The 57671-nt window shown below is 66.8% G+C and carries 48 protein-coding genes (2 of these 48 cut by a window edge); 21 read left to right on the top strand and 27 right to left on the bottom strand.

Annotated features, from left to right (window positions below; all coding sequences use genetic code 11):
- A protein-coding gene (locus tag ACN9MV_RS16275; RefSeq protein ID WP_426393129.1) for a DSD1 family PLP-dependent enzyme crosses the window boundary here: on the bottom strand, window positions 1-536 show its start. Its footprint begins 580 nt before the window's first position; only the first 536 of its 1116 coding nucleotides appear in the window; it begins with the start codon at window positions 534-536; the stop codon falls past the left edge of the window.
- Between the two features lie 13 nt (window positions 537-549).
- Window positions 550-1521 carry a Bug family tripartite tricarboxylate transporter substrate binding protein gene (locus ACN9MV_RS16270; RefSeq protein ID WP_426393128.1) on the bottom strand — a complete coding sequence of 324 codons (972 nt, stop codon included), beginning with the start codon at window positions 1519-1521 and terminating at the stop codon, window positions 550-552.
- 163 nt (window positions 1522-1684) lie between these two features.
- Here ACN9MV_RS16270 and ACN9MV_RS16265 point away from each other — a divergent pair, with 163 nt between their 5' ends.
- The 3 genes from ACN9MV_RS16265 to ACN9MV_RS16255 all read left to right on the top strand — a co-directional run bounded on the left by ACN9MV_RS16265 (window position 1685) and on the right by ACN9MV_RS16255 (window position 5049).
- Window positions 1685-2581, top strand: a complete 897-nt coding sequence (locus ACN9MV_RS16265) for a LysR substrate-binding domain-containing protein (protein ID WP_426393127.1) — start codon at window positions 1685-1687, stop codon at window positions 2579-2581.
- 81 nt (window positions 2582-2662) lie between these two features.
- The gene (locus ACN9MV_RS16260) at window positions 2663-4336 is read left to right on the top strand and encodes an AAA family ATPase (RefSeq protein ID WP_426393126.1); all 1674 of its coding nucleotides are present in this window, start codon (window positions 2663-2665) and stop codon (window positions 4334-4336) included.
- Entirely contained in the window at window positions 4333-5049 is a 717-nt protein-coding gene (locus ACN9MV_RS16255) for an alpha/beta hydrolase (RefSeq protein WP_426393125.1), read from the top strand. Before ACN9MV_RS16260 ends, ACN9MV_RS16255 begins: the two co-directional genes overlap by 4 nt.
- Before the next feature lie 28 nt (window positions 5050-5077).
- Here ACN9MV_RS16255 and ACN9MV_RS16250 read toward each other — a convergent pair whose 3' ends face one another.
- Window positions 5078-5641 (bottom strand): hypothetical protein, encoded by a 564-nt coding sequence (locus ACN9MV_RS16250; RefSeq protein WP_426393124.1) that lies wholly within the window; start codon window positions 5639-5641, stop codon window positions 5078-5080.
- 175 nt (window positions 5642-5816) lie between these two features.
- Here ACN9MV_RS16250 and ACN9MV_RS16245 point away from each other — a divergent pair, with 175 nt between their 5' ends.
- The 11 genes from ACN9MV_RS16245 to ACN9MV_RS16195 all read left to right on the top strand — a co-directional run bounded on the left by ACN9MV_RS16245 (window position 5817) and on the right by ACN9MV_RS16195 (window position 17836).
- Entirely contained in the window at window positions 5817-6221 is a 405-nt protein-coding gene (locus ACN9MV_RS16245; RefSeq protein WP_426393123.1) for a type IV pilin protein, read from the top strand.
- Window positions 6215-6775, top strand: coding sequence for a type IV pilus modification PilV family protein (locus ACN9MV_RS16240; RefSeq protein ID WP_093173658.1), 561 nt, complete (start codon window positions 6215-6217; stop codon window positions 6773-6775). The genes ACN9MV_RS16245 and ACN9MV_RS16240 overlap by 7 nt, the downstream gene beginning before the upstream one ends.
- On the top strand, window positions 6772-7899 hold the full coding sequence (locus ACN9MV_RS16235; RefSeq protein ID WP_426393122.1) for a PilW family protein: 1128 nt from the start codon (window positions 6772-6774) through the stop codon (window positions 7897-7899). The genes ACN9MV_RS16240 and ACN9MV_RS16235 overlap by 4 nt, the downstream gene beginning before the upstream one ends.
- Window positions 7896-8468, top strand: coding sequence for a hypothetical protein (locus ACN9MV_RS16230; protein WP_093058386.1), 573 nt, complete (start codon window positions 7896-7898; stop codon window positions 8466-8468). Before ACN9MV_RS16235 ends, ACN9MV_RS16230 begins: the two co-directional genes overlap by 4 nt.
- A complete protein-coding gene (locus ACN9MV_RS16225) occupies window positions 8465-11554 on the top strand; it encodes a pilus assembly protein (protein ID WP_426393121.1) in 3090 nt (1029 codons plus the stop codon). The genes ACN9MV_RS16230 and ACN9MV_RS16225 overlap by 4 nt, the downstream gene beginning before the upstream one ends.
- A gap of 8 nt (window positions 11555-11562) precedes the next feature.
- Window positions 11563-12081 (top strand): GspH/FimT family pseudopilin, encoded by a 519-nt coding sequence (locus ACN9MV_RS16220; protein WP_426393120.1) that lies wholly within the window; start codon window positions 11563-11565, stop codon window positions 12079-12081.
- A 130-nt stretch (window positions 12082-12211) separates the two neighbouring features.
- On the top strand, window positions 12212-13045 hold the full coding sequence (locus tag ACN9MV_RS16215) for a DUF6502 family protein (protein ID WP_093173662.1): 834 nt from the start codon (window positions 12212-12214) through the stop codon (window positions 13043-13045).
- Window positions 13046-13050: 5 nt separating this feature from the next.
- Window positions 13051-14403, top strand: coding sequence for a DUF5666 domain-containing protein (locus ACN9MV_RS16210; RefSeq protein WP_426393119.1), 1353 nt, complete (start codon window positions 13051-13053; stop codon window positions 14401-14403).
- A gap of 223 nt (window positions 14404-14626) precedes the next feature.
- Window positions 14627-15106, top strand: a complete 480-nt coding sequence (locus ACN9MV_RS16205; protein ID WP_093058382.1) for a hypothetical protein — start codon at window positions 14627-14629, stop codon at window positions 15104-15106.
- A gap of 332 nt (window positions 15107-15438) precedes the next feature.
- Window positions 15439-17118 (top strand): sensor histidine kinase, encoded by a 1680-nt coding sequence (locus ACN9MV_RS16200; protein ID WP_426393118.1) that lies wholly within the window; start codon window positions 15439-15441, stop codon window positions 17116-17118.
- Between the two features lie 28 nt (window positions 17119-17146).
- Window positions 17147-17836 carry a response regulator gene (locus ACN9MV_RS16195; protein WP_093173670.1) on the top strand — a complete coding sequence of 230 codons (690 nt, stop codon included), beginning with the start codon at window positions 17147-17149 and terminating at the stop codon, window positions 17834-17836.
- A 46-nt stretch (window positions 17837-17882) separates the two neighbouring features.
- Here ACN9MV_RS16195 and ACN9MV_RS16190 read toward each other — a convergent pair whose 3' ends face one another.
- The 24 genes from ACN9MV_RS16190 to ACN9MV_RS16075 form a co-directional block, all read right to left on the bottom strand.
- A complete protein-coding gene (locus tag ACN9MV_RS16190; protein ID WP_426393117.1) occupies window positions 17883-18794 on the bottom strand; it encodes a type II secretion system F family protein in 912 nt (303 codons plus the stop codon).
- Window positions 18795-18806: 12 nt separating this feature from the next.
- A complete protein-coding gene (locus tag ACN9MV_RS16185) occupies window positions 18807-19799 on the bottom strand; it encodes a type II secretion system F family protein (RefSeq protein WP_426393116.1) in 993 nt (330 codons plus the stop codon).
- A gap of 9 nt (window positions 19800-19808) precedes the next feature.
- On the bottom strand, window positions 19809-21179 hold the full coding sequence (locus tag ACN9MV_RS16180; RefSeq protein WP_426393115.1) for a CpaF family protein: 1371 nt from the start codon (window positions 21177-21179) through the stop codon (window positions 19809-19811).
- A gap of 42 nt (window positions 21180-21221) precedes the next feature.
- Window positions 21222-22373: an AAA family ATPase gene (locus tag ACN9MV_RS16175; protein WP_426393114.1), complete on the bottom strand. Its 1152-nt coding sequence runs from the start codon at window positions 22371-22373 to the stop codon at window positions 21222-21224.
- Between the two features lie 19 nt (window positions 22374-22392).
- Entirely contained in the window at window positions 22393-22821 is a 429-nt protein-coding gene (locus tag ACN9MV_RS16170; RefSeq protein ID WP_426393113.1) for a TadE family protein, read from the bottom strand.
- A complete protein-coding gene (locus tag ACN9MV_RS16165) occupies window positions 22818-23279 on the bottom strand; it encodes a TadE/TadG family type IV pilus assembly protein (protein ID WP_426393112.1) in 462 nt (153 codons plus the stop codon). Before ACN9MV_RS16165 ends, ACN9MV_RS16170 begins: the two co-directional genes overlap by 4 nt.
- A 10-nt stretch (window positions 23280-23289) precedes the next feature.
- Window positions 23290-24561, bottom strand: coding sequence for a pilus assembly protein TadG-related protein (locus ACN9MV_RS16160; RefSeq protein ID WP_426393111.1), 1272 nt, complete (start codon window positions 24559-24561; stop codon window positions 23290-23292).
- A gap of 42 nt (window positions 24562-24603) precedes the next feature.
- Entirely contained in the window at window positions 24604-24780 is a 177-nt protein-coding gene (locus ACN9MV_RS16155) for a Flp family type IVb pilin (protein WP_426393110.1), read from the bottom strand.
- Window positions 24781-24885: 105 nt separating this feature from the next.
- Window positions 24886-25065 carry a Flp family type IVb pilin gene (locus tag ACN9MV_RS16150; protein WP_426393109.1) on the bottom strand — a complete coding sequence of 60 codons (180 nt, stop codon included), beginning with the start codon at window positions 25063-25065 and terminating at the stop codon, window positions 24886-24888.
- Between the two features lie 107 nt (window positions 25066-25172).
- On the bottom strand, window positions 25173-25382 hold the full coding sequence (locus ACN9MV_RS16145) for a Flp family type IVb pilin (protein ID WP_278879879.1): 210 nt from the start codon (window positions 25380-25382) through the stop codon (window positions 25173-25175).
- 145 nt (window positions 25383-25527) lie between these two features.
- The gene (locus ACN9MV_RS16140; RefSeq protein ID WP_426393108.1) at window positions 25528-25821 is read right to left on the bottom strand and encodes a hypothetical protein; all 294 of its coding nucleotides are present in this window, start codon (window positions 25819-25821) and stop codon (window positions 25528-25530) included.
- An 11-nt stretch (window positions 25822-25832) separates the two neighbouring features.
- Window positions 25833-27368: a type II and III secretion system protein family protein gene (locus tag ACN9MV_RS16135; protein ID WP_426393107.1), complete on the bottom strand. Its 1536-nt coding sequence runs from the start codon at window positions 27366-27368 to the stop codon at window positions 25833-25835.
- Between the two features lie 24 nt (window positions 27369-27392).
- Entirely contained in the window at window positions 27393-28235 is an 843-nt protein-coding gene (gene cpaB / locus ACN9MV_RS16130; RefSeq protein ID WP_097199300.1) for a Flp pilus assembly protein CpaB, read from the bottom strand.
- 33 nt (window positions 28236-28268) lie between these two features.
- Window positions 28269-28853 carry an A24 family peptidase gene (locus tag ACN9MV_RS16125; RefSeq protein WP_093058367.1) on the bottom strand — a complete coding sequence of 195 codons (585 nt, stop codon included), beginning with the start codon at window positions 28851-28853 and terminating at the stop codon, window positions 28269-28271.
- 16 nt (window positions 28854-28869) lie between these two features.
- Window positions 28870-29016, bottom strand: a complete 147-nt coding sequence (locus ACN9MV_RS16120; protein ID WP_176928961.1) for a hypothetical protein — start codon at window positions 29014-29016, stop codon at window positions 28870-28872.
- 210 nt (window positions 29017-29226) lie between these two features.
- Complete coding sequence (locus tag ACN9MV_RS16115) at window positions 29227-30963, bottom strand: Mur ligase (protein WP_426393106.1); 1737 nt, start codon at window positions 30961-30963, stop codon at window positions 29227-29229.
- Entirely contained in the window at window positions 30960-31985 is a 1026-nt protein-coding gene (locus ACN9MV_RS16110) for a hypothetical protein (RefSeq protein WP_426393105.1), read from the bottom strand. Before ACN9MV_RS16110 ends, ACN9MV_RS16115 begins: the two co-directional genes overlap by 4 nt.
- A gap of 6 nt (window positions 31986-31991) precedes the next feature.
- Entirely contained in the window at window positions 31992-32657 is a 666-nt protein-coding gene (locus ACN9MV_RS16105; protein ID WP_307614184.1) for an aspartyl/asparaginyl beta-hydroxylase domain-containing protein, read from the bottom strand.
- Window positions 32658-32735: 78 nt separating this feature from the next.
- On the bottom strand, window positions 32736-33074 hold the full coding sequence (locus ACN9MV_RS16100) for a hypothetical protein (RefSeq protein ID WP_426393104.1): 339 nt from the start codon (window positions 33072-33074) through the stop codon (window positions 32736-32738).
- Between the two features lie 73 nt (window positions 33075-33147).
- Complete coding sequence (locus tag ACN9MV_RS16095) at window positions 33148-35775, bottom strand: AAA family ATPase (protein ID WP_426393103.1); 2628 nt, start codon at window positions 35773-35775, stop codon at window positions 33148-33150.
- Window positions 35772-36884 (bottom strand): metallophosphoesterase family protein, encoded by a 1113-nt coding sequence (locus ACN9MV_RS16090; RefSeq protein ID WP_426393102.1) that lies wholly within the window; start codon window positions 36882-36884, stop codon window positions 35772-35774. Before ACN9MV_RS16090 ends, ACN9MV_RS16095 begins: the two co-directional genes overlap by 4 nt.
- A gap of 99 nt (window positions 36885-36983) precedes the next feature.
- Complete coding sequence (locus ACN9MV_RS16085; protein ID WP_093058360.1) at window positions 36984-37166, bottom strand: hypothetical protein; 183 nt, start codon at window positions 37164-37166, stop codon at window positions 36984-36986.
- 104 nt (window positions 37167-37270) lie between these two features.
- Entirely contained in the window at window positions 37271-38005 is a 735-nt protein-coding gene (locus ACN9MV_RS16080; protein ID WP_307614180.1) for a peptidoglycan DD-metalloendopeptidase family protein, read from the bottom strand.
- Between the two features lie 96 nt (window positions 38006-38101).
- Window positions 38102-38899, bottom strand: coding sequence for a class I SAM-dependent methyltransferase (locus ACN9MV_RS16075; RefSeq protein WP_426393101.1), 798 nt, complete (start codon window positions 38897-38899; stop codon window positions 38102-38104).
- A gap of 630 nt (window positions 38900-39529) precedes the next feature.
- On the opposite strand from ACN9MV_RS16075, the gene ACN9MV_RS16070 reads away from it, so the two are divergent.
- From ACN9MV_RS16070 to ACN9MV_RS16040, 7 genes are all read left to right on the top strand, one after another.
- Window positions 39530-46846 carry an amino acid adenylation domain-containing protein gene (locus ACN9MV_RS16070; protein WP_426393100.1) on the top strand — a complete coding sequence of 2439 codons (7317 nt, stop codon included), beginning with the start codon at window positions 39530-39532 and terminating at the stop codon, window positions 46844-46846.
- The gene (locus ACN9MV_RS16065; protein WP_426393099.1) at window positions 46843-51840 is read left to right on the top strand and encodes an amino acid adenylation domain-containing protein; all 4998 of its coding nucleotides are present in this window, start codon (window positions 46843-46845) and stop codon (window positions 51838-51840) included. The genes ACN9MV_RS16070 and ACN9MV_RS16065 overlap by 4 nt, the downstream gene beginning before the upstream one ends.
- Before the next feature lie 5 nt (window positions 51841-51845).
- Window positions 51846-52619, top strand: coding sequence for a 4'-phosphopantetheinyl transferase family protein (locus ACN9MV_RS16060; RefSeq protein ID WP_256330727.1), 774 nt, complete (start codon window positions 51846-51848; stop codon window positions 52617-52619).
- Window positions 52616-53437, top strand: a complete 822-nt coding sequence (locus ACN9MV_RS16055) for a serine aminopeptidase domain-containing protein (RefSeq protein ID WP_426393098.1) — start codon at window positions 52616-52618, stop codon at window positions 53435-53437. The genes ACN9MV_RS16060 and ACN9MV_RS16055 overlap by 4 nt, the downstream gene beginning before the upstream one ends.
- Window position 53438: 1 nt before the next feature.
- Complete coding sequence (locus tag ACN9MV_RS16050; RefSeq protein ID WP_426393097.1) at window positions 53439-54371, top strand: hypothetical protein; 933 nt, start codon at window positions 53439-53441, stop codon at window positions 54369-54371.
- 67 nt (window positions 54372-54438) lie between these two features.
- Window positions 54439-55650: a polysaccharide biosynthesis/export family protein gene (locus ACN9MV_RS16045; RefSeq protein WP_426393096.1), complete on the top strand. Its 1212-nt coding sequence runs from the start codon at window positions 54439-54441 to the stop codon at window positions 55648-55650.
- A 36-nt stretch (window positions 55651-55686) separates the two neighbouring features.
- Window positions 55687-57671 carry the 5' portion of a polysaccharide biosynthesis tyrosine autokinase gene (locus tag ACN9MV_RS16040; RefSeq protein WP_426393095.1) on the top strand. Its footprint extends 349 nt past the window's final position, so the window shows 1985 of its 2334 coding nt (coding positions 1-1985); its start codon is at window positions 55687-55689; the stop codon falls past the right edge of the window.

Here is a 57671-nt window from a genome sequence, read left to right as displayed (position 1 = left end):
TAGCAGTGCAGGCCCATGAAGCGCAGCGGTGCACTGGCCGCGATCTGCTGCGCAAGCCGCACCGCCTCTTCGCCGGGGGCAACGCCACATCGGTTGGCCCCGACGTTGACCTCGACATACACATCCAGCGTCACGTCCTCAGCCTGCGCTACGGCAACCAGCGCCTGCACCTGTTGCGGGTGATCGACCAGCACGCCCATGCGTGCGCGGCGGGCCAGTGCGGCCAGGCGGCGCAGCTTGGTTTCGCCCATCACCTGGTTGGTGACCAGCACGTCGGCGATGCCGGCTTCGACGAACACGGCCGCCTCGCTGACCTTCTGGCAGCAGATGCCGGCCGCGCCCAGGGCGATCTGGCGCAGGGCAATTTCCGGCGTCTTGTGACACTTGGCATGGGCGCGCAGGCGCACGCCGCTGCCGCGCAGTGCCTCGGCCATGCGCGCGAGGTTGCGCCCGAAGGCATCGAGGTCGAGCACGAGCGCGGGGGTGTCGATGGCGTCGAGGCGATCGCCGGGCCTTGCGGCTTTCCAGGGAGTCATGGTGAGTTGGCCTTCAATCGATCTTCGCGCCCGAGTCCTTGATGATCTTGGCCCACTTGAGCGTCTCGCGGCGCGACAACTCGAGGAACTGCTCCGACGTGGCGAAATCGGTCTCGGCGCCCAGCAGCCTGAAGCGCTCGCGCAATGCCGGGTTGGCCAGCGCGGTGCGGATCTCGGCATTGAGGCGCGCCACCACGTCCTTGGGCATGCGGGCCGGCCCGATGATGCCGCCCCAGGCTTCCACCTCGAAGCCCGGCACGCCGGCCTCGGCGATGGTGGGAATGTTCGGATAGGTGGGCGAGCGCTGGCGCGACGAGATCCCCAGCGCCCTCACCTTGCCCGCCTGGGCCTGCGGGCCGGACACCGGCGTGTTGACCATCATGAGCTGCACGCCACCGCCGATCAGGTCGGTGATTGCGGCCGTCGCAGCCTTGTAGGGCACGTGCAGCATGTCGGTGCCGGTCATGGCCTTGAAGAGCTCGACGCCCAGGTGCGCGGTGGTGCCGTTGCCGTCGGACGCGAAGGCCAGCTTGCCGGGGTTCTTCTTTGCGTAGGCAACGAGCTCGGGCACGGTCTTGACCGGCAGGTCGTTGTTGACGATCAGCAGGTTGGACAGGCGCAGCGTGTTGGCGACCAGCGTCAGGTCTTTCTCGACGTCGTACGGCACGCTGGGCAGCAGCGACCGGTTGGTGGCCAGCGAGACGATGTTGCCGTAGGCCAGCGTGTAGCCGTCGGGCGCGGAATGCACCAGGTCCATGGTGCCGATCGTGTAGGAGCCGCCGGGCTTGTTGTCGACCACGATGGGCACGCCCATCTGCTGCGACAACTGAGCGCCCAGCGCGCGCATCAACGCGTCGGGTGCGCCGCCCGGGGCCGAGGGCACGATCAGGCGGATCGGCTTGTCGGGATAGGCCGCGAGGCCCGGCATCGAAACCGCCGACAGCGCGGCGAGGACGAGAGTACACAGCAAGGCACGCAGACGCATGGCAGAGAACTCCGGCAATGAAGGATCGGTGAGCGGATGATCTGCCCGCGAACGGGGTTGGACAAGCCATGTTTCCTGGGTTTAGCATGAGCTTTTCTCATGCACGAGGCCGGTGCGTATAGCCAGCTCCATCGGTTGCATGCACCAGACTTGCTCTTTTCTCATGAACCATCACGTTCGCGCTCCCTCGACGATGTCCCTGATGTGCCTGGAGGCCAGCGCGCGGCTGCGCTCCTTCACTGCTGCCGCGCAGGAGCTCCGCCTCACGCAAGGCGCTGTGAGCCGGCAGGTGCAGACTTTGGAAGACCGGCTCGGCGTAAAGCTCTTCACGCGCCGGCGCGAGGCCCTGGCCCTGACGGACGCGGGCCGCTACTACCTGAGCGAAGTCGGGCCGCTGCTGCAGCGGCTGGAGCGCGCCACCGCCAATGTGATGGCGCTCAAGGGCCGGGGTGGCGAGCTTTCGCTGTCGGTTGGCGCTTCGGTCGGCAGCTACTGGCTGATTCCGCGCCTGCCCGGGTTCACGCGCGACCATGGCGAGATCACGCTCAACCTGGGCACGCGCGTGGGGCCGGTGGACTTCAGCGCCACGCCGGTCGATGCGTCGCTGGAATTCGGCGACGGCCAGCGGCCGGGCCTGCGCAGCGAGTTCGTGCTGCCGCTGGACCTCTCGCCCTACGCGGCGCCGGCCTGGATCGCCGAGCACGGCAAGGCGGTCGATGCGAACACGCCGCGCTCGGCGCTGATCCACCACCAGACCCTGCCCGGCGCGTGGGACGAATGGTTCGCACGCGAAGGCATCGTGGGCGAGGCAGGACGCGAAGGGCCGCGCTACGACATCATGTCGATGGCCCTCAACGCCTCGCTGGCCGGCATGGGCGTGGCGCTGCTGCCGCCCTACATGAGCGACGAGTCGGTGGCGTCGGGGCGCCTGCGGCGGCTGTCGCGCCGCAAATGGCGCTATGCCAAGGGCTACTACCTCGTGTATCCGGAAGAGTCGGCGCAGATGCAGTCGCTGCAGGTCTTCAGGCAATGGCTGCTGGCGCAGGTGAACGACTCCTAGCGTCCTGCCGCCGGTCTTGACCCAGGTCAAGCGCCAGGCCCTACCTCGTGGCTAGCATCGAAGGCGACACGAGGAGACACCGTGGAACTCGAGATACCGGAGATGCTGGCCGCTGCGCTGCAGGGTCAGGTCGGCGCGCAAACGCCGCTTGGCCTTCAACTGGGTGGGCTTGGCGCCGGCAGCGGTGTGCGCGTCGTGTCCAGTTGCCATTTCGACGGCCACTCGCTCAACCTGCTCTTCCAGCTGGGCCTGGCTGCCGGCTCACGCGACCTGGTGTTCCAGCTGCTCGCGCTGGACAACCTCAACGGCGAACCGCCCGCTAAGCCCATCTCCAGCCTGGAGTCGATGGTCCCGGCGTTGACCGAGTGGCTCTCGCGTGACCTGATCGATGGCTGGCTCTACCAGCGCGGCAAGGACGGCGTACTGCTGCCCTGGCTGGTCCATGCAGTGCGCCTTGTGCAACCGGCGGACAACGAGGCTTACGTGCTGGTGGGCCTGCTGGCCAACACGCTGCAGGCCGCTGGCCGCGAGCCGCCCTCTGAACCGCGCTTGCGTTTCGCGGGCATGACCTGGGGCCTGAGCTTCTACGCGGAAGACCTGCCCGGCCGCACGCTGGCCGGCCTCTTCGCCGACCACGGCTTCCACAAGGAGTGCGCCGAGTTCAAGCGCGAGTACGACAAGCAGGTGGCGTGCTTCACGAAGCTGCAGCCGCAGTTCGGTGCCCAGTTCACCATCGACGGCAGCGCCTGGACGGCCGGCGAAGGCCCTCGGGCAGGCATGGCGTGCCACCGGCTGCCCGAAGGCGCGGTGGCTCGCTGCGTGAACGACGAGGAACTGCTGCAGCGCCGCTTCGACCTGGCCGCCGATCCGCATTACTGGCGCGAGAGTGGTGTCGACAGCGGCTTCGACCGCATTCCCCAGCACTGCTACTTGCACCTGTTCCACCTCGACTGGCATCGCAACATCTGGGTGCATGCGCAGCACGTGCAGGAATACAAGTACCAGCCCGGCTTGCGCGAGCGGCTGGTGCTGCCGCAGGCGCACCGCGACCTGATCGACATCCTCACGGCCGACCGCTGCTTCCTCGTGGAAGACGTGGTGCCGGGCAAGTCAGGCGGCACCACCATCCTGTGCAAGGGTGCGCCGGGCCTGGGCAAGACCCTTACCGCCGAGGTCTATGCGGAAGTGGTCGGCAAGCCGCTGTACCGCGTGCATTCGGGCCAGCTCGGCGTGACGGCCGACTCGGTGGAGGCCAGCCTGACGAAGATCCTTCAGCGCGCCGCGCGCTGGGACTGCGTGCTGCTGCTGGACGAGGCCGACGTGTACATCCGACGACGCGACAACGACCTGCAGCACAACGCCATCGTGGCTGAGTTCCTGCGCACGCTGGAGTATTTCAGCGGCCTGCTGTTCATGACCACCAACCGGGTCGGCGATATCGACGAGGCCATCCTGTCGCGCTGCATCGCGGTGATCGACTACCAGCCGCCAGGACCCGACGACGCGCGCCGGCTCTGGTCCACGCTGTCGACCCAGCTGGGCGTGGAGCTTCCGGGCGCGGTGATCGACAGGCTGGTGGTCGAATATGCCGGCGCCAGCGGCCGCGACATCAAGGAACTGCTCAAGCTCACCAGCAAGTACTGCCGCCGCAAGGAGCTGCCGCTGTCGACGCAGTCTTTCGCGCAGTGCGCGGTGTTTCGCGGCATTGCCTGCGCCTCGTCGCAGATGTCGTCGCAGGTGGGAGCGATCGAATGATCGACGCCAGCCTGCTGGGCGGCGCGCTGACCGGCCGCATGAGCTTCCGCCCGGGCGCTGCGCCCGTGGCCGCCCCGCTGCCACCCGGGCGCCACGGCCTCTCGTTCGCCGAAGGGCGCGAAGCGGTGCTGGTGGTACCCGAGGGGCTGCCCACCAATGCACCGATGCCGCTGCTGGTGATGTTCCACGGCGCGGGCGGCGAGGCCAACCGGGTGCTGCCGCATCTCGTGTCCCATGCGCGTGCGCGGCGCTTTCTTCTGCTGGCCCCGCAGTCGATGTACCCGACGTGGGACATCGTGGTCGGCGGACATGGCCCCGATCTGGAACGGCTCGATGGCACGTTGTCGACGGTAGCCGCACATTTCCGCATCGACCCCGAGCGCCTGGCGTTCGCCGGTTTTTCCGATGGCGGTAGCTACGCCTTGTCGCTCGGCCTGACCAATGGCGACGTGGCCAGCCACGTGATCGGGCTGTCGGCGGGCTTCATGAACACGTTCACGCAGACGGGGAAGCCGCGCGTGTTCCTGGCGCACGGGCGCTCGGACAGCCAGTTGCCGATCGAGACCAGCGCCCACCCGCATGCGCGACGGCTGCTGGAGAGCGGGCACGACCTGACGCTGCAGCCCTTCGACGGCGATCACGTCATCGTGCCGTGGGTGGTCGCGCGGGCGGTCGAGTTCTTCCTCGGGCCTCAGGTGGCGACACCAGCCTGAACTAGAGATGCGTCAATGCCTGGCGGCTTCAGCAGAACGGTTCCAGATCCGTGTCGGCTCCGCAAGACGGGCACGTGACTACCAGATTCCGGCCCGGCCGGACTCGCATCCGCTGCTGGCAGCAGTGGCACCGGATCACGATCTTCTCCATGAGCGCTGAATTTGCGGGCTTCAGCGAGTAGACGGAGTACGTGATCTGGTCATCCACGATGAACTCATTGCTGGAAAGGAAGCCGGCAATGAACCCGTTCACGGGGAAAAGAACGCTCGAACCGGGGACTTCCGGCCAGAAGAAGCGAGTCGCAGTTTCCGCGGGCGCACGCACCAGGCGCGCCGCGCCTTTCAGCTGAGTCGGCTCGAATTCCAGATACGCGTCGCATGTCTTCCTGACCGTTCGACAGATTCCGGCCAATGGGTCCGGGATCAGCACGCCTGTTCCGTGCCGTTGAGTGCACAACTTGGTCAAGGTTGCGCCTGGGCCGATGTCCGCTCTGAGGACATGCAGGCCGGCACGCAAGCTTTCGAAATTTCTGGTCGGGTTCGGGTCCATTGCTTCAGTTTGCGCACCTCGCGCGGGAACTGAAAGGGGCATTTGTCCTGTTCTTGGCAGGCCCTCCGGCCTGCTTTGGCCTCGACAAAACACCCCTCGAACCACCTATTGCGACGCGTTGCGTCCATGCCGCGAAAGCTAGAAAAAGGTTTGCGCCAGGACTTAATGTGATAAATTCACATTTATAACAATGTGAAACACTTCTGACGGATCACGGATGAACGAGCCCTCGCACAAGCGCAGAACCGGTGGCTTCACGCTGATCGAACTGATGATCACGGTGGCCATCGTGGCCATCCTGGCGGCTGTCGCGTTACCCAGCTACCAGCAGTACGTCGTCCGATCCAAACGGTCGGCGGCGCAGGCGCAGATGATGGACATTGCCAACCGGCAGCAGCAGTTCCTCCTTGCAAACCGCAGCTACGCCGATAAGACCGCGCTGACGGCCAGCGGCTATGCGCTGCCGGCCGAAGTCAACAGCAACTACAGCTACGACATCGTCCTGTCGACGACCGGCGTCCCCGGTTACACGCTGACCCTGACCCCGATCGGCGGCCAGACCGGCGACGGCGCGCTCACCCTCAACAGCGACGGCGTGAAGACGCCGGCGGAGAAATGGTGAGAAGCGCAGTGAGAAGTGCCCAGCGCGGCGTCAGCCTGCTGGAAGTGCTCGTCACCCTGGTCGTGGTGGCCTTCGGGCTGTTCGGCCTGGTGGGCCTGCAGGCGCGCTTGCAGGCGTCGGAGATGGAGTCGTACCAGCGGTCGCAGGCGCTGATCATGCTGAACGACATGGCCAGCCGTATCGCGATCAATCGCCGGATGGCCTCGAGCTACGTCACCAGCGCCCCGCTGGGCAGCGGCAACACATGTCCCACTGCCACCGGCACCCGCCAGCAGGTGGACAGCGCCGAGTGGTGCAACGCGCTGCAGGGCGCCGCAGAAACCTCGGGCAGCAGCAGGCTCGGCACAGTGATCGGCGGGCGCGGCTGCGTGCAGGACATGGGCAACAACGAATACCTCGTCACCATCGCCTGGCAGGGCCTGGTGCCGATCAGCGCTCCCCCCGCCGGCGTGGCCTGCGGCAAGGACCTGTATGACACCGCTGGCACGCGTTGCGTGAGCGACATGTGCCGCCGAGCGGTCACCACGCTCGTGCGCATCGGAGCCCTTTCATGACCTCGTCGCGCAACCGGCAGCGCGGACTGACGCTGATCGAGCTGATGGTGGCGGTCACCATCATGCTCATCGTGGTGGCGGCCCTGCTCGCGCTGTTCCTGAACGTGAGCAACACCCAGCGCGAAATGGAACGCGTGAACCGCCAGATCGAAAGTGGTCGGCTCAGTGTCTTCGTGCTGGAGAACGAGCTCACCCACGCCGGGTTCTGGGAAAACTACATGCCCCAGTTCGACGACCTGACGGTCAACGGTGTGCCGGAGCACGTGCCGACCGGCGCGCCGCCCGACCCCTGCCTGCCCTACTCCCTGGTCAACTGGACCGACGACTACAAGCGCGAGCTGCTCGACTTGCCTGTGCAGAGCTACGAGACCGTGCCCGCCAGCTGCACCGACCTGCTAAAGAACAAGAAGGCCAACACCGACGTCCTCGTGGTGCGGCACGCCGAGACCTGCCTGCCCGGCGCACCCAACTGCGAGGCGGACATCGCCGGCAACCTGTACTTCCAGTCTTCGTTGTGCGGCACGCAGAAGCCTTCGTCTTTCGACCTGTCCACCGCCGGATTCGGCAACATGCTGAAGAAGGACTGCACGACGCCTTCGCCCAAGCGCAAGCTCGTTGCCGACATCTACTACGTGCGCGACTACGCCGACACCGTGGGTGACGGCGTCCCCACGCTGGCGCGCTCGCGCTTCGACTTCGTGGGCGGCGCCCTGGCGCAGCAGCCCCCGGTACCGCTGATCGAGGGCGTCGAGGGGTTCAGGGTCGAGTTCGGGCTGGACACGATCGGCAAGACCAGCGCCGCCGTGAACTACGCCGCGGCCATCGACTGGGCCGATCCGGCGGTCAGGCTGACTCCCGCCAACCGCGGCGACGGCAGCCCCGACGGCAGCTTCGTGCACTGCAGCGTCGCCGCGCCCTGCACTGCCGATCAGCTGGTGAACGTGGTGGCGGTCAAGCTCCACGTGCTCGCGCGCAGCACCGAGGTTTCGCCGGGCCACACCGACACGCGCACCTACAACCTGGGCTCCGCCACCCTGGGCCCGTTCAACGATCACTACAAGCGCCACGCGTTTTCCACCACCGTGCGCCTGACCAACGTGACCGGGCGGAGGGAGACGCCATGACTCATACACCGGCCATGCGCCGCCAGCAGGGTGCTGCGCTGCTCATCGGGATGATCATGCTGCTGCTGATCACCCTCACGGTCACCGCGGCGTTCAATCTCAGCAGCTCCAATCTCAAATCGGTAGGCAACCTGCAGACTCGCAACGAAGCCGTTGCCGCGGCCAACCGCGCCATCGAGGAAGTTGCCAGCAGCCTGCTGGCGCCGGATTCCGACGGCACCCCGTCGCTGACGCCGCCCCAGGCCACCGTGAGCCTGGTCGACATCAACAACGACGGCACTACCGACTACACGGTCGTGGTCGCTGCGCCGGTGTGCGTACGTGCAACCAAGGCCGTCGACACGGGCGGTGGCACCGTGACCGGACCGAGCGGCATCACCGGCGGGGCCTCCAGCAGCGGCTCGGGGCTGTCCACTCTGCCCGATCAATACAACTCGGTCTGGGACATCAGCACCACCGTGACCGATGCCACCAGCGGCACCACCACCGCCGTGCGCCAGGGGGTGCGAGCGCTGCTCAACAAGGCGCAGTTCGAAGCGCTGTGCAATACGACCGGGCCGACACCATGATGACAAAGAAACTCTTCGCACCACTGTGCGCCGCCGCCCTGCTTGCCTTGCCGTTGAGCCAGGCGCGAGCCGAGGACATCGACCTTTTCGTGGGCTACAACCAGGCCGCCACCCAGGCGCCCAATGTGCTGTTCGTGCTGGACAACACGGCCAACTGGAATCAGCCGTTCACGGCCGAGATCACCGCGCTGGCGAAAGCCTTCGAAAGCCTGCCGTCCAACAAATTCAAGGTCGGCCTGATGATGTTCACCGAGACCGGTGGCGGCAACTCCAACTCCGATGGAGGCTATGTGCGCGCTGCGGTGCGCACGCTGGACGACGGCACCAAGGTCAAGTACGGCGCGCTCATCCGCAGCCTGGACAAGCTCGACGACAAGTCCAATGGCGGCAAGGCCGGCAAGACCATGGCCGAGGTCTACCGCTATCTGGCCAGCGGCACCCCGATCGCCGGCAACAACAAGCTGAAGGCCGACTACAGCGGCAGCGTCTACGGCACCGCCGCGTCGAAGGCCGTGTACGCGCTGCCGCGCAACGCGCTGAACGCGGTGAACAGCACCACCTACGTGGGCCCCAGCACCGAAAACTGCATTGGCACGTACGTCATCTACATCAGCAACGGCGCCGCGCAGGACAACACCAGCGACAGCCAGGCCTCCACGAGCGCCCTGCTCGCCGCGGGCGGCAGCACCACCCCGATCGTGCTGAGCCCCAGCGGCTCGCAGGACAACACCGCCGATGAATGGGCGCGGTTCCTGCAAAGCAGCATGGGCGTCAATGTCTACACGGTCGAGGCCGCCAAGGCCACCGGCGGCCAGGGCCCTGGCTGGAGTGCACTGCTCAAGAGCATGGCCACCCAGAGCAAGGGGGAGTACTACGACATTTCGTCCGATCCCGACCTTGGCGCTTCGCTGGGTGCGGCGCTCGACGACATCTTCAGCAAGATCCAGTCGGTCAACAGCGTGTTTTCTTCGGTGAGCCTGCCTGTGAGCGTGAACACGCAGGGCACCTACCTGAACCAGGTGTTCGTCGGCATGTTCCGCCCTGACCAGGACGCGCTGCCGCGCTGGAACGGCAACCTCAAGCAATACAAGCTGGGCCTGGACAGCAGCAGCCAGCTCGTCCTGCAGGACGCCGCCGGCGCCAACGCGGTGAACACCCAGACCGGCTTCATAGGGCCCTGTGTGCGCAGCTTCTGGACACCACAGCCGAGTGACACGGACACTTACTGGAGCTTCCGCCCCGCTGGCGACTGCATCGTCAACGGGACGCTCGTCAAACAGGCGGCCGACAGCCCGGACGGTAATGTGGTCGAGAAAGGCGCGCAGGGCTACATGCTGCGCCGCCTCGCGGTGGCCAACCGCAACATGAAGACCTGCGCACCCGGCTCATGCACCGCACTCACCAGCTTCGCCGATGGCAACGGCAGCATCACTCAGGCGGCCCTGGGCGTTGCGAGCGCCACCGACCGCACCAACCTGATCAACTGGGTCCGCGGCGCCGACAACAAGGGCGACGAACGCACCGACGCCAGCGGCAACCCCCTTACCTCCACCAGCATGCGCCCCTCGGTGCACGGCGACGTGGTGCACTCGCGCCCCGTGGCCATCAACTACGGCACCGATGTCGTGCCCCAGGTGGTGGTTTTCTACGGTGGCAACGACGGCGTGCTGCGCGCCGTCAACGGCAATCGCGACACGGCCATCGGTTCGGCGGCGGCGGGCGATGAGCTGTGGTCTTTCGTGCCGCCCGAGTTCTACGGCAGCCTCAAGCGGCTGTACGACAACAGCACGCGCATCAACTTCCCGAACTTGCCGGTCTCCACCGGCAGCCTGGCGCCCAAGCCCTACGGCATGGACGGCGCGGTAGCTGCCTACCGGCAGGGCACCACCACCGCCTGGCTGTTCGCGAGCATGCGCCGCGGCGGCCGGTTGATCTACGCCTTCGATGTGTCCGATCCCGCGGCGCCCACTCTCAAGTGGCGCAAAGGCTGCCCGAACCAGGACAATGACACCGGCTGCGACACCGGCATGGACGGCATCGGCCAGACCTGGTCGGCGCCCAAGATCGTCAAGTCGACCGGCTATGGCGCCGGCAACAGCCCGATGCTGGTGTTCGGCGGCGGCTACGACAAGTGCGAGGACGTCGACACCAACTCGGCCGCCCAGGCTTGCGGCACGGGCACCAAGGGCAACCGCATCTACGTGCTCGATGCGGCCACCGGCGCGCAGCTCAACAGCTTCGTCACCGACCGCGCCGTGGCGGGCGAAGTCACCATCGTCAGCGACAGCCTCGGCCTGGCGCGGATCGCCTACGCGGCCGACCTGGGCGGCAACGTCTACCGGATCACCATCGGCGACGCGACGCCGGGGAGCTGGAGCATGACGAAGATCGCCTCGCTCGGCTGCGATACGGTGAGCACCTGCACGCCGAACCGCAAGTTCATGTTCGGGCCGGACGTGGTCCAGGACAACGGCGTGTACGTGATCCTGCTGGGCTCCGGCGATCGCGAGAAGCCGCTGCGCTACTACAGCGCCGCGCTCAGCGTGGCCAACCGCTTCTACATGCTGGTTGACAAGCCCACCGACACCGCCTGGCTGAGCTCCGAGTCGGATCATTGCAGCAGTACCCCCGTGCTGTGCCATGCCTCCCTGCAGGCCATCACCACCACGGCGACCCCCACGGCCACCGACCTTGCGAGCAAGAAGGGCTGGTATCTGGCCCTGGCCCCGGGCGAGCAGGTTGTGACCGCTTCGGTGACGGCCTACGGCATCACCACCTTCAACACGCACACGCCTACCAACCCAAGCGTGCAGCAGTCGTGCCGCGCCGACCTGGGCACCGCCAACGTCTACAACGTGTCGTATGCCAACGCTGCGCCCCAGGACAGCAACGGGCGCTTCCAGAACGTGGTGGGCGGCGGCCTGGCACCCTCGCCCGTGGTGGGCCGGGTCCAACTGGACGACGGCAGCATTCGCGACGTGGTGATCGGCGCCAGGCCCGACTCCTTCCTGAGCCCCAAGGGCGCCACCCCCAAGTCGGCGTTCAAGCAGCCCAAGGGGCGGGTCTACTGGTTCATCCAGAAATAGGCGGGTCCGTGAATCGCAAAAGCAAGAGCACACGAGGCCGTCATGGCGGCTTCACGCTGATCGAGCTCATGGTCACGCTGACGGTGCTGGTGGTGCTGATCACCATTGCCGTGCCCTCGTTCGACGGCGTACGCCTGTCGACACGGCTGAATTCCTACGCCACGGCACTGGTTGCGGGCGGCCAGCTTGCGCGCAGCGAGGCCATCAAGCGCAATGCTCCCGTCACCCTGTGCGTTTCGGCCGACGGTGCCAGTTGCAGCACTTCGGGCCAATGGGAAACCGGCTGGATCGTGGTGAGCGGCACAAAAGTGCTGCTGCAGCAGCCGGCCGCGGCCGGCGGTTACCAGTTGCGCGACACAGGAGGGGCGAGCGCCCTCACCTTCCAGGCCACCGGCGTCGGCGCCAGCCCGGCCAGCATCACGATCTGCCGGGCCTCGCCCAGCGCCGGCCAGACCCGCCTGGTCAACATCAGCGCCACGGGCCGGACCAGCGTCAAGCGTGTGGCCGATGGAACCTGCGCCGGGTAAAGGCGAACTGCAAACAGTGGTCCAAAGCTTTCACATGTGACTATTGCACATGACAATAGCGGGCAATGATCGGCGGCTGCTGCCGCTGATCCTCTTTTGAACCGCACCTTCAGGAATAACGCTCGCCTCCATGGAACATCGGCTGGACTGGGCCCTCGCCGCCTGCGCTCGCATTCTTCGACCAGTGGTAAGGCTCGCCCTCGCGATGGGGGTCAAGCACCCCCACCTCGAGGAATTGCTGCGCGACCTGTTGCTCGAAGAGGCCCAGCGAAGCTGGCGCAACCAGGGCGTGCCCAAGCCCAATCTGAGCCAGTTGTCCATCACGACCGGCCTGAACCGCAAGGCGGTGACCGCCAAGGTCCGCTCCACCGTCGACCCCCTGCCCCACACCGAGCTGTCGGCAGCAGCCAAGACTTTCACGTTGTGGTTGCAGATGCTTACTCAGGATGACACTTTCAGGCGCCTGCCCATCACGGCAGGCAATGCCGCGCCTTCTTTCGAGGCCGTGGCGCGAATGAGCAGCCGCGGCGACGTGCACCATCGCACCATCCTCGACGAGCTGGTGCGCCTGCAAATGGTGACCGAGAGCGAAGGCGTGGTCGAACTCACGGCCGACGGCTTCGTGCCGGTGCAGGATCTCCAGTCCATGCTCGCCTTCCTGGGCGACAACGGCCGTGACCACCTGCTGGCTGCCGTCTCCAACACCCTGGGCGAGGAGCCCAGAATGCTCGAGCGGGCGGTGTACGCGCGCGGGCTCACGTTGCAGGAATGCGAGCAGATCCAGCGCCTCGTCCGGGAACGCTGGGCAGCCCTGCACCACGAGCTGACGCAGGAAATGACACAGGCAGTCGACCGCGCTCCTGCCGGAGCAAAGGGGCGTATCAGGGTCGGCATCTACACCTATTACGAAGACGAGAGCGCGCCTGTGCCGCCCCGCCCCTCTGAAAGCGAGCCCAAGCCATGAACACGATGAAGACACCCCGCCGGCTCATGCTCGGCCTTTTGTCCGTCGGCCTCATGGCCCTGCTGCTGTCCTGCGGCGGGGGTGGAGGTAGCGGCAGTGGCTCCGTGGGCGGCCTGGGCGTCGGCACGGGTGGCGCCACGCAGACAGACACCGGAGGGGATACCTCTACAGGAGCGGGGACAGGAACTGGAACTGGCACAGGTTCCACGGGCTCGGGCGGTGCGGGCGGCGATACGACCGCCGGCAACAGCAACACCGACGGCTCCGGCGTAGGTTCGGGCGGCACCGGCGTGACCGCCGACGCCGCCGGCATCGGTGCTGCGGACGGCCTGGGCAGCATCATCCTCAACGGGCTGCGCTACGACACCGACAGCGCCACCTTCACCATTGAAGACGCCACCGAGCTGCAGATTGGCATGAGCGCGCGCGTCGCCGGCAAGGTCGACGCCAACTTCACCAGCGGCGTCGCCACCCAGGTCCAGTCGGCTGCCGAACTGCGCGGCGCGGCCTCGGGCATCGACACCTCGGCCGGCAGCTTCGTCGTGATGGGCACCGTCGTGAGCATCGACTCGGCCACCGTCTGGGCCGACGCGAACGGACTGGCGGACATCAGCCTGAACAGCATCGTCCAGGTGTGGGGCCTGCCAAGCGCACCGGGCGCCCTGCGCGCCACGCGCATCCAGATCACCCCCACGCTGACCGATCCGCTGGTCACAGGGACCGTGCAGAACCTGGATACCGTGCGCAAGACCTTCACGCTCGGCCAGCTCACGATCAACTTCAGCTCGGCTGCCTTCACGGGCATGAACGCATCGTCGCTCGCCAACGGCATCATCGTTCGCGCCCGTGGCACTGTCGCGCCGATCGCGGGCGTGCTCACGGCCACGACAGTGCAGGGCTGGTATGCCATCCCAGTGAGCGACGGCATCGCTGTGCAGCTGGCGGGCGTCATCACCGACTTCGCCTCGCGCGGCTCGTTCAAGGTGCTGGGCACGCCGGTCGACGCGACCAATGCGCAGATCACGGGCGGCCCTGTGGGATCGCTCGGCAACGGCGTGAAAGTCGAGGTCGACGGCTTCATGTCGGGCGGTGTGCTGGTGGTGAAGAAGCTGCGCATCCGCAACGTTCCGGGCACGGGCGGCCCGGCATCGTTCACGCTGATCGGCGCCATCGGCGCGTACCAGTCGCCTGCCAGTTTCAAGGTCCGCGGTCAGCCCGTGGACGCCAGCGGCAGCGGCGTCATCTTCGAGAACGGCACCGCAGCGAACCTGGGCAACGGCCAGCGGGTGACCGTTGTCGGAGACCGGGTGGTCGACGGCGTGCTGATCGCACAGCGGGTGACATTCACCACGCCTTGAGGCTGCCAGGGGCGCCCGCATTGCCTGGGCGCCCTCTTCTTTCGCAATCCACAGCAGATTTCATCCACGGCCTCATGGTCGTGGAGTGCCTCCTATCGACAAGGCCGGGCGGTTGATGTAAAACAAAATAACTAAAGTGAAAAAATCACATTTAAACCCGAACGACCCTCGGACCTAGTGACGAACCGCTCGATACGCACGGAAGGTCCAGATAGGAGCATGTATGCCGCTTACCCTCCTCCTTCGACTTCTGCACGAGAAGTTTCCGGCGACGCTCACGGCTGACCCGGACATCAGGAACGCATCGGTCCTGCTGGCGACCGGACTCATCGAGGCCGAATTTCATCTCGATCACTTCGGCTATCAACAGTACGAGAGCGCCGTGGTGTTCGCCATCACGGACGCGGGACACGCGGAGATCGCCAGCCTGCAGACCGGCAATGTTGCAACGACTGCCGAGGGCCAGGAATGGCCTGTCATGCCACTCGACTACCTGCGCAAGATCGGCAATTCGATCTTCCCCCTGCGTATCGACGATCCAGCGGAGATCAACTCGGTGGCCGTGTTGAATGCGGCGGGCATGGTGGAAGCCACGCTTCCCCCGACCTGCCGCACCCGGCAGAACCAGCAGAAGTTCAAGCAGGCGGTAGTCCTGCGGGTCACTCCCCTGGGGCGCACGGCCCTGGTTGCACGGCGGATGTGAACCTGGAGGGGCGGTGGGTGGCTCGCCGCAACGCATCGAACGGGTACCTGCAAATAGCGTACTTCTCGCCATCGGGCGGGGCCGTCCCCCTCGACAGGCATTCGAAAAAGCCTGTGATCTGGATGAATGTTTCTTAATGCAACAGACGTCACAAATCAGCCAGGCTCATCGACCCCCAATTGTCTTCGACTACGAAAGTAGTAATGTGAAACCTTCACATACATCGCTTTCAGGTGCGAAGAATGAATTCCAAAATGACACCACCGAGCTTTGCCACCCACTCCGGAATGGCCTGCCTGGCGTGATGCGCCTGGTGCCAAGGATCCTTCGCCATGCTGGCTCGCACCACTGCTGCTCCCGACGTCGACGCAAGCGTCGCCGCGGATGCCCTCATGGTGGCCCGCATGCGGCTGGTGCTCTCGGTCTCCGCGCTGCTGGCTGTCGCGGTCGATGCCGGTGACAACCGGTTGCAGGTTCCCGTCTGGCTGGCCTTTTCCGGATACATCCTGCACAGCCTGCTGGTGTATGCCTGCACGCGAATGGGCCGCCCGTATTTCCAGGGCAAGGCCATCCATTGGTCCGACGTGCTGTGGTTCACGCTGATCATCTTCGTGACCGACGGCGTCCAGAGTCTTTTCTTCCTCTTCTACTTCTTCGCGATCCTCACCTCCTCGTTCCGCTGGGGTTTCGAGGAAGGCGCCCGCGTGACGGTCGCGTCGGTCGCGTCGTTCGCCGCCTGCGGCCTGGCCACCAGCACGGGCGGCGACTCGCCGCAGCTGCTGATGCGCACCACTTTCCTGCTGGCGCTGGGGCACATGATCGTGCACTGGGGTGGCTCGAAGCTGGGCCTGCAGCGGCGCCTCGCGCTCCTGGGCGATGTCTGCCAGCTTTCGAACCCCCGCTTCGGGGCCGGCCGCACCGTCGCCCGCACGATGGAAAAGACACTGGCCTTCTTCAGGGCAAGCCACTGCATCCTCCTGACGCGGGACACATCCACCGGCAACTGGATCCTGCGCACGCTGCGCAAGAACGACGCTTGCGAACACATCAGCGTCGAGACGATCGGCCGCATCGCCGAATCGCCTCTCATGGCGCTGGCGCCGGACCATACCGTGCTCTGCAACCGCCTGCCCTGGCCCATGAACTGGCTGTGCGCGCAAAGCCATGTCTTCGAAGCCGGTGCAAGCGGCTGGCGCATAGAGGACGACGAAGGCGCGCAGCGCTGCGCCGCAGTGATCGCCATGCTGGAGGCCCGCGCCTTCATCAGCGCCCCGCTGCCGATGCGGCTGGGCGAGGGCCGGGTCTTCGTGTCGTCCCGTGACGGACTGTTCAACAAGTCCGACGCGCTGTTCCTGGCGCACCTGATGGAACAGATCTTCCCGGTCATCGAGACCATCGAGGTGCTCGACCGGATGGCCTCCGAAGCCGCGGCTACAGAGCGCCTGAAGTTCGCGCTGGACCTGCACGACACGGCCGTGCAGCCATACATCGGCCTGCGGATGGGCCTGTGCGCGCTGCGCAAGAAGGCGACCGCCGACAACCCGCTGCGCGAAGACCTCGACAAGCTTGCGAGCGTGGCCGACGGCGTGATCGCCGACCTGCGCCGCTACGCTGGTGCGGTCAAGCACAGCGCGAACAGCCCCTGCGGGCTTGTACTGCCCCATCTGCATCGCCAGGCCGAGCGGATCAAGGGGCTCTACGGCATCGAGATCGCCATCACCGTCGACGGCCAGGTCCAACTGGACGACCGGATGACCGCGGAAGTCCTGCAGCTGGTGGGCGAGGGATTGAACAACATCTGCAAGCACACCCAGGCGCAACACGGCAGCGTCCGCCTCGGCTGCAAGAACGGGCAGTTACAGCTGCGCATCGAGAACGAAGCCTGCGAAGAGAGCTTCACGAAGTTCCTCCCACGCTCCATCACCGAGCGCGCTGCGGCCCTCGGCGGGCGGGCGCAGGTGCGCCAGTGCGCGAGTGGCGGCACTGCGGTGCTGGTGGAAATTCCCATCTAAAAAAGACAAGCCAAGGAAGGAATCAATCATGCAACCAGTTGCCCATTCCATCGGTGTCCTGCTCGTGGACGACCACCAGACCATGCTGTGGGGCCTGTCAAGGCTGATCGACGGCGAGCAGCCGCGCATGCGGGTCGTCGGCACGGCCAGCTGTTGCGAAGACGCAGTGGCAACCTCGGACGATCTCGCCCCCGACGTCATCGTGCTCGACCTCGACCTCGACGGCCGGTGCGCCATCGACATCCTGCCCAGGCTTTTGTCGAACGAGGTGTCGCGCGTCGTCGTGCTCACCGCAGAGCGTGAGCAGCGCACCCTCGACCTCGCCGTGCTGCACGGCGCGCGCGGCGTGATGCGCAAGGACGCCCCTGCCCAGCAGGTACTCGAGGCCATCGAGCGCGTCTACAAAGGCGAGCTTTGCGTCGATGCGCAAACCATGGGCCGCGTCTTCTCTCAGCTGACTTCGGTGAAGAAGCCCCCGAAGGCCGACCCCGAAGCCACCAGGCTGGCGAGCCTGACGCAGAAAGAACGGGAGATCGTCCGCATCGTCGTGGCCGGCAGCGGCGCCTCGAACAAGGCACTGGCCGAGAAGCTCTTCGTCACCGAGCACACGCTGCGCAACCACCTCACGTCGATCTACCAGAAGCTCGGCGTGACGAACCGCCTCGAGCTGTACATCTACGCGGTGAAGCACCAGCTCGATACGGCGCCGGCGCACTGAAACAGCGCGCCGCACCGGGTTGCCCCCAGCGCGGCGGCAAATCGACTCAAGACCCGCTCAACATCGGCGCGACCATTCGGATGATCCGGATCACCGCCGGCGTGAGGATGACCAGCGAGATGCACGGAAAGATGCAAAGCACCAGCGGCAGCAGCATCTTGGTCGGCACCTTGGCCGCCAGTTCTTCCGCGCGAACCTGCCTCTTGTGGCGCAGATCTTCCGAGAACACGCGCAGCGATTCGCCGATGCTGGTGCCGAACCGGTCCGACTGGGTCAGCATGGTTGCGAAGGTGCCGATCTCTTCCACGCCCGTACGCAGCGCCAGGTTGCGCAGCGACTTCTCGCGCGTGCCGCCGGCGCGCATTTCCAGGTTGGTCCAATGCAGTTCCTGCGCCAGCGCCACGCTCTTGACCTGGATTTCGTCGGTGACCTTGGCCAGGCCGGCGTCCAGCCCCAGCCCCGCTTCGACGCACACGAGCATCAGGTCGGCCGCATCGGGGAAGTTCTCGAATATCTCGCGGCGACGCGCACGAATGAGCAGGCGCAGCACGATGTTGGGCAGGTAGCAGCCGGCCAGCGCTGCCACCGCAAGGTACAGCAGCATCTCAGTGCCGTCCGCCGCGCCAGTGGCCCGCATCGCCAGGAACGCGAGCGCGGCAAAGCCCAGTGGCAGCAGCGTCTTCATGCCGAAGTAGACGAGGTAGGCGTCCGGGTAGCGAATACCCGCATTCAGGAACCGCACCCGCAGAGGCGACAGGGCCGCCTCACCGGTAGGCGACGACAGCTGCGCGAAGGGACCGACGATCCTGACGGCGGTTTCGGTCCAGGCCGACTTGCCTGCAGACGGCGCCACCGCCTGCAGGCGCTGCTCGGTGCGGGTCGGAGACATCCAGACCGCCAGGCCGCCGATCGCCAGCGACACGGCCAGGAAAACGAGGATGGGAAACAGCATGGTCATGGTTCTTCTCCTTCAGACGCGAATCTTCGCGATCTTGCGCAGCAGCACGATGCCTATCAGCATCAGCCCCAGCATGTACTTGATCACCATCTGCCCGATCGGGTCCGTCCATAGCGGCGCCATGAATTCGGGGTTGAAGATGTTCATCAGCGCCGCCAGGGCGAACGGCATGAGCCCCAGGATCCAGGCCGACAGCCGCCCTTCTGACGACAGCACCCGCACCCGCGCGAGCAGCTTGAGCCGGTCGCGAATGAGCTTGCTCAGGTTGCTCAGCACCTCCGTCAGGTTGCCGCCGGAGTCGCGCTGGATCAGCACCGCCACCACGAAGTAGCGCAGGTCGGTGAGCGGCACGCGCTCGCTGAGGTTGGTCAGGGCCTGCTGCAGCGAGACGCCGAAATTCACCTCGTCGGCAACCATGCGGAACTCGGTGGCGATCGGGTCGGCCATTTCCTCGCCGATCATCTGCACGCCACTCGCGAACGAGTGCCCTGCGCGCAGGGCGCGCGTCACCAGATCCAGCGCGTCCGGAAGCTGCCGCTCCATGCGGGCCAGCCGGCGGCTGCGCTGGCGCTGCAGGTAGAGCACAGGCAGCATCGCCCCGCCGATCCCGGCGGCGAGCGCCAGCAGCATCGGCTGGCGGCCCACCCACGCCGTCACGAACAACGCAAACACGCCGAGCGCCCCGCACACCAGCACGAAGCTGGAAACCGTCCAGTCCAGCCCCGCCTGCAGGATGAAGCGGTCCAGCCGGTGCGCCCGCGGCAGTGTCAGCAGCACGCGCTGCATCCATGGCACCTCGCTGAGCATGCGCTCCTTGACCAAGTGGGCCTGCGGCGTGCGATCGACCGCGGCAGAAAACGCCTGCAGCCGCTTCTCGATCTTGCGCGCCTCCGGCCCCTTATAGGAACGCCACAGCAGATACAGGCCCTCGATCATCAACAGCACGGTCACGAAAACCAGCACTGTGACGGTGATGAGCGCATTGCCTCCAAGATTGCTGAACATGGCGGTCTCCTATTCGTAGTGCTTGGTCGGCTCGAACATGGTGTCGGGCAGATCCACGCCGTAGGCATGCAGCCGATCCGCGAATTTCGGCCTGACACCCGTCGCGTGGAAATGGCCACGCACCAGGCCGTCGGGCCCCATGCCAGTCTGGTGGAAAGTGAAGATCTCCTGCATGGTGACCACCTCGCCTTCCATGCCGGTGATCTCCTGGATGCTGGTGACCTTGCGCCGCCCGTCGACCAGCCGCAGCACCTGCACGACCACCGTGATGGCCGACGCAATCTGCTGGCGCACGGTGCGGTGCGGCAGGTTCAGGTTCGCCATGCCGATCATGTTTTCCAGCCGCGCCAGCGCATCGCGCGGCGTGTTGGCGTGGATGGTGGTGAGCGAGCCTTCGTGGCCTGTGTTCATCGCCTGCAGCATGTCGACCGCCTCGGCGCCGCGCACCTCGCCAATGACGATGCGGTCGGGCCGCATGCGCAGTGCATTGCGCACCAGCGCGCGCTGCGTGATCTCTCCCTTGCCCTCGATGTTCATCGGCCGCGTCTCCATGCGCGCCACGTGCGGCTGCTGCAGCTGGAGTTCCGCCGCATCCTCGATCGTGATGATGCGTTCGGTCGGCGGAATGAAGCCCGACAGGATGTTCAGCAGCGTGGTTTTCCCCGCGCCCGTGCCGCCGGAGATGAGCATGTTGACCTTCGCCTGGGCCAGCCCCTCGAGCATCTGCGCCATCGGCGGCGTCAGCGTCTTGAGCTCGTTCACGAGGTTCTCCATGCGCAGCGGGATCTTCGCGAAACGGCGGATCGACATCATCGGCCCGTCCAGCGCCACCGGCGCGATGACCGCATTGACGCGCGAGCCGTCGGGCAGCCGCGCGTCGACCATGGGGCTGGACTCGTCGATGCGCCGCCCCACCAGCGAGACGATCTTGTCGATGATGCGCAGCAGGTGCTTCTCGTCGGTGAAGCTGACGTTGGTCAGCTCCAGCCGGCCCCGGCGCTCGACGTAGATCTTCTCGTGCGAATTGATCAGGATGTCCGAGACGGACGGGTCCGCCATCAACAGCTCGATCGGCCCGAAGCCGAGCATCTCGTGCTGGATGTCGCGAATCAGCGTGCGCCGCTCGATGTCGTTGAGCGCCTCGGGCTCTTCCTGCAGCAGCCGCGCGACCATGGTCGAGATTTCCTGGCGCAGCACTTCGGGCTTCAGTGTTTCGAGCGCCGCCAGGTCGAAGCGCTCCAGCAGCTTCAGGTGCATGCGCTCCTTCAGCAACTTGTAGGCATCCGACGCAAAGGGCGACGCGGTCAGGTCGGCTGCGTGCCCTTCGGGCCGCGCAGTGGGATCGGCGTCGATCGCATTGAGCTGTTCTCTGAATGACATGGGAACCTGCCTTGCTGTTGAAGAAGAATGATCCGGTGGTGCTCAGGCACGGCGGAAGAGCCGTCCGATGAAGCCGGGCGTCGCCTCCTGCCGCGGACTGAGCGAGTGAGCGATCTCGGCGAGCCGCTTGGCGAGCGTGCTGCCGCGCGACATCTCCGCCAGCGGCACGCCCCGGTTGATGGACGCATCCACGTCCTTGCCACCGTCCGGCACGATCGTGAGCGTCGCGCCAACCAGCGAGCGGCGCATGTCCGACAACCCGATCTCCCCGCCGCCGGCGCTGCGGTTCACGAGCAGCTCGACCTTGCCGGGGGCATAGCCGAGCGACTTGAACACCTGCATCAGGCGCGTCACGTTGCGGATGTGCGGCAGGCTCGGCTGGAGCACGGGAAAGATGCGGTCAGCGCGGTCCAGCACCTTGATCGAGAGCGTGTCGATGCGCGTGCCGAGGTCGAACAGCACGAAGTCGTACATCGGCAGCGCAACCTGCAGGATCGCGTCGATGTGTTCGGCCTTCACCTCCAGCGCGCGCGAAAGATCGTCGGGTGCGGGCAGGATGCTGAAGCCCGGCGCCACGCGCACCACGCTGGCCGCGAGCAGCGACGCGTCAAGGCGGCCGATGTCGCGCGCAACGTCCGCCATCGTGGAGGTCGGCCGCATATCGCTGACATACGACAGCGCATCGCCGAACTGCAGGTTCAGGTCGATCAGCAGCACCGAGCGCTCCCGCGAGAGCTGGTGAGCGATGTTGGTCGCGAGAAAGGTCGCTCCGCTGCCGCCCTTGCAGGGCATGAACGCCACGACCTGCCCAGGGCTGCGGGCCTGCGTGCCTGCCATCTTGAGCCCGATGCGCTCGACGGCGGCTTCGAGCGCGACGGTGTCAGAGGGCGACGGCAGCACCTCGCGCACACCAGCACGCATCGCGTGGATCAGGAACTCCGGCGTCTGCATGGCGCACAGCAGCACCACCGCGATTGCCGGGTGCTGCATCGTGAGCTTCTCCACCAGCGCGAGCTCCTGGAGATCGCAGCACATGCCGTCGACCAACAGGAGTTCTGGAGCCGCCTTCTCGACGACCCACTGCATGCGGCTCTTTCCGCCCTCGAAAAGCGACACGTGATGCGAACGCGCCTCGAGGACCTTGCGCATGTCCTGGAGATGGTTCGGATTGGGGGAGATGATGGCGATCTTCATGGTCGTGTCCGGTGCGTTGCTAGGAACAGATGGCCGCGCTGTTCGGGTCTTTGCGCATCACCTCGCGCGGCAGGTAGGTGGAAAAACCAGGCATCTGGATCAGCGGCCCGATACCACCCGCTATGGGAGAAATCCACTGGTAGTTGAGCCCGGTAATGCTCACGGTGACGCCCTGGCAGGTTGCGGCCGTGCATCCCGAAGGCTCCCACGCCACCGACACAGTGCTGATCTGCGGCAGCAGCGCCTTCATGCGGGCGAGTACGAGGGCCTGCTGGCCGGTGTCGTCGCACACCACCGCATACCTGGCCCCTGCGCGCGTTGCCTCCTGGGCCGCGTTCCACATGAACAGCATGCGCGAGAAGTCGACGATGCCCAGAACGAGCATGAGGAAGACGATCAGGCCCAGTGCGAACTCGACCGTGGTCGCTCCGGTGACGCGGTTTCTCATGATGGCGCCCTCATGGTTGCGGTGATGTCGCTGAAGACGATGTTGCCGTTCGCATCGGTGAAGACGACGCCGATCACCGACGGGAACAACGAATGGAAGGTGTAGCTGCTGACGCGCACCGTGACCGTGGTAATGATCGGGTTCGCCCCGGCCGATTGCCAGGTGCAGCAGCTGCCAGCCGGCACATTCGAAAGACTCAGCCCGCGCGCCAGCGGCGCCCCGGTGCCGGCCGTGTTGCCGTACACGATCAGGTTGCGGGCCTCGGTGACGTGCGTGCCGGGCGTCTGTACGGACAGGTAGCGCACCGCGTCGCGGGTCGACTTGACGACCGCGTTGTACTCGTACATCGCACGGCCGAACTCGGTGGTGATGAAAGTCAGCAGCAGAAGCAGCGGCGTGATCAGCGCCAGCTCGACCAGAGCCGCACCGTGCTGCGTGCGATGGGATGTTCTTTTCATGGCGCTTGCCTCATCTCACCAGGACCGGAACCAGCGGGCCCGCCGATCCGCCAGCCAGCCCGCTGGTGGTGCAAGGGCTGCCCGCGGCGCCCGCGTTGCCGCGGAATTCCAGCACCGTGTCGGTCATCGGAATGCTCAGCGGCTGCAACATCAGCATGCAGGCGTAGTCGATCACGTGGTTGCTGCCGTCAATGACCGGCACCGTGACGATGCGGCGGTCGAAGCCGTACTGCATGTGGCCTCCGGCAACGTTGCCCGGGTTGGCCAGCTTCTGGAAGCTGTTGAGCGACAGCCCCGTGATCGATTCGCAGCTGTTCGCGCCCTTCACTTTGGTGCCGGTGTCGGCGCAGGACGCGAAGGCGGCCCGCTTGGTCACGAAGTTCTGGGCGGTCGCATCGGCTCCTGCACCCGGCGCGCCGTTGTAGGCATTGAACTGCGTGGGCCAGTTGGATGATGTGTAGGCATAGCCGGTGTAGTCGGGCCGATTCACGCTCGGATCGCCGGTGTTCTTGTAGATGCCGAAGCGCTGGTTCCAGACGTCGGCCACCGAGGTCTGCACGCCGGGCGTGCCGAGCGTGTCGCCCACCCTGGTGCCGCAACGGCCGTTGAGCTCTGCTTCGGTTTCCGAAGCACTGTTGCTGCCATCGAGATTGGCCCAGCCGATCTGGCCGCCAGCGGCCGCGTTCTGCGCCTGGATGAGCGTCACCCATTCGCCGACGACAAAACCGTAGTTCGGTGCAGTGCCGCCCGGCTTGGGTTTCATGGCGACGGGAATCGGGCACGTGGTCTGTGCACTGGCGCGCGTGGCGACCGCGCTTGCCGTGACACTGCGCGTCGCGGGATTGTTGGCGGTATCGCCCGAGAAGGCGCCCATGGCCTTCATGAGCCAGATGTTGACGTTGGGCTGGGTGTGCATGCACTGCGCGTAGCGAGCCACGGAGGGCGCGGTCGTGATGGCGTAGGCCGAGTCGCGGAACACGATGTCGGCAGCGACGATCTGGCCCTGCCCGCCCCAGGTAGCTGATTGCATGTTCACCCGGTTGGCGTTGCCCGCGGTCTGGCCTGCGCTCGCGGCCCGCGTGAGAGCCGTGCCCTGCCCGTCGAGCTCACGCGCAGCGGCCAAGGCGCAACTGTCCACCGCCGTCTGCAGTTCGGTCCTGATGACGAACAGGTGCCCGAAATCGAGCGCGATACCCATGAAGCCCAACAGGAACAGCATGACCAACGCGGCAGTGACAATCATCGCGCCACCCTGGCGGCGATGGGAGTGGTTGGTTTTCATGATCGGCCTTCCTGCTGAGCGGTGGAGAAGATTTGGTCCGCTTCACACGCAGCCGGACACGCCCAGGCAAACGGCGATCCGCGCCACGAGGGATCCGAAGCTTGCCGCGATCGACAGCGGCTGCAGTGCAACCACGAGCGCAATGGAAACGACGGCGATGATCAGCGCGTACTCCACGACCTGGGCACCGCTTTCGTCTTTCAGGAATTTCTTGAGCATGGTGATGACCTCGACTTTTGTGGAGAAACAGTCACGTGGAAGCGGATGAAGGGGTGGAGCGAAGCGGGCCGGAGGGCCCGACCCGCTCCCCTCCCCGAACGCCACTTAGACGCAGGGGCCCGGCCCGTTCAGGCACACGCTTACGCGACTGATGAAGTTTGTGAAGGGCGCCCCGCTGGCAAGCAACTGCAGCGCAACAACCAGTGCAATGGAAACGACGGCGATGATCAGCGCGTACTCCACGACCTGGGCACCGCTTTCGTCTTTCAGGAATTTCTTGAACATGGTGATGACCTCGATTCGTTGTGGAAAAAAAGTCAGGTGGAAGTGGATGAACGGGTGGAGCGAAGCAGGCCGGAAGACCGGACCCGCTCCCCTCCCCCCAACGCCACTTAGACGCAGGGGCCCGGCCCGTTCAGGCACACGTTGACGCGACTGATGAAGTTCGTGAAGGTGGCACCGGTGGTGAGCGCCCTCAATGCAATGACCAACGCGATGGAGACGACCGCGATGATCAGCGCGTACTCGACGACCTGTGCGCCCTCTTCCTCGAGCATGAAGCCGCGAGTCGATTGGCCGATGGCCTGGAGAAAGTTCTTCATGGTTCTTTCCTTTCAAGGTTTGAACAGTTGGAAATCAGGTTTGAAAACAATGGTGTGGTGGGGAAAAAAGTTCGTTGCAGTTCGTGGCGCTCTCCTTTCCATGAAAAGACTTCGAGGAACGAATTCGGGAGAAAAATGCAGCCCGTTACTTGCCCGAGCCGCCGCCCTGGCTACCGATGCCGCCGCCGATGTTGATGACGTTGACCGCCGGCGGGGGCGACTTGTAGGACTCGTGGTACTGATTCATCGACTCGCGCGCCGAGCGGCCGTCCATGCCCGCGACCGGGTCGCCGTTCTTGCCGGCGTCGGGGTTCAGCGTCATCTTTTTCTTTGCGTCGCGCACCGCGTCGCCGAAGCGCGCGTCGTAGTTGGGCGTGACATGCGAGCAGCCGGTGGCAAAAAGGCATGCGAGCGCAATGGCGGTCGATCTGATGAACATGACGGTGCTCCTCACGGGGTTTCGCTGGCCGGGGCGGCCGGTGCCGGGGTGGCGCTTTCGAGGGCGCCGTTGAGGTAGATCTCGGCGCGGCTGGGAACGACGTGGTTGTCCGTCGGGACCCGTGGCGACTGGGCCAACGGGCGAACCAGGCGCGGCGTGATGACGAACATCAGCTCGGTCTGTTCGTTCTGGAACTCAGTGCTGCGAAACAGTGCACCCATCACCGGCACTTCGCCCAGGCCTGGATACCGCTTGACGCTCTCGGTCACGTTGCTCTTGATGAGCCCGGCGATGACGAAGCTCTGCCCGTCGTTGAGCTGCACGGTGGTGTCTGCGCGCCGCACCGTCAGCGAAGGCAGCACGGCGGTGACACCTCCGACCGTTGTGAACGGCGAACCCGTCTGCGACAGGTCCGACACCTCGGACACCATCTTGAGGTTAATCCGGTCGCCGTTGAGCACCGTCGGGGTGAACTTGACACCGATGCCGAATTCTTTTTCTTCCAGCGTGATGTTCGTCCCGCTACCGCCAGCAGCGCTCTGTGAAACCGGAATGAAGATCTTGCCGCCCGACAGGAAGCTGGCTTGCTGGCCGCTGATGGCCATGATGTTGGGCTCCGCAAGAATGCGCACCAGCCCATCGTCCTTCTGCCCGTCGATGGTCAGCGAGGTGCGGCCTATGCGCAGCGCCTGGACCAGACCTGCGCCCGTGCTCAGGAAATTGGAAATCAGCGAGTAATTGTTCAGCCCGCCATTGCCCGAACGCGCGATGCCAACACTTGCGCCCAGCCGGTCGAGCAGGGTCTTGCTGACCTCGGCGATCTTCACTTCGAGCATCACCTGCTGCGGTGTCGCGATGCGCAGCAGGTTCACCACCTTCTTGCCGTCCGCGCCGTAGGCCGATGCCAGGCTCATCACGTCGTCGAGCTTGAGCGCGTCGCTGATCTCGCCGGTGAGCACGATGGATTTTTCTGCACTGCGCACACGGATGCGGCGCTCTTCGGGCATCAGCTCCGCCAGCTTGGCCTGGAGCGCCATCGGATCGATGGTGACGATCACGTCCTTGATATAGCAGGTGCCGTCGGCGCTCTGCAGCACGACGTTCATCGAGCCCGCCTGGCGGCCGCGGAAGAACAGGTCGGTCGGGCTCAGCAACGTCACGTCGACATCGGCAACGCCATCGCCGGTGTTCGCATTGGCGGCCATGGCCGGCGCGGGCTGCATGCCTGCCGGCACGGCGGCGGCAGCGGCAGCGGGTGCCCTTGCCGACGGCTGGCCGCTGACCACGATCCGCACCACACGCGCCTTCAGCGGAATGACCACCGACTTGCCCAGCACGGCCTGGGTTGGCTGGTCGTCCGGAATGATGGCGGTGCAGCGTCGGGCGTTGGCGGCGTTGCCCGCCGCCGCCGGAGGCGTTGCAAGTGCTGCGGCGGGCATGGCGGCCGTGGCCGAGGCGGTTGCCGCGACCTCCGCGCCCATGGCGGGAGCCGCCACTGTCGCGAGGGTCGCCAGCAGACTGGCGAGTGTTGTTGAGAGATGGCGCACTTGGTGTTCCTCCTGGTGACCGGATCAGAAACAGGTCAGCGAGCTGCCCGCGTGCTGGATGACTTCCACGCACTGGGAAGCCGGCTGAGCGGCGGGGCCTGCACGATGAATACGCGGGCGGGCCGGGGCCGGCGCAGCAGCGGTGGAGACTTGCACGATGGCCTTCTCGCCGAACAGCTGGCCCTTGGTGATGCCGCCGGTGGCGACCGTGGTCTTGTCCATCTGGTTGCGAAGCACCAGGGACAGCGTTCCCACGCTGCGTGCCAGGTCGAGCTTTTCCGAGTCCTCGAGCGAGAGTTCGAGCGTCACGGCGCTCACGACCTTGGGCTTGGTGTCGTCGCGGTTGGCCTCCTGTGCCACCGCCAGCACCAGCACTTTCTCGAGCACGGTCTTGCTGATCTGCGACGCCTCCTCGCCACGGCCCTTGTCCTGCTGGGCGTTGACCATCACGTCGACGTAGTTGCCCGGCAGCGCGAAGCCGGCGACGCCGACCACGTCGTTTACGCGCACCGTCATGGCTCGCTTGCCACTGGCGATCACCGCCGACAACCCGCCCTGGGTGCCCACCGGCGCCAGCTTGCCTTCCATGATGGCTTCGCCGCGCAGCACGCCGACCTTCACCACGCGGTCCTCCAGCGCCTTGATGTCGCTGAACGAGCCGTTCGGCGTGGAGCCGCTGGGCCAGTCGACCGTGGACAGCATCTGCGCGTTGACGCGGCTGCCCAGTTCGATGTCGACGGCAGCCACCACGACCTTGTTGGACGCGATGCCGCTTTGCCTGGAGATCCACCCGGCCGCGTAGACCGCGGCCGCCAGCCCCGTCAGAAGGGCCAGAAGGATCAGCCCGATTGCCTTGATGTTCTTCATACGAACCTCCGTCGCAGGTAAAAGATGGGAGGGCTAGACATAGCCCAGTTGATGCGCGAGCACTTCGACCACCGTGCCCGCCGCGATGCAGATGCCGTAGGGCAGCTTTCCCACGGACTGGCTCATGTGAACGTGCCCCGTAGGGCGGATGCCCGCCATGCTCGAGATCGCCATGCCTTGCGCCGCCGTCTTGACGTTGGCCAGCATGTGCGCCAGGCGGCGGCGGTGGATGGCGAACACCAGTGCCGCCACGCCTCCGGCAATGAAGGTGAAGAGCACCGCCATCAGCGTCTGCTGCGGACCGATGAAGGCCCCGGCCATGGCCATGAGCTTCACGTCGCCCGCTCCCATCAATCCCAGCACATAGAAGGGCAGCATCGCGGCGAAGCCCACGCCCAGGCCACCGAAAGCGCTCATTGCGCCTGCGGTCGGCGTGCGGGCGGCAAGCGTCCCGTAGATGAGCGCGAAGAGCGCCCCGCCGAAGGTCAGCCAGTTGGGAATGCGGTAGGAGCGCCAGTCGCTGACGGCAGCCACTGCGAGCAGTGCGACGAGCGCGAGCATTCGAACGTCTGTAGCCAGCATTGCCAGCAGTTCGAGAACGGCGTCGAGTTCTTGCATGGTCGGCTCCGTGAGTTCAGGCGCTGCGCCGGATGGCGAGCAGCAGGAGCAGGCACACGACCATCACCAGAGCGCCGATCAGCGCGACCTCCATGAACGACATGCCTGCGTCTTCCCGCAGCAGGTTCATGAAGGTTCTTGGCAGTGGTGCGAGCAGTTCCATGCGTGTTCCCCGTTTGTCGTGACCGGCCCGAATCGCCTGTTTGCCCGGCATGGGCAGAAGCGTTCGGCCTGGGGATGACTTTAGGAATCGCGCTGTCTTCGCACATGAGCGAAGCGCCCCTTTGCGGGGGAGTCAAGCGCCCTGCTCGCTTGGGCTCGGGACCATGACAAACCGCCTACCCGGAGCGTTTCCGGGCGGCAGGAGACACCGCTACGTCTGCGCGAAGGCGGCCGGTGCCGCGTGCCTTGCCTCTTCCTGTTGCGTCAGGAAAGGCCGCCCGCCGCCCTGCAGGTACTTCCAGTACGCGACATAGCCCGACAGGTAGTGCTCCACATCGTCTATGCGCACGCGGTAGCTGTGATGGCGGATGAAGAAGCTGCCCACGATGCGCCCCGGGTTCTTGAAGAACATGGCGATCTCGGGCCAGAAGTGGCCCGTCAGCAGGTAGCGGGCACGCTGCTCCAGGGCCCGGTAGAACTTGTCGATGTCGAAGCCGCGCAGCAGGTGCTCGTGCTGCGGGTCGGCCTGCATGCGCGCGATCATCTTCTGCGCCGCCATCATCAGCTCCAGCAGCGTCGGAAAGGTGGTGATGCGATCGAGCACGAAGTCGAGATGATCGCGCACGTTGTCCAGGCCGAAGCGGTAGTAGCGCTCGTCCGATCTGTAGAGGGTGAGTTCGTTGACGCAGTAGCTCAGCCAATGGTCGTGGGCCTGCCAGTGTCTGGCTTCGATGAAATGCCCGAATGCTTTCTCGACGGTCTGCAGCCAACGTGGATCATTGGTCAGCCCGTACAGGCGCATCAAGCCGAAGGCGGCCTCGCCGTCGTAGTAGATGATCCGGTTCTCTTCTTTCACGCTGAGGTCGGGGTGGTTCAGCACATGCACGAAGCGGCCCGAGCCCGGGTCCTGCATGTGCACGATGCCCAGGGCCAGCTGCTCCATCAGCGACAGGTATTGCCGGTCGCCGGTAAGTTCGGTGTACTTGACCATCGCCAGCAGGCACACGGCGTTGCCGCCCAGCTTGATTTCGTTGTCGACATCTACCAGGAAAGCGCCCTGCTCTCCGCCGGGCAGCGTGGCGCGCTGGATCAGCGTCTGCGTGAGGTAGGCCAGCGCCCGGTCGATGGCAGCCTTGTGCTCGGGGCGCTGCGTCAGCTCCCAGCCTTCGAGCAGCGCGTAGGTGGAGCTGGCGTGCCGCAGCGCGTTGTAGGTGGGAATGGGACGGTCGAAGCAGGGAAACCAGCCGTAGTGGTACTGGCCGGTCGGCTTGACCTGCCGTGCGAGGTATGCGGTGCTGGTTGCGACGATGTCGTGCACCTGGCTCGCATCCCAGTTCGGCATGACGCGATGGCCCTTGCCCCGGCCCTGATGCTCGATGGCGTGAAGCTGCTTGCCGTCGGTGAACACCGCCCGCGTGTCGAAGACCCAGATCGGCTGCAGCGCGTCGGTCGGCCACTCCAGCTCCAGCCCATACCGGTACTTGCCGTAGAGCTTGAGATTGGCCGCATTGGGTGTCGCCTCTTCGAGTGCGCCGTCGTACAGCACGGCGTGCGCGCCGATCTCGGGCTCCAGAATCGCCAGGGAAAAATCGGGCTTGAACGCGATGCCATGGCGAAAGTAGTTGCGCTTGGTCGTCGAAAGGCCCTGCTTCAGTTCCTGCCAGGACATGGCGTGCACGGTGTGCACCACGTCCACCCGCAGCCAGATTGGTGCAGCGCCCTTCTGCTTGCGCAGCCAGGCATGCAACAACTGCGCACCCCTGACCCACGCCTGCTCGAAGTTCTTTCCGCGGATGGTGACGACATGGGCCCGCTCCTTCCCGTTGCAGACCGACATGAAGAGCACGCCCGCGGCCTCTGCGTCGATGCCAGCGCTGGCGCTCGTGCATTCATCCCACAAGGTTGCAATCGCGGGCCGGGCCGACGCCAGCAGTTCACCCAGACTCATGGCACATCCTTTTTCACAAGCGCCTCCAGCGCAAGAAATTCTTCCAGTTCGGCCGATCTTCGGGCCTTCGAGCGCGCCGCTTCACTCCGCGTCGCCTGGAGCACGCCCTTGAATATCTCAGTGTCGTGCGCGGAAGAGCGCTGATCCTCCTCCTTCCAGCCAAATACCGGCCAGCCATTTCGCGCCGCGACCTGCCGGTCGAGCGGGCCTAGCGCCTCCAGCAGCGCCTTGATGAAGGCCGCGCCGTGCAATTGATCGTCCTGGATGACCAGGCTGCCATCGACATAAGTGGTCTGCGCCAGGCCGGACGGCAGCCTGAGCCGGCCGTCGGGGTCGAGCATGCTTGCCAGACGGTTCCACATGCCGCTCGCCCCGTAGGTCTGCGAGAACACCTGCTCGCGCAGTGCCGGCAGTGTGGCCGGCAATGGCTGCTGCGGCCCGCTTCCGGGGCGCAGCGCGTATTCCGACCAGCGCGCGGTGCCTTCCAAGAACCAGCGCGCCTTGAACATGGTGTAGCCGTACTGGTACTGGTGAAAAAGCTCGTGGATCGGTGTCACGTTCTGGTTCGCGTGGCGGTTGAGCAGGTCGATGCGAAGAGCACAGCCGCCGGCCGCTTCGTCGGAGCCCAGGCGGTAGTTCATCACCTCGTCGTAGGACATCCCGTTGCCCTTCTCCATCTTCAGCAGGAACACGTCGATCGAGGTGGCTCGTGCATAGCGTGGCTGGCGCATGGGGTGCGTCAGCCCCATCACATCGGTGAACAGCCTGCGCCCCACGACCAGTTGCGTTGCCACGTCCTGCACCTTGTCGGGTATGCCGTTGCGGTCGAGGTCGCGAGTGTCCGGCAGCGCGTGGGCGCCCTCCAGCGTATAGCGGATGCGGAACTCGTCACGCACATAGACGCGGTCGAACTGGGAGAGCGTTGCGTTGCGCTCCACCCGGCAACGGCCGGCCTCGACTTCCTGCGCAGCGACGGGCAGCACAGCTGCCACCAGGCACACCAGCCATCGGGCATTCTTCATGCGAGCTCAAGCCACCAACTGCTGCTGGAGCACAGGCAACCAGGGCTCGGTCAGCATCTCGAAGGATGGATTGGCATCCAGTCCCATCAGCAGATGAACCCGGTTGGACGGCTGCTGGCTTCGATTGACGGCCCTGTGGTTCACATCCACCCGCACCAGCCAGGCCGAGCCGTCGGCGGGCAGATGAACGCTCTCGATGCTGCCGTCGGCGCGCTGCCATTCGAAGAAGCAATTGGGGTTGGTGATGATGGGGATGTGCAGGCGCCAGGTTTCCTTGGCCGCATCGTTGTGCAGCGGCATCTCCTCGCCTTCGCTTTCGAGTTGCATGATCCGGGCCCTGAAGGGCGTCAGGCCATGGCTGCGCAGCGCATTCATCACCCGGGCCAGGTAGCCGCTGCAGGCGTCTGTCGGCGTGACGCCGCGCGCATTCTTTGCGGGAATCCGCCGGATGCCGTCTTCCAGCGTGCCGTCGCGGCTTGTGACTGCCCAACCGATGTAGTCCACGCGGTTGTCGCGATATGGCGTCGACGGCAGCGGCTTCACGTGTGCCAGGAAATGCTGCCTCAGCAATTCGGCGTCGATCCTGAAATCGGCCAGCCTGGCAAACATCACGTCACTCGATTGCTCCATGGTTTTTCTCCTCTTCTTCGTCCTCTTGATGGCGATGTGCATCGGACGGCCGTCAATGCCGATGGCGCGAGCACACGCAATGAGCAGGGCCCGCAGGCCCCCAGGTCGAAACTGGACGACCTATGCGAAGAAGGAGAAGAGTTGTGGCGGCCGCATGGGCCGTTCGAGAGGCGCGGACGGCAAGACTGTCACGGCAAATTCCAAGGGAGCTTCCGGTCGAAGGACCGGTAGTGAAATCTCGCGCCTTCCAGCGGCAAGGTCCACCTCGTCGGAGTCGATGCCGTCATCCAGGACCGAAGCGCCGGCGTGGCCCTGATGAAGCTCGCAGGCGCTTGCCTGATGCACCTGCGCGACGTTGGCCTGGTGCTGCCCGAAGCCCGCCATGTTCTGGGCAAGCACGGCCAACCCGTGACAGCACAGAAAGGCGATAACTGCGGACGTACAAAGCCAGCGACGCATGAGGGCGCAGTTTAGCGACCGGCCGGATATTCTGGATAGTGTGATTGCCGATGGGCGTCGCGGCCCCAAGACGTCACGGGATGCTGCGCGCCACGACCCCGAGATCGCGCCAGGCCTCCGGATGGCAGCTGAAGATCAATATCTGGTGCCGCGTTGCAGCGTCGTACAGCACCCGCTTCATCTGCCGCAGGCGCTCTTCGTCGGTGTTCACCAGCGCATCGTCGAGGATGAGCAAGGTCGGCTTGCGCGCTTCCTTCAACAGGTCCGCATAGGCCAGCCGGGCGACGACGCCCATCTGCTCCCGCGCGCCCACGCTGAGCTCCTCGAACGCGCCGCTCTGGGCGCCTCGCAGGCCTTGCCGCGTGATGCGGCCCGGCGAAAGATCGTCGCCGACTTCGACCTGCGCCCCGGGGAAAAGAATCTGCAGGTAGTGGTCGAGGTGCTTCTGCAGCGGCGCGCGCAGGCGTCGTGCCAGGGCCGAGCGCTTTTCGCGCAGCAGCTTGAGCAGGTGGTCGAGCGCCTTCGCCCGGCGTTCGAGTTCGGCGCAACGGCGTGTTGCGTGCTCGAGTTCGCGCTGTTTTTCCGACGCAGCTTCTTCCTGGCCCAGCGCGCCCCTGGCTTCGAGTTCGGCTTCAAGTCGGGTGATCTCGTTGGCCCGCTGGCTGTGCGTGGCCTCGGCCTGCTTGACGCTTTGCTCCAGCCGTTCCACGTCCTGTGCGAGCACCGGCAGGTTCGCGGATTGCAACTGCTGCGCCAGCTCAGCGACCTTGTCTTGCAGGGCCGACTGCTGCGCCAGCGCATCCGTCAATGCGGCGCCGGCTTCCGTCTTGCGGTTGGCGCGCGTCGGGTCGTTCAGCGTGGCCTTGACCGCCGCGAGTTCGTCTTCGGCGGCCTTGACCTGCTCGCGCGCATTGCCGGCGGCGACCTTGGCGTCGTTGAGCGCCGCGGACGCTGTCTCCAGCGCCGCGCGCGCGGCGCCCTCCTCCGATTCGGCCTGCGCGCTCGATGGCATCGCCGTGTCGGCCGGCGGCATGCCCTGCAGGACCTGCCTTGCTTCAGCCAGCCGGGCCTCGCGCATGGCGATGTCCGCGGCAAGCGCGCTCAGCCCCTTCGGTGCCAGCGCAGCCAGCACGGCCACCGCCGCACCGGCTTCCCCCTTGCGCAACGCCTGCAGCCGCATGCGCTCTTCGACGGCGGCCACGCTCTCCGCGCGCAGGGCCTGCAACAGCCCGGCGAGTTCGTCGCGTGCGCGGTCGCGTTCGATGGCAAGGCTTTCCAGGTCGGCCCCGCCCGGCAGCACGGTGATGCGGCCTACGCCTTCGATCTCGATGTCGGTCCGCGCGATGACGGTCTGGCGCTTCGAGCCTGAAAGCTCGGCTCCGGCAACCCGGACCTTCGCAGCAGGCTGCAGCTCGAACTCCAGGGCCGTCGCCACCGCATCGAGCCGGGCTTGCGCCGTGCGATGCGCGTCGGCGCAGCGCTGAAGCCGCTTGAGTTCGCCTTCCGGCACCGCGAGAGCCTGTGCCTCGGCTTGCAGGCGAGTGACCTTGTCCTGCTCGCCCCTTGCCTTCTCGTGGCTCTGTGCGAGTGCCTCAAGCTGCTCGGCCAGGCTTTCGACGGTTTTCTCCTGCGCGATGCGGGAGGCCGCCTGCCGCGCGAGGCGGAGGTTGTCGCGCGCGCCGGCATCGGCCTTCGCCGCAGCCGCATGGCGGGGTTCCCACGCCTGCAGTTCGCCTAGCGCCTTGGCCAAGCCTTCTTGTGCCGCCTGCAGATTCTTCTCGCGCAGGACGACCGTGGCTTCCTCGCGCTCCATCGCCTGGAGCTGAGTGCGCCAGGAATTCACCTGCGCGGTGACCTGCCTGAGCGCGGCGTCCTGCGCGGTCTTCCTCTCGTTCAACCCCTTGGCTTCGTCCAGCCGTTGCCGTGCGATAGCAAGCTGCTCCCGCAACACCGTCCAGGGCCGCGCGGCTTCGTCTCGTTGGTGATCGCGGCGCAGGCCTGAGAGGCGGTCCACGCCCGACTGATAGGACTCGATTTCGGCACGCAGCCGTTCGATGTCGGCTTCGAGCTCCGTGCGCAGCCTGATGGCATCCGCGAAGGCGCCACGCGGTGTTCCGGCGGCAGGCGTGAGCAGTTCGTTGCGCTCGCTCTCAACCGCCTTCAGCACCGCATCGCCATTGCTGGAGGCCAGCTCGCCCAGCGATTCGCCCAGTGCGTTGCGCAGGTGGTCGCTGGCAAAGCCCACGGCGCTGGCAATGTCGTGCGAGGTGCCCTGTTTGATCCACAGCAGGCCCGGAATGCCCATGTGCTCCGGCGTGCTGGCACCCTTGCCCGGAAAGCGAAAGCCCAGCAGTGCCGCCAGGTGGTCTTCGGCCACCGCACCGTCCATGGACTTGCCGTCGATGACCAGCTCGCAGCGCTTCTTGCCGAGGAAGGCCTTGGTGAGCCGGCATGGCTTGCCGTCGAGTTCGAAGTCGACCTCGACGGTGGGCGTTGCCGAGCTTTCTCCCCATGGCCGCAGATGCTCGACCGCGCTGGAGCGATGTCGTTCGAAGAAGGCCGCGCGAATGGCCTCGGCGACGGTGGACTTGCCCGATTCGTTGGGCGCCGCGAAGAGATTCAGCCCGTCGGTGAAGCCGTCTATTTCGAGCGGTGCGCGGAACAGCTTGAAGTTCTCGATGCGAAGACGCTGCAACTTCATGCGGCGGCTCCCTTCGCGTCGAGGATGCGGGCGAGCGTGAGCAGCGCGTCGCGGGCGAGTTCAGCATCGGCATCGCCCTGCTGCGCGCGCAACTCCTGAAGCGCCTCGCCGACAAAGCCGTCGGCGTGCAGCGCCTGGATGTCGTCTTCCGTGGGCTCCAGCCGCAGCGCTTCGCCGTCCCACACCAGCGCACGGGCGCGAGCGCGGGCGGCGTCGAGCGCGGTGCTCAGTCTGCTATGGCCGTTGAGGTCGCAGGCGCCCTGCGCGCGAAGTTGCAGCACGTCGCTGCTGCTCACCTGCTCCAGCTTTTCGACCAGTTCGTCGATGTCGGAAGGCACCGTGAGCCGCGGCTCCCATTGCTGCCAGTCGAATTGGCCGGTGCGGACCACCTCGACCGTCGGCTCCGCCCCGGCACCTGAGACGCCGACCAGCAGCGCCTGCCCCGAATCGTTGGCTCTGAAACGATCTGTCTCGGGCGTGCCCGCGTACCAGGTGCGGTCGTCGATCTGCCGCGTGCCGTGCCAGTCGCCCAACGCGAGGTAGTCGAGCCGAGCCTGCGCCGCACGCCCGGTCGCGATGGGATTGGCCGAGTCGATGTCTTCGGACAGGATGCCCTGCACGCAGCCGTGCGCCAGTCCGATGCGGGGCAGCCCCTCTTCGCTTGGTGCCGTGGCAAACCAGTCGGTGAGGTCGCCGTAGGTATGGCGCTGCGTGAGCGGTGCGGGCAGCAGCGTGAACTTGCCCGCCACCGTGTGGGGCTTCGGCTCCAGGCAGCAGACGATGTTCGGTGCAATGGCGCCCAGCCGCTGCGCGCGGCTCCAGACCGATTCGCTCAGCGCCGAATCGTGGTTTCCCGGAATCAGCAGCCAGGGGCCGGAAAAGCCCTGCATGGCGTTGAACATGCGCCGTATGGTCTTGTCCGACACGGTCTGCAGGTCGAACACGTCGCCTGCGACCAGTACGGCATCGACCTTGCGTTCGGCCGCAATGGCGGCCAGCCGCTCGACCACCTTGAAACGCGCCTCGAACAGTGCCGCGGCGTCGTCGGGTTCGAACTGCGAGAACACGCGGCCTATCTGCCAGTCCGCGGTGTGGAGCAAAGAAATCATGCGTGGCCCTCCCTTTGCCTCTCGCGTCTTCACGTCATCCAGAAAGAGCGAGCATCTTAGAGGGCCTGGGACTGCAGGCGGGCCGAACCGGCCGGGAGGCTAGGCCTTGGCGTCGATCCCTGAAGCGCACTCTTCGAGCAGCGCGGCCGATTGGGTGACCTGTTCAGTAATTTGGTCGCGCAGCGGCTTCCACTCGAGGCTGAACGGTGCAAGAAGGCACCACTGCGTGGTCAGCGCCAACGCGATGCCAAAAATGATGAACAGCCAATGCACGAGTTCCATTACCGCCCCTTTTTTTCAGACCAAGGGCGAGAGTCTGCGCATTTCACGGGCACCGCGATATCGCCAATTTGGGGGATGCCTTTCGCCAGAGGCCCCCCGCCCGGTCACCTCGCCGGCAGGTACTGGCGCGGGTCGACCGCATTGCCGCGGTAGCGGATCTCGAAGTGGAGGCTGGCGCGCCCACCGTCCGCGCCGCCGATCTCGGCGATCTTCTGGCCCTGCTTCACCTGCTGGCCCTGTTTCACCAGCACCGTACGCACATTGGTGTAGACCGACATATAAGAGCCGCCGTGGTCGACCATCAGCACGCTGCCGTAGCCGCGCAGCGTTTCCGTCACGGCCACCTTGCCGGCGCCGATGGACATCACCGGCTCACCGACGCTGCCGCCGATGTCGACGCCCTTGTTGCTGGTGCCGTTGAAGCCCGCGATGACCTGGCCTTGCGCGGGCCAGGCCCAGTCGCTGCGCCGCGACGCCGGCGGTGCGACGGGCTCGGGCGCCGCGGCCCGGGGCGGCCTCGAACGCTCGGGGCGTTCCGGACGCTCGGCACCTGAGCTCCTGGGAGGAGGCGGCTCGGACGATGCGCCGCCACCGGGCGGCACCACGCGCAGCACCTGCCCTGCTTCGAGCTTGTCGGGGTCCTGCAGATTGCTCCATCGGGCAATGTCGCCCGGTGAACGCCCGGTCTTCGACGCGATGCGATAGAGCGTGTCACCCGGCTGGACGACGTACTCGCCCGGCCCTGCCACTGGCGCCTTGGGGGAGGTGGAGCACGCTGCCACCATCAATGCCGCGGTCAGCGCAATGCCCGCGCGCCAGTTCCTTCCTGTCACAACCACTACCGGATTCCTTCCTGGATAACTGAATCTCGCGCTCCCGGATGCCCGGGGCCGCGCTCGAAGAATCCGGGAAGGCTACCAGCAGTCGCCTGGCGTTCAGTTGGCCTGCAGTTTTTCTGCGGTCTTGCGCCTTGCAACGCACATCAGCGACAGCGCGCTCGCGGGTGCCTTCGGGTCACGGCCCGAGAGCACATTGCCCATGCGGTACTTCCATTGCGCCGGCCCGACTTCGCCGGCCAGCGCCTGCGCTCCTATCTGGTGGTTGTGCGGATGCACGCGGACCTCAAAGCCCAGCGGCTCCAGCGTGGATTCGAAGAGCTCCTTCGTCACGCCGTCGCCGGGCCGGTGATGCACTTCGGTTCTCAGCCCCCACAACTGCTGACTGTCCGTCTTGTGAAAACCGTGCCCCGTCGCGCGGTAGACCCACAGCCGCGCATCCCACATCAGCCTGGCCAGGCCCTTGTAGTCCCAGGCTGTGAGTTGCGGATCGTGGTCGGTAATAAGTAAGCCATTGGGCTTAACGAGGCGAGCGCCTTCCTGCAGCACCGCTTTCATGTCGTCGCAGTGGTGCAGCGATGCATTGATTGCCACGATGTCCGCCACATGCGAGCGGAACGGCGTGTGCGCCGCATCCGCCAGCACTGCCGTGTAGCCCAGGCCAGCCGCCAGCTCCAGCGAGCCTCCGGCCACGTCGACGCCGATCAGCAATCTGGGCCTGCCGCCCAGCGTGGCGAAGAGGTTACCCGGCCCGCAGCCCAGGTCGATGACGACCTTGTCCGTCCAGTCGCCCCCGGCGGCGAGCCAGCGGCTGCGGAAATGCGCATCGCGGTGGCAGTAGTCCAGATATTCCTTGGCCCACGTCGCATTGCCGAAGTATGTAGCGTTGGCTGTCAATGCATCTGAATTGTTCGGAAGAATCGATTCCAAATAGTAATCACAGCGCGTGAGAACTACATCGGGTAATAGGATGTCGCGGAGCATTTTTTACCCTCGGAAGATTTGAAGCCGATAACTCTTTCAGTCTTTGCGATTTTCAGGTTTTGTACAGTTATTTTTTATACGGTTACAGACTAATCCAATTCATAACAGTCGCGCCCGGAAGGATGTTTCACTTTTCGACAGTGATACCAGTGCGTTTTCCGCATGACTCCCCGGCGTAGCGCGCGATCCGAGGTGGTCGTGCCCACAAAGCGGTCGACAGCGAATTTCCCCCTGTGCGCCGCCTGTTTCTCCCCAGGAGTACCCCGCTTCAGTGGGCCCTTTCGGGCACTTGGAGGGTCCGCGCGGTGGGCTTTTTCCTCCAAATCACGCATCAGTTACCTCGAACTGGACGATTCGGGTAGTACGTTTTCGAAATAACCTTATCTAGTTGTAACCGAGGCCTAAAGTGCACACATTGGCCAAGGGAAACCTCCTAGGATGAAGACACGAAAAGAACGCAAGTCAGCTTCCTCCTCCTTAATTGGGCGAATGGAATTTCCATTCACCCAATTGCTTCCATTGTATTTCTTTTGGGATATTTACATGGAAATTCAAACTGTTTCGCAAGCACTCGGTGCTCCGGACCTCGCTCTGGAAGACCTGTTCGTGCCGCGATCCAATTCGGAGGGATCGGCCGGCCGTCGCAGCGCTGCGGTGGCACTCGAACTCCGCTTCGCCCAGCGTTGGACCCAGTGGTTCGCCACCACCGGCCAGCTGCCGGACACCCTCTTCGCGGGCGCGTGGCTGCTGCTGCAGTCGCGCTGGCTCGGAGGCCTCTGGCCCGTGCTGCATGAGGCAGGCGCCGCGCCGATGCGCTGCTCGACCACCGTCGCCTTCGACGCCACCAAGGCCGCTGGCGCCTGGCTGGCCGAGCTGGACCTCGGTCGCCGTTCGGCATCGCAAGCAACGGCACAGCCCACCTCCCTCTGGCTGCGCGAAGAAGTTGCCGCCGATGCTCCGCTGCGGCTGCGCTTCGACGCTGCTTCGGCGTCCCTCTATATAGATGCAGCCGCAAGCCTGATGGATGCCGCCGCGATCGATCAGCTGCTCGCAGCCCTCGTCGACACCGCCGAAGACCTGCTGCAGCACCCCGATGCGGCCCTGAACGACATCCACACGCTGCCACGCGCCGACAAGGCCGCTCAGCTCGCCGAATGGAACACCGCCCTCGCCCCCGTGAACCCTGCCCTCACGGTGCCCGCCATGTTCGCCCGCCGGGCGATGGCCGCCCCCGACGCCATCGCCCTCGCGCAAGGCGACGCGCAGATGAGCTACGGCGAACTCGATCGTCGTTCCGACGAACTCGCGAAGCGCCTTCAGGGCCTGGGCGTTCGCAGCGGCGACGGCGTCGGCCTGCTGCTCGACCGCTCGATGGCGGCCATCGTCGCCCAACTCGGCATCCTCAAGGCCGGCGGCGCCTATGTGCCGGTGCCTACGGATTTCCCGCCCGAGCGCGTCGCCTACATGCTCGGCGAGGCCGGCGCGCACCACGTGCTCACGACACAGGCGCACCAGTACCTCATCCCCCCCCATCACGGCGTTTTGTTGCTCGACGAATACGAAGACAACATAAATCGCACTGCATGGAATCCTCCGGCCCTCGATGCCGAATCGGTGGCCTATGTCATGTACACCTCGGGCTCGACGGGCACGCCGAAGGGCATAGAGATCTGCCATCGCTCGATCCTGCGGCTCGTGGTGGGTGTGGACTACGTCGAGCTCGCTCCCGGCCTCGCCATGCTGCATGCGGCGCCGCTCGGCTTCGACGCGGCCACGCTCGAAATCTGGGGCCCGCTGCTCAACGGCGGCTGCTGCGTCATCCATGAAGAGCGCGTGCCGACCGGCACCGGCCTGGCGCACACCATCGCGCGCCACCACGTACACACGGCATGGCTCACCGCCGCGCTCTTCAACGCCGTGGTCGACGACGACCCCGCCCACCTCTCGGGCCTGCGGCATCTCTTCACCGGCGGCGAAGCGCTGTCGGTGCCGCATGTGCGGCGTGCGCTGGCCGCCCTGCCTGGCCTCACGCTGAGCAACGGCTACGGCCCGACCGAGTGCACGACCTTCGCAGCCACGCATCGCATCGCATCGCCGCTGCCGGAAGACCTGCGTTCCGTCCCCCTCGGTCGCCCCATCAAGGACACCGTGCTGCGCGTGCTGAGCCCCTCGATGGCACTGCTGCCGACCGGCTTCGTGGGCGAGCTCTGCATCGGCGGCCACGGGCTGGCCCGCGGCTATCTGCGGCAGCCCGCGCTCAGCGCCGAGCGCTTCGTGCCCGATCCCTTCGGCGGCCCCGATGACCGGCTCTACCGCACCGGCGACCTCGCACGCTGGCTGCCCGACGGCACCGTCGAATTCATCGGCCGCCGCGACGGGCAGGTGAAGATCCACGGCCACCGCATCGAGACCGGCGAGGTCGAGGCGGCCATCCTCGCGCACCCCGCCGTGCAGTCCTGCGCAGTGGTCGCGCGGCCCGACGAAAGCGGGCAGCTGCGCCTGGTGGCCTATCTGGTCGCACGCTCGGAAAAGATCTCGTGGGATGCCCTGCGCGCCCACCTCGGCGCCCGCCTGCCCGCTGCGCTGATTCCTACCGCGCAGGTGTGGCTCGCACAACTCCCAGTCACGCCCAACGGCAAGCTCGACCGCAAGGCGCTGCCCGAGCCAGCCGGCGAGCGTCCCGAACTCGCTCAGCCCTTCGAAGAAGCACACGACGTCGTCGAACAGCAGGTGTGCGACGCCTTCGCCCGCGCGCTGCGCATTTCGAAGGTCGGGCGCAACGACAACTTCTTCGACCTCGGCGGCGATTCGCTGCTGGTGCTGCAGGTGCTCGCCGACCTGCAGCGCGGCACCGAACTGCCGCTGTCGACCAATCTTTTCTTCCGCAATCCCACGCCAAAAGCAATGGGCGAGCGGATGCAGCCGGCGGGCGATCAGCCCGCCATGGCCGCTGCGGCCGGTTCCAAGGATCGACCGACCGCAGCGGCCACCTTTTCGGCACGGCCAGGCAGCGGCATCGATGACGCCGTTGCCCTGGTCGGCACCGCAGGCCGCTTCCCCGGCGCAGCCGACGTGGAGCAGTTCTGGGACAACCTCGTCGCAGGCCGCGACACCATCAGCTTCTTCGACGACGCCACGCTCGACGCCGGGGTCAGCCAGGCCCTGCGCAGCGACCCGGCCTACGTGCGCGCACGCGGCGTGATCGACGGCATCGAAGACTTCGACGCCGCCTTCTTCGGCATCGGCCCGAAAGAAGCGCAGCTCATGGACCCGCAGCAGCGCGTGTTCCTCGAGATCTGCTGGGAATGCCTGGAACGCGCCGGCTACGTGCCCGACGAAGCGCCGGGCCCGGTCGGCGTGTACGCCGGCATGTACAACGCCACCTACTTCCAGCGCCACGTGAGCACCCGGCCCGACCTGGTGGAGCCGGTCGGCGAGTTCCAGGTGATGCTGGCCAACGAGAAGGACTACATCACCACGCGGGTGGCGAACCGGCTCAACCTCACCGGCCCGGCCGTCAGCGTGCACACCGCCTGCTCGACCTCGCTGGTGGCCGTGGCCCAGGCCTTCCATGCGCTGCGTACGGGCCAGTGCTACATGGCGCTCGCGGGCGGCGCCTCGGTCACCTGCCCGCCGCGCAGCGGCTATCTCTACAACGAGGGCTCGATGCTCTCGCCCGACGGCCGCACGCGCAGCTTCGATGCAAAGGCCCAGGGCACCGTCTTCAGCGACGGCGCGGCCGTGGTGCTGCTCAAGCGGCTGGCCGATGCACAGGCCGACGGCGACACCATCTACGCCGTGCTGCGCAGCGCCTGCGTGAACAACGACGGCGGCTCCAAGGCCAGCTTCACGGCGCCCAGCGTCGACGGCCAGGCCGCGGTGATCCGCGCCGCGCTGGCTGCGGCCGATGTCGATGCGGGCAGCATCTCGTACGTCGAGGCGCACGGCACCGCCACGCCGATGGGCGACCCGATCGAAGTCGAGGCGCTGGCCGTGGCCTACGCCGAGCACACCGATGCGCTCGGCTACTGCACGCTCGGCTCGCTGAAGAGCAACGTGGGCCACATGGTCACGGCGGCGGGCGCGGCCGGTCTCATCAAGACAGCGCTGGCACTGCACCACGAACAGATTCCGCCGACCGCGCATTTCAGCGCGCCGAACCCGTCGATCGACTTCGCGCGCACGCCCTTCCACGTTACCGCCAGCCTGCAGCCTTGGCCCCGCGCCGACCTGCCGCGCCGCGCGGGCGTCAGCTCCTTCGGCGTCGGCGGCACCAATGCGCACGTCATCGTCGAAGAGGCACCGCCGCGGCCGGCCTCGCCGTTCGCAATGGGTGACCAGCTCCTGTCGCTGTCGGCACGCTCCGAGGCCGCGCTCGCGCTGGCCACCGAGCAGCTCGCGGCGCATCTCGAAGCCCACGCCGAACTGCCGCTGGCCGACGTGGCCCACACCCTCGCGGTCGGCCGCAAGGCCCACGCCTTCCGCCGCGCTGTCGTGGCCGGCAACACCGCCGAGGCCATCGCCGCCCTGCGCAATGCCGACTCGCCCCGCCGCGTCAGCGGGCGCATCGCCTCCCGCGCACCGCAGCTCGTGCTGATGTTCCCCGGGCAAGGCGCGCAGTACGCCGGCATGGGCAAGAACCTCCGTGCGAACGACCCGGTGTTCGCGGCAGCGTTCGACGACTGCATGGCCGCCTTCGAAGGCTCGACCGATTTCGACCTGCGCGAGCGCATGTTCTCGGACGACCCGCAATCGCTGGCGCCCACGGCCGCCACGCAGCCCGCGATCTTCACGCTCGAATACGCCCTCGCGCGGCGGCTGCTGGCGCTCGGCGCACGGCCGCATGCACTGATCGGCCACAGCGTCGGCGAATTCGTCGCGGCCGTGCTCGCTGGCGTGATGCGGCTCGAAGACGCCGCCAAGCTCGTCGCCCGCCGTGGCGCTCTCATGCAGGCCCGGCCGGCCGGCGCGATGCTGTCGGTGCGCATGGGTGCGGCCGAGTTGCTCGACAGGCTCGGCCCGCAGATTTCGCTCGCCGCCGAGAACGGCCCCACGGCCTGCGTCGCCGCCGGCCCCTTCGACGCCATTGCGGCGCTGCAGGCGGCGCTGGAAGCAGACGGCATTCCGAGCCGCCCGCTGCAGACCTCGCACGCTTTCCATTCCGCCATGATGGACGCGGCCGTCGCGCCCTTCGAGGCGCTGGTCGGCAAGGTGACGCTGCGCGCACCGCAGACGCCGATCTACTCGACGCTGACCGGCCAGCCGCTAGAAGACGCCGAAGCCACCAGCCCTGCCTACTGGGCCCGGCATCTGCGCGGCACCGTGCGCTTCTCGCCGGCCGTGCGCTGCGCGATGGAGCAGGTGACCAACCCGCTGTTCGTCGAATCAGGCCCGCGAAACATGCTCGCCACGCTGGTGCGCCAGCACGGCGCGAACGGCGTCGTGTCGCTGCTCCAGGGCGAGCCGGCCGACGAGGCCCGCACCCTGCACCTGGCGCTGGGCCGCCTCTGGACCTGCGGCGCCGATGTCGAGCTGTCGCGCCTCGTCTCACGCATCGGCGCGCAACGCGTGCGCCTGCCCACCACGCCGTTCGAGCGCAAGCGCTTCTGGGTCGACATCGCCGCCGTCCCGCCCATCGCCACCGTGGCCGCGCCCGCCGCCGCCCCGGCCCCTTCCTTCGTCCCTCTTGTTTCACCTACCGCTCTGGAGTCGATCGTGACAGCAGCAACGCCCTCGCCTCTTCATCCTCCCGCTTCGAACGTGGATGCGCGCCTGCGCAGCCTGTTCGAGGACATCTCCGGCCTAGACATGGCGCAGGCGGAGGGGCACGCGCCCTTCGGCGAACTGGGCCTGGACTCTCTCACGCTGACTCAGGCCGCCACGCAGATCAAGAAGCACTTCAAGGTCAACCTCAGCTTCCGCCAGCTGATGGAAAGCTACCGCAGCTTCGACGCGCTCTCGACCTTCCTGCGCGAAAGCCTGCCGCCCGAGGCAGCGCCTGCATCGGTACCTGCACCTGCCGTTGTGGCCGCGCCAGTCGAAAACGCAGTCTCCGTACCGCAGGCCGCGCTGCGCCAGCAGATGCCGGTGTACATGCCGATGCAAGGCAGCAATGCGGGCGACGCCCAGCTGTCGCAGCTGATCTCGCAGCAAATGGAATTGATGCGCCAGCAGCTCGCATTGCTGTCGGGCGCCGTTCCGTCCGCACCAATCGTCACGCTTCAGGCCATGCCGGCCCAGGCCGCCCCCGCGCCTGCCACACCTGCCGCCGCGGCCCCCGCTGAAGACCCCGCGCAACCCGTGCGCTACGACGTGAACAAGGCCTTCGGCGCCATCGCCCGCATCCATACGCAGCGCAACGCCGAGCCAAGCGGCCGGCAGAAGGCCCGGCTCGCCGCCTTCATCCGGCGCTATGTGGAACGCACGCAGAAGAGCAAGCAGTTCACCGAGGCCAACCGCGCCCACATGGCCGACCCGCGCGTGGTCAACGGCTTCCGGCCGGTCACCAAAGAGATCACCTACCAGATCGTCATCGAGCGCTCCAAGGGTTCGAAGATGTGGGACCTCGACGGCAACGAGTACGTCGATGCGCTCAACGGCTTCGGCATGAACATGTTCGGCTGGCAGCCCGACTTCGTGCAGGACGCCGTGCGCAAGCAGCTCGACGACGGCTACGAGATCGGCCCGCAGCACCCGCTGGCAGCCGAAGTCACGGCGCTGATCTGCGAGCTCACCGGCAGCGACCGCGCGGGCCTGTGCAACACCGGCTCCGAAGCAGTGATGGCCGCGCTGCGCATCGCGCGCACCGTCACCGGCCGCAGCACGGTGGTGGTGTTCACCGGCTCCTACCACGGCACCTTCGACGAAGTGCTGGTGCGCGCCGGCAAGGGCGGCAAGGGCCTGTCGGCTGCGCCGGGCGTGATGAGCGGCATGTTCGGCGACATCCGCGTGCTCGACTACGGCACGCCCGAGGCGCTGGACTTCATCCGCGAGAACGCAGACGACCTGGCCGCCGTGCTGGCCGAGCCGGTGCAAAGCCGCCGCCCCGACTTCCAGCCGCGCGAGTTCTTGCACGAGGTGCGCGACATCACCGCCAAGAGCGGCTGCTGCCTGATCTTCGACGAGGTCATCACCGGCTTTCGTACAGCGCTGGGCGGCGCGCAGGAACTGTTCGGCGTGCGCGCCGACCTCGCCACCTACGGCAAGGTGATCGGCGGCGGCTTTCCGGTCGGCGTGATCGCGGGCAAGCGCGAATTCATGGACGCGCTCGACGGCGGCCCCTGGCAGTACGGCGACGACTCGATCCCCGGCGTGGGCGTGACCTACTTCGCGGGCACCTTCGTGCGTCATCCGCTGGCGCTGGCCGCAGCCAAGGCCTCGCTCACGCATCTGAAGGAGGCGGGGCCCGCGCTGCAGGCCGGGCTCACGGGCAACACCGCCGCCATGGCAGCCGAGCTTTCGGGCTGGTGCAAGGAAGTCGGCGCACCCATCGAGATCCGCCATTTCGCTTCGCTGTGGCGCGTGAGCTGGCTCGAAGACCACCCGCTGCAGGACCTGCTGTTCGCAATGATGCGCAGCCGCGGCGTGCACATCCTGGACAACTTCCCGTGCTTCCTCACGAGCGCGCACAGCGCCGAGGACATCGCCTTCATCCAGCGCGCCTTCAAGGACTCGGTCGCCGAGATGCAGGAGTCCGGCTTCCTGCCGCGCCGCGCTCCCGCCCCCACCCGCTTCGACGTGCGCAAGCCCGTCGAGGACGGCTGCGTCCTGGCCCGCGACATCGACGGCCAGCCCTTCTGGTACGTGCCCGAGGACGCCGCCTCCCATCAACACCTCATCAATGGAAAGGCCGCAGCATGAACGCCGTCCTCAAGCCCACCGCCAGCGGTGGTGTCATCGAATGCATCATTCCGACGACGGAATCGCAGCGCGAAGTCTGGCTCGGCGCAGCCTTGAGCACAGAAGCCTCGATGGCCTACAACGAGTCGGTCGTGCTGCGCCTGCGCGGCGCGCTGGACTGCCCGGCCCTGGCGCGTGCCATGGCCCGGCTGCTCGAGCGCCACCAGGCGCTGCGCGCCACCATCTCGCCCGACGGCACCTACATGCTGGTCAGCCCTCCGGGCGAGAACCTGCTGCTGGAGCAGGACCTGGGCAGTCTCGAGCCGGAAGCCCGCGCGCAGGCACTGCGCGACGCCCACGACGATGCGGTGTGCACGCCCTTCTCGCTGGAGCATGGCCCGCTGTTCCGGGCCGCGTTGTATCGCCTGGACGACGCCGAGCACGAACTCGTGATGTCGGCGCACCACGTGGTGTGCGACGGCTGGTCGTGGGCTGTCATCACCGAGCAACTGGGCCACCTCTATGCCGAGGAAACCGGCATTGGCCTGAAGCTCAAGCCCGCGCCGCTCTTTGCCGACTTTGCCGCCGAGGAAGCCGCCGCTGCCGCGAGTGCCGACATGCAGCCGCACATCGACTACTGGCTGGGCCGCTTCTCCGGCAGCACGCTGCCGGTGCTCGACCTGCCGCTGGACCGCCCGCGTCCGGCTGTTCGCACCTTCAATTCGCGCCGCGCCGAGCGCCTGCTCGACAAGCGCCTGGTCAGTGCCGTGCGCACGGCGAGCACCAGGGCCGGCGTCAGCCTTTTCACGGGCCTGCTCAGCGGCTTCGTTGCCACGCTGCACCGCCTCACCAGTCATGAAGACATCGTCGTCGGCATTCCGGCGTCGGGCCAGCTCGCGCACGACATGCCCGGCCTGGTCGGCCACTGCGTGAACCTGCTGCCACTGCGTATCGCCACTCATTCGGGCATGCGCTTCGACGCGCTGATGGACGAATGCAGCACCGCCGTGCTCGACGCCTTCGACCACCAGGCGCTGACTTACGGCGCGCTGCTGGGCCAGCTGTCGCTGGAGCGCGACCCGAGCCGGCTGCCGCTGGTGAGCGTGGCCTTCAACGTCGACCCCGACGTGGCGAGCAGCGCACAGGCATTCACGACCCTCGACGTCGTGCAGGACACGATCGCCCGCCAGTACGAGAACTTCGAACTGTTCGTCAACCTGCGCCCGCTCGATGGCGGTCTGCAAGTGGAGGTTCAGTACAACACCGACCTGTTCGACGAGGTCAGCGTGCAGCGCTGGCTCGGCATGTTCGAGTGCGTACTGCAGTCGGCCTCGCACAAGCCCGACGAAACGGTCGGCCGGCTCGAAGTGCTGTCCAGCACCGCCGCGCGTTCGCTGCTGGCGCTGCAGCCCGCGCGCGTTCCGCTGGTCGGCGAACCGCTGGCGCACGCCGGCTTTCTTGCACGCGTGCCGCGGCAACCCAATCACCCGGCGGTGCGCGACGGCGCGCGAAGCTGCAGCTACGGCGAGCTCGACGCGCAGTCCAACCGCCTGGCGCGTGCACTGCGCATGCGCGGCGTGGGCCGCGGCCAGCGCGTGGGGCTGTGCCTGGAGCGCAGCCTGGAGATGGTCGTCGCGATGCTCGGCATTCTCAAGGCGGGTGCGTCCTATGTGCCGCTCGACACCGCGTTTCCGCAGGCGCGGCTGGACCACTACGCGACTGACGCCAGCCTCAGCCAGATGCTGACCACGTCGGACATCGCGGCGGCGCCGCGCGGCTGGCGTGCCGACGCGGCCCTGCGGGTCTTCGAGATCGATCGCGACACCGCCTGGCTCAAGCTGTCCGGCGATGCGCTGCCGCCGAGCACCGACGACCCGGGGCCCGAAGACGCCGCCTATGTGATCTACACCTCCGGCTCGACCGGTTTGCCCAAGGGCGTCATCGCCCATCACCGGGGCGTGGCGCACCTGCTGCAGTGGATGCAGCGCGAATCGGGCATCGGCCCGGCTGACCGCATCGCCGCCGTCACGACCCTGTCGTTCGACATGGCCGTGCCCGACCTGCTGCTGCCGCTGGCGGCGGGCGCCGAACTCGTGATGGTGAAGCGCGAAGTCGCCATGGACGGCAACCGCCTTTCCAAGGCGCTCGATGAAGAACAGATCACGCTCCTGCAAGCCACCCCCGGCATGTGGCAGCTGCTGCTCGATGCGCAGTGGGCTGGCGGCGCGCCCGGCTTTCGCGGATGGACCGGCGGCGAAGCGCTGCGCCCGAGCATGGCGCTGGCGCTGTGCGAGCGCATGGAAGGCCTGTGGAACGGCTACGGCCCAACCGAGACAACGGTGTACTCCACGGCCTGGCACGTTCGCCCCGAAGAGATCGCGTCGCGCGGCGTGTCGATCGGCAAGCCCGTCGACAACACCGAGATCTGGATCCTCGACGCCAACCTGCAGCCCTGCCCCATCGGTGTGCCGGGCGAAATCTGCATCGCGGGCGAAGGCGTGTCGCTGGGCTACCTCGACCGCCCCGAGCTGACCGCCGAGCGCTTCGTCACGGTGCGCATCTTCGGCACCGCGAAGAAGGTGTACCGCTCGGGCGACCGCGGCCGCTGGCGCAACGACGGGCTGCTCGACCACCTCGGCCGGCTCGACTTCCAGGTGAAGGTGCGCGGCTATCGCATCGAGCCCGGCGAGATCGAGGTGCGCTGCTGCGAAGTGGCCGGTGTCTCGCGCAGCGTGGTCGTGGCCCGCGAAGACAACCCCGGCGACGTGCGCCTGGTGGCCTACCTCGCGCTCGCCCAGGGCGCCGGCTTCGACCTCGATGCGCTGATGGTGCATCTGCGCAAGCACCTGCCAGCTTTCATGCTGCCGCAGCACGTGGTGACGCTCGACGCGCTGCCGACCCTGCCGAACGGAAAGATCGACCGCGTCTCGCTGCCGCCGCCGCAAGCGGTTGCGCGCAACGAGGTACGGCGCGGCGCCGCCCCGCGCAACGAGCACGAACGCAAGGTGCTCGCCGTCATGGAAAAGGTGCTGAGCCTGCCGGGCCTCGACATGCACGACAACTTCTTCACCATGGGCGGCCACTCGCTGCTGGCTGCGCGGCTCACCACGCTGCTGAGCCGCGAGTTCCAGGTCACGCTGCCGCTGCGCACCCTGTTCGAGGCGCCCACTGCCGAGAAGCTGGCCGCGGCCATCCAGGCGCTGCAGGGAGCCGGCGTCGGCCTGGAGGCGCCGATTGCCTGCCGCAGCGAGCGCCGCAGCGCGCCGCTCACGCTTGCGCAGGAACGCATCCGCTTCATGGAGCAGCTGCACCCGGGCCGCTCGGTCTACAACGCGCCCTCGGCGCAGCGCCTGACCGGGCAGCTCGACGCGGCGCGCTTCGAAGGCGCGCTGCGCGAAATGATCCGCCGCCAGCCCTCGCTGCGCACTTCCATCGGCATCGATGCGCAGAGCGGCAAGCCGATGCAAATGATCGCGGAGTCTGTGGAATTCGCTCTGCCGCTGGTCGACCTGCGCGGCCTGCCCGCTGACCAGCGCGAAGCCGAGCTGGCCGAACGCATGCAAGAGCTGTCGGACCGGCCGATCGACATCCATCGCGCGCCGATGATGAACACAACGCTGTTCCAGCTCGACGACAACGAGCACGTCTTCCTGTTCGTGCCGCATCACCTGATCTGGGACGGCTGGTCTTTCGACCTGATGCAGCGCGAGCTGGGCGCGCTCTACGACGCCGCCGAACGCGGCCGTCCGCACAACCTGCCGGCGCTGGCCACCACCCACGGCGACTATGCCGAGTGGCTGGAAAAGTGGCTGACAGAGCCTGCCTGCGAGGAGCAGCTCGCGTTTTGGCGCGGCCGGCTCGAAGGCGCAAAGGCCGTGCGCCCGCCAAAGACAGACATGCCCCGCCGCGCGGGCAAGAGCGGCCAGGGCGGCGCGCACTGGATCCACGTCGACCTGCAGAGCACGCAGCATCTGCGCGAGATCGCGCGCGACATGGACGTGACGCTCAGCATGCTGACCTTCGGCATCTACGCGCTGACCATGGCGCAGGTAACGGGCAACGACACCATCGTCATCGCCAACCCGGTGCGCGGACGCCAGCAGGCCGAGACGGAAGACGTCATGGGCTTCTTCAACAACGTGCTGCCGGTCTCGCTCGCGGTCGACCAGTCGCTGCCGCTGCCTGCCTTCATGCGCTACGTGAAGCAGGAGCTGCTGTCGATGATGAACAACCAGCAGGTGCCGTTCGAACGCCTGATGGCAGAGCCGGGCTATGCGGGGCAGATCAAGACCTCCGGCCCCTACCAGGCGATGTTCTCGTTCCAGGATGCACGCGAACGCGCCCGCAGCGTCGGCAGCCTGCAGACCCGCCAGATGCATGTGATGCAGCACGGCGCCACCGACGACATCGGCGTGTGGCTGATGGACAAGCCGCACGGCCTTGAAGGCGCACTGATCTACAACGCCGACGTGTACCTGCGCGAGACCGGCGCCCAGCTGCGCGAGCGCTATCTCGAAGTGCTGCGCCGCGTTGCCGACGATCCCGCCGCCACGCTTGCGCAGATCGCCAGCACCGAAGGCTCGACCAGTGCGGCCTACCTGCGCAAGCTGGCAGCCGCGGATGCGGACAAGAGCGCACCGGCCGATGCCATCAATGGCAGCGGGCACAAGGCGCCACAGAGCCTGCTCAACCCCGAGCAGGCGCAGCTCGCCCAGATCTGGGCCGGCGTGATCGGCATCGACGTCAGCGACATCCGAGCCAGCGACAACTTCTTCGACCTCGGCGGCGACTCGCTGCTGGTGCTGCGCGCGGTGCAGCAGGCCGCGCAGATGCTGGGGCACCGCGTGGAGCCGCGCCGCTACCTGTTCGAGAACCTCGGGCAGATTGCTTCCTCGGCCCACGCCGCGCCGCAGGGCGTGCCGTCGGACCTCGCGGAACTGGCTGCCGGCACGGCCGCGCAAGCACAGCGCGGCGGGCTGTTCGGCGCCCTCGGCCACTGGTTGCGCAAGGGGTGAAGAGCATGAACAGCTCCGCCTACGCACTTTCCATCGACGCGCCGGTCTGCCGGTACGTCGATCTGGACAGCTTCACCGACCTGCTGCCCGCCCAGGTGCTCTCCGAAGAAGAATGCGCGCGCGCCGAGAACCTGCGCTCTCCCATCGACCGCCAGCGCTTCGTGGCTGCGCACATCGCGCTGCGGCAGGCGCTCAGCGAGTACACGGGCCTGCACAACGCCGCGCTGCAACTGTCCACCGGCTCCTTCGGCAGGCCCTCGCTGTCGGGTCACACGCGCACCCAGTTCTCGCTGAGCCACAGCCAGGGCCTGGCCTTGATCGCCATCGGCGGGCGCGGCCCGCTGGGCGCCGACGTCGAACTGCTGCGCCCGGTGCCGGATGCAGCGGTGCTCGCGGCGGAATACTTCACCCACCGCGAACAGGAAGCGCTGGCCGCCCTGCCCGCGCATGAACGTGACCGTGCCTTCCTGACCTGCTGGAGCCGCAAGGAAGCCTGCCTGAAGGCCATCGGCGTGGGCCTGCTGGTGTCGTCGCAGACCTTCGAGGTGGGCCTGGCGCCGGAGCGCCGCAGCGTCGAGCTGTCGGTGGCCGGCCGCATCCTGTGGCTGGTGGTGGGGCCGGCGCCCGAGCGGCTCGACTGCGTGGGCTCGCTCGCCGAATGGCGCCAGACCGAAGCCCGCGCCCAGTCGTTCGGGTCGGATGACGGCGGCACACACATGAGCCGGTCGACCGCTCCCAAGACGAGCACTGCAGCGCGCTACGCAGGGGCCACGCAATGACCCGCTTCACGCCGCTCATGTTCGGGCCGGCCTCGCGCCAGGTCTTCGGCGTGTTCCATGCGGCCGACGAAGACCGGGCGGAGAACACCGCGGTGCTCCTGTGCCCGCCCTTCGGGCAGGAGGGCCTGCGCACCCATCGCTTCTTCAAGGTGCTGGCCGAACGCCTCTCGCGCGCCGGCATCGCCACGCTGCGCTTCGATTTCTACGGATCGGGCGACTCGCCCGGCGACGAGAGCGAGGGCGAGCTCGACGGCTGGCGCCGCGACCTGTGCTCGGCGCACGAAGAACTGCGCCGGCGCGCGCCGGGCGCCTCCATCGTGTGGATCGGCGCACGGCTCGGCGCCACGCTGGCCGTCCTGGCCGCGCGTGGCGGACGCTGCGACCCCGTGCGGCTGGTGCTGTGGGAGCCGGTGATCGACGGACGCCGCTATGCGCGGCTGCTGCGCGAACAACACGTGGCCGCCATCGACACGACCTTCTGCATTCCCGACCTGGCCTGGCGCCGCGGCCTCGTGCAGGAGCCCGACGCGCTGCCCGAGGAAGCCCTGGGCACCGCGCTCTCACCCGCGCTGCGCGCACAGCTCGCGGCGCTGGTTCCCGAGTCGCTGCCGCTCACCGCCCTGCACGACACGCTGGTGCTGGCCGAACCCGACGACGAGCGCACCGCGCAGTGGGCCGCCGACCAGCAATCGCGCCACATGCCGGTTCGCCTCGCGTACTTCAAGCACCAGCTCGACTGGTCCTCCGACCCGTATCCCAACAGCGCGATGGTCCCGGCCGATGCGCTCAACCGCCTCCAGGGGGCCCTTCATGAATGACATGACGACAGCAAGAGCAACGCAGACGCCGATGCGCTTCGGCCCCAGCGAGGCGCTGGTGGGCATGCTCACGGCACCCGCGCAGCAGGCGCCGGGCGGCATTGCCTGCCTCATGTTCAACATGGGCGCCAACCACCGCGTGGGTCCGCGCCGCATCAACGTGAAGCTGGCGCACGTGCTGGCCGCGCGCGGCGTGAGCAGCCTGCGCTTCGACCTGGGCGGCGTGGGCGACAGCGACGCGCTCGACACCTCGCCCGACCTGCAGGCGCGTGCCGTGCACAGCCTGCAGGCGGCCATGGACATCGCCGAACGCATGCTGGGTGCCCGGCAGTTCGTGATCGTCGCCATGTGCTCGGGCGTGGAACATGCCATGTCGGCGGCCCTGGCCGATGCGCGCGTGGTGGCGGTGTCGCTGTTCGACGGCTTCGCCTTCCCCGAGCGACGCGCCCGCTGGGAGCGCAACCTGCGCCGCGCGCTGGCTGCACCCGCGCACCCGTCTTTTCCCGGCAAGGCAAGGCGCTGGCTGCAGCGCCACTTTTCGCGCAGCCACTCGACGACGGCGCTGCCTGGTTTCTTCGCGGAGAAGCGCGCGCCCGAAGTCAATGCGGCCTGGTTCGGCACTGCGCTGCAGAGCCTGGTCGAACGCAAGGTGGCGGTGCAGCTTCTGTATTCGGGCTCGCTGCATGTATGCGACCGCGGCCGCGACCAGCTCGGCGCCTTCGCCCGCCTGCCCTACACGCAGGCAGTGCAGTACGAGTTCATGGGCGAGGTCGATCACACCGTCTGCACGGAGAAGGGGCAGCGGCTGTTCCTCCAGTGTGTTGGCGATTGGGTCACCGACCGCTGCTTCGGCGCCAGCACCGAACGACGCAGCCAGAGCCGCCCGCTCGCGGGCGCCGAACACGCCATGCCCACCACCTGGGCAGCGCCCTGAGGCGCGCCTTTTCACCCTTTCATTCACCCCGAGCACCCACCTTCAACCGGCCGTCAAGGAGATCACCATGCAACGCAAAGATCCAGCGACGCAGTCATGCGGAACGCGCCCTCTCGCAGTCCGTGCCCAGGCACAGGTGGAGTCTCGCTTGCGATGGCTTGGCCTGGCCATGCTGCTTTCGCTCGGGCTGGTCGTGCTTTCGGGCTGCGCGCCGGGCTTCGGCTCGGTGGGGCCACTGGGCCTCGACAGCTCCACCGGTGACAGCACGGCCTCCGCCGGCAGCGGCAAGGTCATTGCGATCACGCCCGACCTGATCCGCGCGCAGATCGCGCAGAAGCCCAAGAGCGTGCCCGACAGCATCAAGCGCCTGTTCGCCGCGCCGCCGACCTACACCATCGGGCCGGGAGACGTGGTCGGCATCATCGTGTACGACCACCCCGAGCTGCTGCCGAACGCCGGCGCGGTGATCGCGCAGCAGTCCGACCCGACCGGCGTGACCGTCGCGCCCGGCTTCATCGTCGATGCCAAGGGCGAGATCTTCTTCCCCTACATCGGGCGTGCCAAGCTGCAGGGCCTGACGGAGAGCGGCGCGTCGGAGCTGGTCGCGAAGCGCATCAAGGCCTTCGTGAAAGACCCGCAGGTTTCGGTGCGCATCCAGTCGTTCCGCAGCCAGCGCGCCTACGTGCAGGGCGAGGTGCGCACGCCCGGCCTGCAGATCTTCACCGACGTGCCGATGACGCTGTCGGAGGCCATCAGCCGCGCCGGCAGCTTCACACAGGCCGGTGATCGTTCGCGCATCACGCTGACGCGCGGCGGTGTCTCGACGGAGATCAACCTGCCGGCGCTCCAGGCCCTGGGCGCCGACGGCAACAACATCCCGCTACGCAACGGCGACGTGGTGAACGTCGGCACCCGCGAGGACAGCCGTGTCTACGTGATGGGCGAAGTCAAGGCCCCGTCGGCGCTGCAGATGCGCAACAACGGCCGGCTGAGCCTGAACGAGGCGCTGGGCGACGCGGGCGGACCTGACCTCGCGACTTCCGACCCCGGCCAGATCTACGTGGTGCGCAATTCGCCCGACAACCTCGACGTGCAGCAGGTCTACAACCTCAACGCGAAGAACCCGGTGGCGCTTGCGCTGGCCGACCGCTTCGAGCTGCAGCCGCGCGACGTGGTGTACGTCGACCGCGTGCCGCTGGTCAGCCTGAGCCGCGTGTTCGGCCTGATTCTGCCGGCCGCCCAGGTCATCAATCTTGCCCGCGACACCGCACGCCGGTAAGCGCCTAGCACCCCGCAACAGGAAAAGGTGAATCCCATGAACGCGCGTTGGCAACCTACGCTTCCCGCACCCGCGGCCGCACCCGTGACGGTGCTCGAGACCACCGCCTGGACCCGGGAATCCCGGTTCCATGAATACCTCGACATCCTGATCGACAGCCGCTGGCTGATTGCCATCATCGCGGCGCTGGCCCTGCTGGTGGGCGTGGGCTATGCGCTGTTCGGCCAGCGCATGTACGAGGCCAACATCCTCATCCAGGTCGAGGACCCCGACCGCTCGGGCGGCAACTTCCCTGGCGACGCCAACGGCGGCGGGGGCATCAGCGTGAAGACGTCGACCGCCGGCGAGACCGAGATCCTGCGCTCGCGCATGGTGCTCGGCCAGGCCATGGAGAACACCAAGCTCTTCATCAGCGCCAAGCCGCTCTACACGCCGCTGGTGGGCGAGTTCCTCGCGCGGCATTCGAGCCATCTCTCCACGCCCGGCATCTTCGGCATGGGCAACTACGTCTCGGGCACCGAGCAGATCGCCGTGGCGCAGATGGACGTGCCGAGCGCGTTCGAAGGCAAGAAGTTCACGCTGATCGCGGGCGAAGGCGGCAACTACACGCTGACCAACCCGGACCTGGAAACGCCGCTGACTGGCAAGGCCGGCGTGCCGCTCGACGCCACCGTGCCCGGCGGCGCACTGCATCTGCTGGTGGGCTCGTTCGAGGCCCAGCCCGGCGGCGCCTTCGAGCTGGTGCGCCATTCGAAGCAGCTCACCCTGCTTGGGCTGCAGAAAGATCTGCGCGTGGTCGAGAAAGGCAAGCAGTCCGGCGTGATGGACGTCAGCCTGCAGGCCGAGAACCGCGGCCAGCTGGCCAACGTGCTCAACGAGATCTCGCGGCTGTACGTGCGCCAGAACATCGACCAGAAGACGGTGCAGGCAGAGCGTGCGCTGTCCTTCCTGGGCACCGAGCTGCCCAAGTTCAAGCAGCAGCTGGAGCAGTCGGAAGACGCCTACAACCAGTACCGCAACCAGAACGGCACCATCAACCTGGACGACGAGGCCCGCAATGCCCTGGCGCAGAACGTGGACCTGCAGGCCAAGCTGCTCGATGCAAAGCAGAAGCGGCTGGACCTGGTGGGCCGCTTCACTTCCGCGCACCCGATGGTGCAGACGCTGGATTCGCAGATCGCCTCGCTGAAGAAGGAGCTCGGCGCGGTCGACGGCCGCATCCGCCGCATGCCAATGCTGCAGCAGAACTCGCTGCGCATGCAGCGCGACATCAAGGTCAACACAGACCTCTACGCGACGCTTCTGAACAGCTCGCTGCAGATGCGGCTGGCCAAGGAAGGCAAGGTTGCCAACGTGCGCGTGCTCGACCAGGCCCTGCTGGCCGAGAAGCCCGTGCGGCCGAAGCCGCTGATCGTCATCGCACTGGCGCTGGCGGGCGGCCTGTTCCTCGGCGGCGCGGCGGCGCTGGCGCGCAAGAACCTGAAGCGCTCCATCGGCAGCCCCGAGGACATCGAGGCCGTCACAGGCCTGAGCGTGTACAGCACGATTCCGCTGAGCACCCAGCAGCGCGTGCTCGACCGCGCCATCCGCACCGGCAAGCCCGGCGTCAAGGTGCTGGCGGCGCTGCACGTGGAAGACCCGGCGCTGGAAGGCCTGCGCCGCCTGCGCACCACGCTGCAGTACGCGATGCTGGGCGCGCCCAACAACCGGGTGCTCATCTCCAGCGCCACGGCCGGCGCGGGCAAGACATTCGTGTCGTCGAACTTCGCCACGCTGCTCGCATCCTCGGGCAAGCGCGTGCTGCTGATCGACGGCGACCTGCGCCGCGGCAGCCTGAGCGAGGAGTTCGGCCTGCAGCGCAAGAACGGCCTGTCCGACGTGCTCGCCGGCGGCGTGCCGCTCGAGCAGGGCATCCACCACCGCGTGCTGCTGAACCTGGACGTGATGAGCGCGGGCACGCTGCATCCCGACCCCGCCGGGCTGATGGCCAGCGACGCCTTCGAGCACACGCTGGCAACGCT

Source organism: Variovorax sp. R-27 (assembly GCF_049913215.1).
Lineage (GTDB): Bacteria > Pseudomonadota > Gammaproteobacteria > Burkholderiales > Burkholderiaceae_C > Variovorax.
Note: the sequence above shows the minus strand (reverse complement) of the source record. Positions and strands in the feature narration are given on the sequence as shown.

Coding starts and splice junctions, on each gene's coding strand:
- ACN9MV_RS16270 (WP_426393128.1), bottom strand. CDS start 1,521: ATGCGTCTGCGTGCCTTGCTGTGTACTCTCGTCCTCGCCGCGCTGTCG.
- ACN9MV_RS16265 (WP_426393127.1), top strand. CDS start 1,685: ATGAACCATCACGTTCGCGCTCCCTCGACGATGTCCCTGATGTGCCTG.
- ACN9MV_RS16255 (WP_426393125.1), top strand. CDS start 4,333: ATGATCGACGCCAGCCTGCTGGGCGGCGCGCTGACCGGCCGCATGAGC.
- ACN9MV_RS16250 (WP_426393124.1), bottom strand. CDS start 5,641: ATGCCCCTTTCAGTTCCCGCGCGAGGTGCGCAAACTGAAGCAATGGAC.
- ACN9MV_RS16245 (WP_426393123.1), top strand. CDS start 5,817: ATGAACGAGCCCTCGCACAAGCGCAGAACCGGTGGCTTCACGCTGATC.
- ACN9MV_RS16240 (WP_093173658.1), top strand. CDS start 6,215: ATGGTGAGAAGCGCAGTGAGAAGTGCCCAGCGCGGCGTCAGCCTGCTG.
- ACN9MV_RS16235 (WP_426393122.1), top strand. CDS start 6,772: ATGACCTCGTCGCGCAACCGGCAGCGCGGACTGACGCTGATCGAGCTG.
- ACN9MV_RS16230 (WP_093058386.1), top strand. CDS start 7,896: ATGACTCATACACCGGCCATGCGCCGCCAGCAGGGTGCTGCGCTGCTC.
- ACN9MV_RS16225 (WP_426393121.1), top strand. CDS start 8,465: ATGATGACAAAGAAACTCTTCGCACCACTGTGCGCCGCCGCCCTGCTT.
- ACN9MV_RS16215 (WP_093173662.1), top strand. CDS start 12,212: ATGGAACATCGGCTGGACTGGGCCCTCGCCGCCTGCGCTCGCATTCTT.
- ACN9MV_RS16210 (WP_426393119.1), top strand. CDS start 13,051: ATGAAGACACCCCGCCGGCTCATGCTCGGCCTTTTGTCCGTCGGCCTC.
- ACN9MV_RS16205 (WP_093058382.1), top strand. CDS start 14,627: ATGCCGCTTACCCTCCTCCTTCGACTTCTGCACGAGAAGTTTCCGGCG.
- ACN9MV_RS16200 (WP_426393118.1), top strand. CDS start 15,439: ATGCTGGCTCGCACCACTGCTGCTCCCGACGTCGACGCAAGCGTCGCC.
- ACN9MV_RS16195 (WP_093173670.1), top strand. CDS start 17,147: ATGCAACCAGTTGCCCATTCCATCGGTGTCCTGCTCGTGGACGACCAC.
- ACN9MV_RS16190 (WP_426393117.1), bottom strand. CDS start 18,794: ATGACCATGCTGTTTCCCATCCTCGTTTTCCTGGCCGTGTCGCTGGCG.
- ACN9MV_RS16185 (WP_426393116.1), bottom strand. CDS start 19,799: ATGTTCAGCAATCTTGGAGGCAATGCGCTCATCACCGTCACAGTGCTG.
- ACN9MV_RS16180 (WP_426393115.1), bottom strand. CDS start 21,179: ATGTCATTCAGAGAACAGCTCAATGCGATCGACGCCGATCCCACTGCG.
- ACN9MV_RS16175 (WP_426393114.1), bottom strand. CDS start 22,373: ATGAAGATCGCCATCATCTCCCCCAATCCGAACCATCTCCAGGACATG.
- ACN9MV_RS16170 (WP_426393113.1), bottom strand. CDS start 22,821: ATGAGAAACCGCGTCACCGGAGCGACCACGGTCGAGTTCGCACTGGGC.
- ACN9MV_RS16165 (WP_426393112.1), bottom strand. CDS start 23,279: ATGAAAAGAACATCCCATCGCACGCAGCACGGTGCGGCTCTGGTCGAG.
- ACN9MV_RS16160 (WP_426393111.1), bottom strand. CDS start 24,561: ATGAAAACCAACCACTCCCATCGCCGCCAGGGTGGCGCGATGATTGTC.
- ACN9MV_RS16155 (WP_426393110.1), bottom strand. CDS start 24,780: ATGCTCAAGAAATTCCTGAAAGACGAAAGCGGTGCCCAGGTCGTGGAG.
- ACN9MV_RS16150 (WP_426393109.1), bottom strand. CDS start 25,065: ATGTTCAAGAAATTCCTGAAAGACGAAAGCGGTGCCCAGGTCGTGGAG.
- ACN9MV_RS16145 (WP_278879879.1), bottom strand. CDS start 25,382: ATGAAGAACTTTCTCCAGGCCATCGGCCAATCGACTCGCGGCTTCATG.
- ACN9MV_RS16140 (WP_426393108.1), bottom strand. CDS start 25,821: ATGTTCATCAGATCGACCGCCATTGCGCTCGCATGCCTTTTTGCCACC.
- cpaB (WP_097199300.1), bottom strand. CDS start 28,235: ATGAAGAACATCAAGGCAATCGGGCTGATCCTTCTGGCCCTTCTGACG.
- ACN9MV_RS16125 (WP_093058367.1), bottom strand. CDS start 28,853: ATGCAAGAACTCGACGCCGTTCTCGAACTGCTGGCAATGCTGGCTACA.
- ACN9MV_RS16120 (WP_176928961.1), bottom strand. CDS start 29,016: ATGGAACTGCTCGCACCACTGCCAAGAACCTTCATGAACCTGCTGCGG.
- ACN9MV_RS16115 (WP_426393106.1), bottom strand. CDS start 30,963: ATGAGTCTGGGTGAACTGCTGGCGTCGGCCCGGCCCGCGATTGCAACC.
- ACN9MV_RS16110 (WP_426393105.1), bottom strand. CDS start 31,985: ATGAAGAATGCCCGATGGCTGGTGTGCCTGGTGGCAGCTGTGCTGCCC.
- ACN9MV_RS16105 (WP_307614184.1), bottom strand. CDS start 32,657: ATGCACATCGCCATCAAGAGGACGAAGAAGAGGAGAAAAACCATGGAG.
- ACN9MV_RS16100 (WP_426393104.1), bottom strand. CDS start 33,074: ATGCGTCGCTGGCTTTGTACGTCCGCAGTTATCGCCTTTCTGTGCTGT.
- ACN9MV_RS16095 (WP_426393103.1), bottom strand. CDS start 35,775: ATGAAGTTGCAGCGTCTTCGCATCGAGAACTTCAAGCTGTTCCGCGCA.
- ACN9MV_RS16090 (WP_426393102.1), bottom strand. CDS start 36,884: ATGATTTCTTTGCTCCACACCGCGGACTGGCAGATAGGCCGCGTGTTC.
- ACN9MV_RS16085 (WP_093058360.1), bottom strand. CDS start 37,166: ATGGAACTCGTGCATTGGCTGTTCATCATTTTTGGCATCGCGTTGGCG.
- ACN9MV_RS16070 (WP_426393100.1), top strand. CDS start 39,530: ATGGAAATTCAAACTGTTTCGCAAGCACTCGGTGCTCCGGACCTCGCT.
- ACN9MV_RS16065 (WP_426393099.1), top strand. CDS start 46,843: ATGAACGCCGTCCTCAAGCCCACCGCCAGCGGTGGTGTCATCGAATGC.
- ACN9MV_RS16060 (WP_256330727.1), top strand. CDS start 51,846: ATGAACAGCTCCGCCTACGCACTTTCCATCGACGCGCCGGTCTGCCGG.
- ACN9MV_RS16055 (WP_426393098.1), top strand. CDS start 52,616: ATGACCCGCTTCACGCCGCTCATGTTCGGGCCGGCCTCGCGCCAGGTC.
- ACN9MV_RS16050 (WP_426393097.1), top strand. CDS start 53,439: ATGACGACAGCAAGAGCAACGCAGACGCCGATGCGCTTCGGCCCCAGC.
- ACN9MV_RS16045 (WP_426393096.1), top strand. CDS start 54,439: ATGCAACGCAAAGATCCAGCGACGCAGTCATGCGGAACGCGCCCTCTC.